The organism is Marinobacter sp. ELB17 (assembly GCF_000169375.1).
GTDB lineage: Bacteria > Pseudomonadota > Gammaproteobacteria > Pseudomonadales > Oleiphilaceae > Marinobacter.
The window spans coordinates 1-55,842 of record NZ_AAXY01000012.1 but is presented as its reverse complement, the minus strand read 5'-3'; the positions used below and the strand labels follow the sequence as shown (position 1 = coordinate 55,842).

Below are 55,842 nucleotides of genomic sequence, written 5' to 3'. Positions count from 1 at the left end.
TATGATTGTTATGACACAGCCCCCGTGCGGGGGCTGTGTTGTTCATGCGGATTTATGAACTGGTGTTCAAGATGACAGCCGCGTCGATATTCTGTTCGCCAATATCGCCCATGAACTCAGAACGTGTCAACCTTATTTGAACCAACTCGTTAGTAATTAAATTGCTTTCAGTATGGCTCTCTGCAACATCGGGAAGTTTACTCCTTGTTCAGTAAAGGATGGCTCGGCATCGTCCGGTATTGGGTTGATAGCTACTTCTCGTGGCGGCAATTTAACGAGTGGGCGTCCTCGACTGAACCGTTCTGGATGCGCGGCAAAAGCTTCATTCAGAGCATTTTGGCGCACTCGGGCAATGTCTACGTACCGACCTGTGAACACCTGTGCGGGCGTAAACCCCTCAAGACTGCGGTGGTGGTGCACATGGTTGTACCACTCCACGTAATCGTTACACCAGCGCATGGCGTGATCATAATGATCAAAGCGTCGTGGGTAGTCTGGCTGATACTTGAGTGTTTGTAACTATTCAGCTCAAAAAACTTTTGAAAGTTCTTGACAGGGTTTTTGCTTGAATCTCTTCACCTTATCGGCATACGCACCGATGCAACCACGCAGGCCATAGACGACGACATAGATCTTCTGACGGGCTGTCATTACCGATGCCGATCATCGGACAGCATCGGTTTTTTAATCGCCGTATAAGAGCGCTCAGAGCCAAAAATGTCGCCCTGAAAACCCGTGCGATAATGATTGTCTTACAAAGCCATCCCGGTGTGGGCAGACATTGAAAATAGACAATATCGACGTTGATTCGGCAATCGCCTCCGTCAAGAACCTTCTTGAGAAAGAGCGTGACGCAGTGAAAGAGCTGAAAGTCGATCGACGCTCTCTGCCAAAAGGACGGTGGTATCAAGAGGACGGTTATGAAACACGGCAGGTCATCGATATTGATATCGCGCGATTCGTGACTGAATACCGAGCACAGGTTATTAAAGACGACCAGGGAAATCGATGTGTTGCTGCCTTTCCGGACAGGGTCAGTCGGCCTGTACAGTATGGCATCGGCATCAAGGCCAATGCGGTCTATATGTCGCAGTTTCAGCGGTTGCCCTATGACCGAATCCGTGACCACTTTCAGGAGCAGATGGGTATTCCGGTCAGTGCCGGCTCTGTCTTCAATTTCAACAAAAAGGCTTACGAGAAGCTGGATCATTTCGAGCAGTGGGCGAAAGCTCAGCTCGCCAAATCTGAGCTCATGCAACAGCGCATTGACGCTGCTCTATCCCCACACCAAGCGTGGCATTGAGGCCATGGGCGAGATGGGCGTCTTGCCCTTCTTCAGCGGAGTGCTATGTCACGATCATTGAAAGCCGTACTACCGTTACGCGTGCACCCATTCCCTGTGCAATGCGCACCCTCTTCGGGAGCTGGAGAGGGCATGGGAGCAGGACGATCAACACTGGGTCAAGGCGATGAAAGTACTGCTGACCGATATGAACACAACGGTAGCGGATGCCGGTGGCCGCTTGCCAGCCACTGACGCTGAACGGTGGCGACAGCGCTATCGACAACGTCTCGAAGAGGCAGATAGCGAATGTCCACCACCCGATGTAAGCCTGCGAGAGGCAGGGAAACGCGGCAGGTTAAAACGATCAAAAGCCCGAAACTTGCTGGAAAGGTTGCGCAACTTTGAGCACGACGTTCTGCGTTTTATGGATGTCGAGTACGTCCCCTTCACCAACAATCAGGGGGAGAACGACCTGCGCATGACGAAAGTGCAGCAGAAAATATCCGGTTGTTCTCGATCCACGACGGGGGCGAAGATCTTTTGTCGCGTTCGCAGTTACCTGTCAACATGCCGTAAGCAAGGGATGTCAGCCACAGAGGCGCTGGCTTTACTCTTTCAGGGGAAAAACCCTGCGTTTATGGATACCGATGAGACTCAATTTTAATGATCGTTGCAGATGTGAGCTGAATAGTTACTATAAGGGAAGGATTTCTATGCGGTGCTGGACATTCTGATGAGCCTGCAGCGGGGGATTTTTTATGCCTTCGCCGAGGCCAATGGGGTAACCAAAATTGCCCTTTGCCATCACCGTGACGACGGCCGAAATACGGTTATCCAACCGCTGGCCTATTGCCGTGAGAAGGGTCTTGGGGGCTTCGCCGAACTGCGAGGCTATCCGGTTATTCCCTGCAATTTGTGCGGTGTTCAGGAAAATCTGTAACGGTGCAGGTTCTGGCTAGTGTCCGCCACCGGTGCTCAGCAATGCCATCAGCGGCAGGGTCCAAAACCCGAACACAATCAGCATCACGCCGCTGAATTTACGGAACAATCGGTGGCTTTGCAGCCCGCGCACCCAGCGCGCGGCATAGCCGGTGGCTAACATTGAGGGCAAGGTGCCAAGGCCAAAGAAGAACATGGTCAGTGCCGCTGACGGCACGGTTGGCTGCAGTGCTGCCCAGCCAAGAGTGCTGTATACAAGACCGCAGGGCAGCCAGCCCCAAAGAGCGCCCAACGCCAGAGCCTGCAAGGGGTTGTGCACCGGCAGCAGTTTACGGGTTAGCGGCGACAGTTTTTTCCACACCGGCGCCCCCAGCTTTTCCACGTAGCGGATGCCCTGCCACCACTGTCCCATGGACAGCCCCATAAAAATCAGCAGCAGCCCTGCCAGAGTTCGCAATGCAAGCCCCATGGACGCCCATTGGCTTGCTGCCGAGGTGCTCAGTAATGCCACCAAGGTGGCAATTAGCGTATAGCTGCCAATGCGCCCCCCGTTGAACGCCAGCAGCGTTAGTGTCTGGCGCCGGCGAAAACCCTGGCCCACTGGCATTGCCATGGATAGCGACGCACTTATTCCACCACACATGGCCAAGCAATGGGTGCTGCCGAGGATGCCGATCAGAAACGCGCTGGAATAGCTAAGGTACAGTTCGCCCGCCATCAGGTGCTGCTATTGCCACGATTGCTGGCCGCTTCATCGGCTTTCGATGTACCTGCGTCAGTGTCGGTGTCGGTGTCGGTTTCCGGCTCATCTTGCGCATCACTGGCGCTGCGCCGTGTTTTTTCCAGCCCGGTGATGGCGTCTGCCGGAATCCGGTCTTTGTCGTCGTCATATAGAATGCGGTGGGCGGGTCCTTCGAGGTCGTCATACTGTCCGTTTTTGACCGCCCAGTTGAACAGAACAATGCCACCAGTGACCAGCATCAACATCAATGGCACAAGCACCACAACAATTTCCACAATGCACTCCCGGGGTTTGGGGTTAAAAATCAGGCTATCAGCGTAACACCATGCTACCAACTAACGGCCGTGACACGCGGGCTGGCGTTGGCATTTTGCCCAGGCGCAGCGCGTTTAATACCACCACCAGAGAACTGGCGGACATACCGATGGCCGCCAACCAGGGTGGCACCAGGCCTGCCGCCGCCAAAGGCAGCGCGGCCAGATTGTAAATCAGTGCCCACCACAAATTCTGGCGAATAACCTTGCGGGTCTGGCGACTTGTGGCCAGCCCTTCTACCAGTTGCATGAGCTGGCCATTGAGCAGTACGGCGTCGGCTTTAAGCTGGGTCAGATCTGCGGCCGAGCCCATGGCCACAGACACGCTGGCACCGGCCATAGACGGCAAATCGTTCAGGCCGTCGCCCACCATCATGATCTTGCAGCCCTCGGCATTGAGTTTTTGTAACATCGCCAGTTTGTCTTCCGGCGAGGCCTGGCCAATGGCTTCATCAATACCCAGCTGCCGGGCAATCTGCTGCACGTGTCCGGAGCGGTCACCGCTGAGCAATAGAGTGCGAATGCCGAGCTCGTGCAGGGCCGCAATGGCGCTGGCTGCATCGGCACGGGGTTGGTCGTCAAGCTGGAACCGGGCCAGCCATTGCTGGCCTGATGCCAGCCAAATGGCGATACCTGTGCATTCAGGTGCCTCTGGCAAGGCCAGACCGCTGTGCTCGGCGACAAATTGCGGATGGCCGATGTATAAAGTTTGTTCGCCCCAGTGGCCAGACAAACCGCCGCCCAAGTAATTTTTGACGTTGCTGATTTGAGCTTTTGGCAAATCGTGAAACACCCTGGCAATGGGGTGTTCAGAAAACGCTTCCAGGCCGGCGGCCAAGCGAAGGCACTGGTCAGCATCGAGAGTGCCAGCGCTGTGTTGGCTCACCAGACTGAGCTCACCACGGGTCAAGGTGCCTGTTTTATCAAACACCACGGTGTCGACATCGTTCATGGACTCAAGGGTATGGCCGCGGGTGGGCAGCAGACCCAGTTTGCGCAGCTTTACCGTGGCCGCTGTAATGGCAGTGGGAGTCGCCAACGACAGCGCGCAGGGGCAGGTAACCACCAGCACTGACAGAGTAATATCAAACGCGTTATCGGCGCCGTACCACCACCAACCCAGCCACACTAAAGGCGCCAGAATCAGCACTCGGCCGACAAATTTGCCAGCCATCCGGTCGGCCATGCGGGCTACTTTTGGCTTTTCCGACTGCACCCGGTCGAGCACCCGCAGAATACTCGACAGGCGGGTTTGCGCGCCTGCACTCACCACTTTGATGTCCAACGGGTTTTCGCCATTAACGCTGCCGGCGTGCACGGTATCCCCGGGTATTCGGGTTTCTGGAAGATACTCACCGGTTAACGCGGCTTCGTTGAGGGTAGACTGGCCGCGGAGTATTTCGCCGTCGACGGGTAGCGTTTCGCCCGGGCGAATGCGCACCACGTCGCCGGCTTTCAGGCTGTGGGCGGCAACAATGCTGGGTTCACTGTCTTTACTGCTAATAATCGTGGCCACCCTGGGCTGAAAGCCCACCAGAGCGTTACCGGACAGGCCGGCACGATAACGCGCCTGTACTTCAATATAACGGCCCAGCAACAGGAAAAAGGTGAACATGCACACCGATTCAAAATAGACTTCGTCGCCGCCCATTACCGTTACCCAGGCACTGGCGCCGTAGGCCAGGCCGATGGCAATAGCGACCGGCACGTCCATGGTCAGGTGGCGGCTACGAAGGTCGCGGCTGGCGTTCTGGAAAAACGGTTTGGCACTGTAAAACACCACCGGGGTGGCCACCAGCAGGCTGAACCAGCGGAAGAAGCTGACAAAATCCGACGATAGGTCGCTGACCATCTCAAAATACATGGGAAACGCCAGCATCATGCTCTGGAAAGAGCCAATGCCTGCCACGGCCAGGCGGATCAGCATAGAGCGATGTTCTACTTTCAGTGCACTTTCTACTTCATCTGCGTGATAGGGCCGGGCGGTATAGCCTAACTGGTGCACCGCTACCAAAAGGTCGCTGAGCTGAACCTGGTCTGAGGCCCACACCAGTCGCGCGCGCTGGGTGGTGTGGTTGACGGTAAACGACAACACTCCGGCCTGCCTCTGCAGGTGGTTTTCAAGCAGCCAGATGCAGGCCGCGCAGGTAATGCCGCCAATCAGGATCTGGGCTTCCTGGCCGGCTTTTACCGGGCTGACAAACGATTGTTGTACTAAAGGATGGTCAAGTTCGCGCAGGCGCCCAAGTTCGGCGTTGGTAAGTTGTCGCGGAGTAATAGCAGGTGCTGTACGGAAATCGTAGAACCCGGTCAGACCTTCCCTATGGATGGTTTCACAAACGGCCTTGCAGCCCTGGCAGCAAAAGCGCCTTTGTTCGCCATCCAAAAGTAGGGTGATAAGCGGTTCACCGTTTGCCGGCTCGCCGCAGTGGAAGCAATTCAAGGGGGTCACCCTTTGGCCAGGCCCGCTTTCAGCTTGAGTCCCTTCTCTGCTGGCAGCCAGGCTTCGCCTTTCAGCCGCCATTCGTTGGTAGGGCCGCGCAAATCGTAGTACCAGCGCCCTTCGATGTTTTCATTCATCTGCGCTGTATAGTGGCCCAAGCTCTCGCGGCGGAACTGTAGCACCCGATCGTACTTGTCCAGGGTAGGGTGGAACAAGTTCAAAACTAAATACGGAAAATCCTCGGTGGAGGTCAGGTCCAGAGACAGTTGGCGGCCATTAAACTGGATGTCGGCTGCCAGTTTCAGTTCGGTGGCCTTGTCGTCACGGGCTAATTCAAGGTTGATACCCCGACCTTCCTTCGAATAGTCGTCTGATACCATGCTGTCTTCCATGTTAACGGCAACGACCAGCATGGTCATACTCCACGTAATGGCTGCCAGTGGAGCGATGGTCAAAAACCAGAACCAGGGCTGGCGGTACCAGGGTGCAACGGGTGTTTCAGCAGTCATATAGTTACGTCTCGGTTTTAAATTCAAACGCGGTGCGTTGTGGCTCAACCGCCGTTAGCGCGTTGGACCGACAAATCGGCTTTCAGTTTCAAGCGTCAGAACAATTTCGTCATCAGAAACGGCCGTGAAGACAATATCGTTGTTGCTCTGGCTAATGGATTCCGGCGGAACGTCCACCACGGTCGGCAGCGAGTATTTTTCGCCGCTTGTAACGGTGATCTGGATCGGCGTCAGAATCTGGATGTCGTCCATGCCACTTACGCTCAGGGTGTAGGTTTGCGTTGCTTCAGACATATTGGCCAGCTTCAGGGTGTAGGAATTTTCGATACGGCCCTGGCCGTTAAAACTGAACAGTGCGCCACGATCGCGCAGCACATCTAATTGCGCTGGAACCCGGGTGGCTACCGTGTATCCCATAGCGCAAATCATTAGTGCTAGCATAAAACCGTAACCGAAGGTGCGCGGGCGAAGTAGCTTGGAGGTTTTTCCTTCCAACTCGTTTTCGGTGGTGTAGCGAATCAAACCGCGCGGATAATTCATCTTGTCCATGATGTCGTCGCAGGCATCGATGCATAAGGCGCAGCCGATACACTCGTACTGCAGGCCGTCACGAATGTCGATACCGGTCGGGCACACCTGAACGCACTGGCCGCAGTCGATGCAGTCACCCAGGCCGACTTCATCGGGTTTAGCTTCTTTCTTGCGGCCGCCACGAGGTTCGCCACGATTAGGGTCGTAGGACACAATACGGGTGTTGGGGTCAAACATAACCGATTGGAAGCGGGCGTACGGGCACATATACAGGCATACCTGCTCGCGCATCCAGCCGGCATTCAAGTAAGTGGCGACAGTGAAAAACGCCACCCAGAAGTAGGCCCAGCCATTGGCCTGCAGGGTAAAAAGATCGACAACCAGTTCACGAATTGGATAAAAATAGCCAACGAAGGTCAAACCCGTTGCCAGCGCAATTAGCAGCCAAATGACATGTTTGGCGGTTTTCTTGGCGACTTTTGAGGGGGAATTGGGCGCTTTGTCGAGCTTCATACGCTTGTTGCGGCCACCCTCGATGCGTTCTTCCACCCACATGAAGATGAAGGTCCATACCGTTTGCGGGCAGGTGTAACCGCACCATACGCGACCTAAAAGGGTAGTGATAAAAAACAGACCGAAAGCACTGATAATCAACATGCCTGACAGTAGAAAGAAGTCTTTCGGGAAGAAGGTAGCACCGTACATGTGGAATTCGCGGGCTGGCAGATCAAAGTGAATCAACGGCTCGCCGTTCAGCGTCAGCCAGGCGAACAAAAAATACATACCCATCAACGCCAGCAGGCTGAATGTGCGGATACGCTGGAAAAAGCCCTTTATTTCTTTGACATAAATCTTGTTGCGACTTGCGTAAAGGTCAACAGATTTAGACCCTTTCTTGTCGGAAGGCTCGTTGGTCGGGTCAATTTGTTGTACCGGAATCTTGATGCTCATCGATTTCTCCGATGAAGGTAAACGGGGGGCAGGGCGCGAGGAGTCCTGGAAGTGAATGTTTGATTTGTCTCAGGTGGATCACCTGTTTGATCATTTTAAGTCTGTGCCCACCAGCGGCAGACACAGAGTTGAAAGGACCGGCCGGAGCGAACTCCGGCCGGTTTGTTCAGTTGGACATGCTGTAAACGTAGGCGGCGAGTATCTGAATCTGATCTTGAGATAAACGACCACTCTGCGAGGGCATTTGGTTCTGCCGACCGTGGATGACCGTTTGACGGATCCAGTCGAAGGTAGAGCCGTACAGCCACACGTTGTCAGTCAGGTTGGGCGCGCCCAGGGCTTGCATACCCTTACCGTCGACACCGTGACACGCCGTGCAGGCCTGCATGAACACCGCCTTGCCAGCTTCAACAGATGCTGGATCTTTGGCACGGTCACTGAAGCTCAACACGTAGTTGACCACCTGATCGACCTGGGTGTCGGTCATGTTGGGCATCACGCCTTTGGCCGGCATAGCGCCCATGCGGCCGTTGTTCAGGGTATACAGAATGGCTTCCGGTGAACCACCGTACAGCCAGTCAGTGTCGGTCAGGTTAGGGAAACCCACTTGGCCGCGCGCCGCAGAACCGTGGCACACTGCGCAATTGTTGGCGAACAGACGTTGGCCAAGCTTCATGGCATCGCCTACCTTGGCCAGCTCGGGTACCGCTGTTTTGCCATACTGTGCGTAGATCGGGCCGTAAAGTGCATCGGCTTCGGCAACTTCTGCTTCCCACTGGTTGACAGACGTCCAGCCCAGCAGGCCCTTGTAGTTACCGAGGCCGGGATAGAGCGCCAGATAGCCCAGCGCGAACACAATGGTGGACATGAACAGATAGAACCACCACTTCGGCAGCGGATTGTCATATTCTTCGATGCCATCGAAGGAATGACCCATAGTACGGTCGGTTTCCACATCGGAGGTCTGGCTTTTGCGAGTCGAAAGCAGCAACCAGGTACAACCGAAAATAGTACCGAGCACAATCACAGTGACCCAAATGCTCCAAAAGGTACTCATTGTTTTTTCTCCGTTTTTTCCCGTTCAAGAGTACGCTGTTCGATCTCGTCGTCATCAAACGGAAGGTGCGATGCTTCTTCGTTCGCCTTCTTGCGGTGGGCGCTGTACGCCCACCAGATAATGCCGATAAACATCGCCATTATGATAAGGGTATGAATGCCGCGTAACTCGTTAATGTCCATTAGATCACCGTTTGTTTGGAAGAACGGTGCCAAGCTGCTGAAGGTATGCAAGCAAAGCTTCGATTTCAAACTTGCCCTCTACTGAGGCGGCAGCGTATGCGATTTGCTCGTCAGTGTAGGGAACACCCAAGGTTTGCAGCCCCGTCAGCTTGGCTGCGGTACCGTTGTGATTGACAAGATCTTCGAACAGCCAAGGGAATGCTGGCATGTTAGATTCAGGAACCACACTGCGCGGGTTATACAGGTGCTGGCGCTGCCAGGCATCGGAATAACGACCGCCAACGCGGGCCAGGTCAGGACCGGTACGTTTGGAACCCCACAGGAACGGACGGTCGTAAACGAACTCGCCCGCAACGGAGTAGTGGCCATAGCGCTCTGTTTCCGCACGGAACGGGCGGATCTGTTGGGTGTGGCATACATGACAACCTTCGCGAATGTAGATGTCACGACCTTCCAGTTCCAGCGCTGACAGAGGTTCAAGGCCATCGATGGGTTCGTTAACGCTCTTCAGGAAAAACAACGGAACCACTTCGGCCAGAAAGCCACCACTGATGGTCAGCATGATCAAGACAATCATCAGGCCAAGGTTTTTTTCAACTATTTCATGTTTCATCTAATATCTCTCCGTTACGCTGCCTGGGTTGCGGCGTTATTCTCGGCAACGGCGTCTTTCTGACGGACAGTCATGTAGACGTTGTAGGCCATAAACAGCATGCCGCTCAGGAAGATTACACCGCCCAGGAAACGGACGAAGTAACCCGGGTAAGAGGCTTCCAGAGCTTCTACAAAGCTGTAGGTCAGGCTGCCGTCTTCGTTAACCGCGCGCCACATCAGGCCCTGCATAATGCCGTTGACCCACATAGACACGATGTACAGAACGGTGCCTACCGTGGCCAGCCAGAAGTGCACGTTGATCAGGTTGGTGCTGTGCATCTCTTTCATGCCCCAGAGTTTTGGAACCAGGTGATAAATAGCACCAATACTGATCATGGCAACCCAGCCCAGAGCACCGGAGTGCACGTGACCGATGGTCCAGTCTGTGTTGTGCGACAAGGCGTTAACCGTCTTGATCGACATCATCGGGCCTTCGAAGGTGGACATGCCGTAGAACGACAGGGATACCACCAGGAAGCGGAGGATAGGATCGGTACGCAGTTTGTGCCATGCGCCGGACAGCGTCATCATGCCGTTGATCATGCCGCCCCAGGACGGCGCAAGCAGAATCAGAGACATAACCATACTGGCGGTCTGGGCCCAGTCTGGCAGGGCAGAGTAGTGCAGGTGATGACCGCCGGCCCATACGTAAGTCGCAATCAGCGCCCAGAAGTGAACGATGGACAAGCGATAGGAGTAAACCGGACGACCAGCCTGTTTGGGGACGAAGTAGTACATCATGCCCAGGAAGCCTGCGGTCAGGAAGAAACCTACGGCGTTGTGACCATACCACCATTGCATCATGGCATCGGTAACACCGGCATAGGCCGAGTAAGACTTGAACGCGCTGACCGGCATAGCCAGGTTGTTACCAATGTGCAGAACAGCGATGGTCAGTATGAAGGCACCGTAAAACCAGTTAGCCACATAGATATGCGGTGTGCTGCGTTTGGTAATGGTGCCAAAAAATACCAGAGCATAGACCACCCAAACTATGGTGATGGCGATGTCGATCGGCCATTCCAGTTCGGCGTACTCTTTAGAGGACGTAAAGCCCATTGGCAGAGTGATAGCCGCTGAGACGATAATCGCAGTCCAGCCCCAAAAGGTGAAGGCCGCAAGCTTGTCAGAAATCAAGCGTGCCTGGCAGGTGCGCTGAACGACATAGTACGACGTTGCAAACAACGCACTTCCACCGAAGCCGAAAATAACGGCGTTGGTGTGCAGCGGCCGCAGACGGCCGAAGTGGGTAAACGGTAGGTCGAAATTGAGGGCCGGCCAAACCAGCTGTGCTGCAATCAGCACACCCAGAGCCATGCCAACAATTCCCCATACGACCGTCATGATGGCGAACTGCCTTACCACCTTGTAGTTGTATGTCAGGTTCGGATTCAATGTGCTCATAGCCTTACCATTGGGTTGAAAAGGGGTTTATGCGGACGTAATTATGAGGAAAGCATTAGGCCTTTGCAATGATTCAGGTCAACTCCTGGCATGCACTAAAAGTAGCGGAAATGGATACGCGGCAAGGAGTTAAGTAATTACGTGGTAATCAGGATTGACTAATTCCGCATTGTGTTTGTGCCCCCTTAAAGCGTTTCTTCGGAGAGAAACATGAACAAAACTACATGGTTGCCCAGCGCTGATTTCTACGATGCTCCCAAGATCGCTATGGTGATTGCTCACGGTGCCGGAGCACCGGCGGATTCTCACTATATGGAGCAACTGGTTATGGCGTTGGATGGCGTAGGTATATCTAGCGTTAGATTCGAATTTCCCTACATGCAACAGCGCCGCTTTGACGGACGTAAACGCCCGCCCGGTCGGCAACCGGGCTTGCTGGACAGCTTCGCTCAGGCGCTTAAGCGTGCAAAAGACGAGCTGCCGCCTGATTGCTTTGTGATGGCGGGTGGGAAATCCATGGGCGGGCGTATGGCCAGCTTACTGGCTCAACCTGCCAATATACGGGAAAGTTCTGACCCGAGTTTTAATAGCAACCTTTTAACGAGCAACTTGATGGATGCGGTGGTCTGTTACGGCTATCCATTTCATCCGCCGGGCAAGCTCGACCGCTGGCGCACTGAGCACTTGGCGCACATTACCTGCCCGCTGCTGATTGTTCAGGGTACTCGCGACCCGTTTGGCAAACCGGCAGAGCTTGTAACTCAAAGCGCCGCTCTGGCCAACTGCGAGTTGCGTTGGCTGGAGGGTGGCAATCATGACTTCCAGCCCTTCGCGCGCCAGCCAGAAACCCAAAACGATTTAATTCGCCAGGCGGCGCAATTGACTCGGCAATTCGCAAACAGAATCATCGCTGAACGCTGACTCTTACTGGGTAATTAGGATCCGCCCTGCTCGAGTATGGTTATTATTTCCTCGCGATCCATCATCGGTATCAGTTCTGCCATCAGCTCTTTGCGCTCTTTAGATCGGTACCATCGGTCCCAGTGACTGACCGAGCGCCAATTCGAAAGTATAAAGCGGTTGTTTGGATCGTTTCGATTGCTCAGGGCTTCACCGGATATAAAGCCTGGGGCAGCAACCGCGTTTTGCAAAACCTTGCGCGAGCGGGTTTCGTAAGCGACTTCCAGGGATTCGGCAATATGCCGTTCAATTAATACTCGGATCATGGCGTGCCTCGGTTGTTGTGGTTCGAATTCTGGTGTCCAATAAACAGTAAGTTAACAGATTTACAGGTAGAATCGACCCATTCTCAGGAGCTAAGCCGTGGAAAATCCAGAATTTGATGCAGAACTCGATGCCCGGGGCCTGTACTGCCCAGAACCGGTAATGATGCTGCACAGTCGTATTTTGGACGTGCCGGCGGGCGGCATTCTTCGGGTAACGGCAACCGACCCTTCCACTGTGCGGGACATTCCCCGATTTTGTCAGTTTCTCGGCCACGAACTTCTGGCTCAGGACCAACCCAATGGCGAGTTCCATTTTATGATTCGCCGCGGCGGCTAATGTTTGAGACTGTTAGCCGCGAGTATCAACGCCGTTTAGGTGCTGCAGAAACTCGCCACGGTTCATCTCCCCCAGAATACGTTGGTGGCCGATTTCCTGACCACTAACGTTGTAAAACAGGATGCCCGGCGGCCCGAAAAGACCTAGCTCGTCAAGTAGGGCCTGCTGCTGCAGTGTGTTAGCCGTCATATCAAGCTGTATCAGACTGTAAGGCGCCAGGGCTTGAACGACCTCGGCATCGCTGAACACATTGCGCTCCATAACCTTACAGGCAATGCACCAGTCGGCGTAGAAATCCAGCAGCGCGGGTTTGCCAGCGGCTTGTGCTTGTTGCAAAAGCTGGCGTATCTGCTGCGGTTCGTTGGTGCGCTGGAAGTTGGCGTGGCTGGCGGCACTGCCGGCGCCGCTGCCCGGGTTGCCAGCCGTGAACGGCGCCAGCGGCTGCAGCGGATCGTTGGCACCTGCCAGTGCACCTGCCAACAGAGCCATACCCCAAGCAAAGGCCACTAGTCCAAACCCTTTCCGGGTGCGCTGCCAGCCGGCTTTGGCGGCGTCGAAGGCGCCCAGTTGAACGCCCACCAAGGCAATCAGCAAGCCCCACAGAGTCAGAGTAAGCCCGGGCGCAAGCATCCGTTCCAGCAGCCAGATAGCAACGGCCAGCAGCATAATGCCGTAACCGTGCTTGACCGTTGTCATCCATGCACCCGATGTCGGCAGAATTTTGCGCCCACCCACCGCCACAGCAATCAGCGGCACGCCCATGCCCAGGCCCATGGCCAGCAGTGCCAGACCGCCGATGACCGCGTCCTGGGTTGCAGAAATGTACAGCAGGCTGCCTGCCAGCGGCGCCGACACGCAAGGCGATACCACCAGCGCCGACAGCGCGCCTATGCCAAACAGGCTGGCTATGCGCCCACCGGACAGGTTTTGGCTGGCATTGCTGAGTGGGTTGCGGATAAACGCCGGTAGTTGTAATTCAAAAACGTCAAACATGGCCAGCGCAAACACAGTGAACAGCGCGGCGAATACGCCCAGTACCACGGGCGACTGGAGTTGTGCTTGCAGGTTAAAGCTGGCCCCCAGCAAACCGGTTACCACGCCGGCTGCGGCGTAGGTCAGCGCCATGCCCAGCACGTAGCTAGAGGCAAGCGCCAGAGCATGGGCGCTGGAGCGGGTATTCTGGCCAGACACCAGTGAGGAAATAATGGGTATCATGGGCAGCACGCAGGGAGTAAAAGTCAGCCCCAGGCCCAGCAGGAAAAATACGCCAACGATCAACCAGGTTGGCTGTTGGCTCATAAAGCCGGCAAGCCCACTGGCGCTGCGAGTATCGGACACAGCGTCCGCCGGGTTGGGGCGGCTGTTGCTGGCGTCAGACGTGGCATTGGAATTGATCGCCTCGCCGGGCGCAGCACTGCTTAAGCCATTACTGTTGGCGTAAAACAGCAGGTCGCGGGTTTGCGGCGGGTAGCACAAACCGGCACTGGCGCAGCCTTGATAGCTGACTTGAAGCTCGGCTTCGGTGACCCCGGCGGGCAGCCGGATGGGTTGCCGAACCTGGATAGGGTCGTAAAACACTGCCATCTCACCAAAAAACTCGTCGTTGGTGATAACGCCAGAGCGTTCAAACTCAAGCTCTCCGAGGTTGATGCCCGCGCTGACCGGGGTTACGACAATTCGGCTTTTATAAAGATAGTGTTCCGGTGCAATGTCCCATTCTAGTATGAGCGCGTCACCGTCGGTGCGGTAACTAAAAGGCAACGCCTGATCGACAGGAAGAAATTCGCCTTGGCCAGCGGAATTGCCGCCAAACCAGCTTGAGAAGGTGGCATCCTGCTGCGCGAACGCGGTGTTGTGCGCCAGCAAAAAAACCATCGATGCGACAAGAGCGCTAAGCTGGCAAAAAGCCCGAGGGCGTTGCCGGGCTGTGGCAGTAACAGTCATGTTGAGCCTTAATTGCAAACGAATGAGTGGAAACCAACAGCGGTGTAGAGGGTAAATGTTGCGCCAAGTTCCCCTGGTGTTTGCCGACGCAGCATTTTACACCTTGACGCAGGCTCAAGATCACGCTGGCATTGGGGCTGTTAAAGTCGCACAATAGCTCCCCAATGATGCACTGCTCAAACGATATTATCATGCTATTTAATGGTTTGTTCGGTCAGCCTTGCCAGACTACTCTGGTGCGTGGCGACAACGAACCGGAGTATTTGCCTGCTGGCCCAGGCCCGGCACAGGTGATCTTTGCCCACGGTTATTTTTCCAGCGCCTTGCACGAAATCAGTCATTGGTGCATTGCCGGTGAATACCGCCGCACACTGCAAGATTACGGCTACTGGTATTGCCCTGACGGTCGCAGTCGTGTGCAGCAGTGCGCTTTCGAACAGGTTGAGGTAAAACCCCAGGCTTTGGAATGGCTGTTTGCTTTGGCCTGTGACTGGCGCTTTCATATCAGCGTTGACAACCTGGCGGGGCAGGGCGCGGCCGACCCGCAACTGTTTGCCCGCCGGGTTGCTTGCCAGGCGATAGCGTATCTTGCACAGGATGATTCTGATGCCGGTGCGGGCGGATTTAAGAATATACCCCTGAGCGGCTTCAACAGCAGCATACCCTGCCGTGCAGCGGATTTTTTACACGCGCTAATGCGTTTTTATGGAACCGAGGGCTCGCTTACAGAGGCCTTGCAAAAAGATGCACGGCGAGTTGCGCCATTATGGGCGGCTGTCGGTTCTGACTCCCGGAATACCAAGGACACCGAAACTGTATGACCATTGATAATAATCCTACTGACAGCAACCCGACGTCTACTGTTGATAACGACATATCCAGTGCTAGTGACAGTCCCGTTATTGACAGTCCTACTACTGATCGAAGCCACACCTCTGATTTGCGTTTTAGCGATCTGAATCTGGATCATCGCCTGCAGCAGGCCATTGCCGCCATAGGCTTTGAATACTGCACCCCGATACAGGCCGAAACCCTGCCCTGGACCCTGGCCTGCCAGGACCTGATCGGCCAGGCCCAGACCGGCACCGGTAAAACCGCAGCATTTCTGATTACCGCGATCCAGACCATGCTGGAAACCCCGATTGAAGACAGCAAACGCTTTGCCTCGGAGCCGCGGGTTCTGGCGCTGGCGCCCACCCGCGAGTTGGCGATGCAGATCGCCAAAGACGCTGAGCAGTTGTGTGCCCACACCGGCCATAAAGTCGTGACCGTGGTTGGCGGTATGCACTACGACAAGCAGCGTGATCAGTTACAGAACGAAGTCGTGGATATTCTGGTGGCAACGCCAGGCCGGCTGATCGATTTTCTGGGCTCCCAGGACGTGTTTCTCGACCAAATCGATATTCTGATTCTTGACGAAGCCGACCGCATGCTCGACATGGGCTTCATTCCGGATGTTAAACGCATCATCCGCAAGTGTACGCCAAAGGAAGATCGCCAAACGCTGTTGTTCAGCGCGACGTTTAACCAGGATGTACTGAATCTTGCATCTATGTGGACCCAAAGCGCCGAGTTTGTGGAAATTGAGCCGGAGCAGAAAACCGCCGAGCGGGTTGAACAGACCGTGTACCTGGTCGGCGATGATGAAAAACTGAGGGTGCTGGTGAATTATCTGAAACGCCCGGAAGTGGACAAGGCACTGGTGTTCGCCAATCGCCGTGACCAGTGCCGTGATTTGGAAGAAGACCTGCGCAATCAGGGGGTATCTGTTTCGCTGATGTCTGGCGAGATTGCCCAGGCCAAACGCCTGAAAACCCTTGAGCAGTTCAAGGCCGGCAGCATTCAGGTGCTGGTGGCTACAGACGTCGCAGGCCGTGGTATTCACGTTAACGGCGTAACCCATGTGTTCAACTATAACCTGCCAGATAACGCCGAAGATTACGTACACCGTATCGGTCGTACCGGTCGTGCCGGCAGCACCGGTGTGTCTATCAGCTTTGCCGGCGAAGACGATTCCTTCGCCCTGCCGGCGATTGAAAAGTACATCGGTCAGAAGCTTGCCAACGAGGTTCCGGACGAAGCTTTGATGGTGCCGATGGACAACGCCCCGATCGCCCGCAAACGCGGTCGTCGGCCACAGGGCACGCGCCCGACCGGTAACCGTAGCAGTGGCAACCGCAGTGGCAATAGCCGGCCGCGCAGAAGCTGATTCAGGCGCACTTTTTGGAGAGACCTGAACACAGCTCGGATAGAGACGCTGGACACAAAAGCTCAGAGATAACGTTTTAGACGCAGCGGTTTAGACACATACCAGTATAGATAAAAAGGCGGACGACCGGCATGTTGATTGTTGCAGACGAAAACATTCCGTTACTGGACTCGTTTTTTTCCGATTTTGGTGACATTCGCCGGGTCAACGGCCGAGAGCTCAGCCCTGACCAGGTGCGCGACGCCGATGTGTTGCTGGTGCGTTCGGTTACCCGGGTAAATCGCGACTTGCTGGAAGGCAGCCGGGTGCGTTTTGTGGGTACCACCACCATTGGTACCGACCATGTTGATCAGTTCTGGCTAGAATCCCAGGGCATCCATTTTTGCGCCGCCCCCGGCTGCAATGCCAACAGCGTGGTTGAGTACGTTCTGGCTGTAGCTTCGTTGCACGCATCTAGGCGCGGGCTTAGCAACTGGGCGCGCCAGAGTGTTGGTATTGTGGGGGCTGGCAACGTTGGCGGGTTACTGGCGCAAAGGCTGGAACGCTTGGGCTTTACCGTTGTTCTGTGCGATCCGCCAAGGCAGCAGGCCCAGTTCGACGGGCTGGACGAGCCAAGCGCGACCGAATTTTCCAGCCTTGAGCAGGCGCTTGAGTGTGATTTGGTAACGCTGCACACCCCGCTAACCCGCGATGGAGAGCACCCAACCTATCACCTGTTGGGTGCGCAAGAGCTTGCGACACTAGGGTCCGGTCAACTACTGATCAACAGCGGGCGAGGTGAAGTGATCAACAACGCAGCTTTGCTTGCCCGGCTGCAGCAGCCAGATGCCCCCACGGTCGTGCTGGACGTGTGGGAAAATGAACCTAAGATAGACCCGCAGCTGCTGCAGCAGGTTTGGTTGGGCACGCCGCACATTGCCGGTTACAGCCTGGAAGGCAAAGTGCATGGCACCGAAACCATATACCGGGCGCTGTCCCGCTTTCTTGGCCTGCCCGTGCGCAAACAGGCAGGCCAGTATTTGCCCCAGCCTCCCCTAAGTAAGCTGGCATTCACCAGCAGCGCCGGCGATGATGCGATACAGCTGGCTTTGCATAACTGCTACGATCCGCGCCGTGACGACGCTCGCTTACGGCTGAGCATGGCGGGCGACGAACAGCAGCGCGCCCAAGCCTTTGATCGGCTTCGCAAGGAATATCCGGTGCGCCGTGAATGTTCCAGTCTGAAAATCCAGCTTAAGGGCAGCAGTAAATCCATGGGAGAGCAGTTTCGCTCGCTGGGATTCAAAGTCAATATCTGACGTCCGCTTTACCGCTCAAAACCAAAACAGGCTCATTAAGTCCTGTTTTGGTTTTGCTAAGGTCGAATCCTGCAGACCAATCCCGACGGCCACTGTTTAAAAGCGGCGCCTTAGCGCGCGGCAGCCTGAGGTTCGGCGTGCACTTCTCCCTTGGCCAGCATCTCGCCGGTAGCCGCCCCGGACACTTCGAACACGTGATAGGCTTCGGCGCCCAGCGTGTCGATGGCGGTGTCTACATAGCTGTAGTGGATGGGTACCGGGTCTCCTGAAAACGTCACAACGAACTGCCGCACCACCGTTGCAATGTCAACATTCAATGGCTGTTCAACCCACAGGTATACGCACTTGTCGGGCACTACGTACTCGCAGCGCACCGCTCTGTAGCCCTCCCGCAATTTCAGGGTGTTGATAACCTTACCGCCTTCAAGTCGAAACTTATGGATCGTTTTCATGATCGCCACTCCTGGTGTGGTGCACGTTGCATGGTGTACGACTTGATCATCCATTAAGTACGACTCGAAAAAAATAAAGTTTCTTCGGCCTTATGCATCGGAATTTTCGATGCTTTCCACGGTGGCCATAGGTCCTTCAATAATGGCCTGCACCGCGGCATCGTGGCTGCCGTGGTCGCGGGTGATGGCGAACAGCGTGTCCTGAACCTCGTTAATGGTGGCAATGTGAGCAACCCGATATTGCCGGCATACTTCGTCGCAGATCGCCGTAGGTGCAGCGAAATAGCCCACACCCTGGTGGCCGAAGACTTTGATCAGGGCGCTGTCGTCAACTTCTGCCACGACATTGACCGCGATGTTGCGACTGGCAAACCAGTTTTTCAGCTCAGTGATGTAAGGTGCATCCAGAGCGGTGGCCAAAAACGGCTGATGATTCAGGCTTTGGGGAAAATCACTGGCCAGACGTAGGGCCAGCTCGGGTACCGCAAACAGCGACATGGAGGAGCGGCTTAATGCGTAGCAGCGCACCTGGGGCGCGTCTTTATCCGCAGGCGGGCGGTCGCTGAGTATGACGTCAAGAGAGCGCTGGTGCAGGCATTTCAAAAGTTGTGAGAGGTCACCGGTCTGGCAGCGCAGCTTTACAGTGCGCGGCAGTTCCAGCGCCGGTTTCAGCAAACGATAGGCGATCAACTTATGAATCGAGGCGCAGATACCCACTGTCAGTCGCAGCGGGCGATCCTGGGCAGGCTTGCTCACCAGATCAGACAGCGCCTGTGCAGTCTTGAACATTTCGTCGGCGTAGCTGAACACGGTATGTCCAAAATCGGTGAGTTGCAAAGCCCGGTTGGCGCGGTGGAACAGAGCACCGCCCAGCTGTGCCTCCAGGCTTGCCAGTTGGCCGCTGAGCGTTTGCGGTGTCAGCTCAAGATGATCGGCTGCGGCTACCACAGAGCCCAGGCGGGAAATCACCCAAAAATAATGCAGATGGCGCAGATTCAGATTGTTCAGAGTTGCCTCCGCTGTAAGGTCAGGTTTTGATACGCACCAAACGCCTGAGAATGTCTTCCACGTCTATCAGTATTGCCAGCACACGTAGCCAAAGCGGATCGACTTGTGCAACACGTTCAGCCGCGGGTCGTCGCTGCCTGCTGGTATCTCGTCGTGGCTTATCAACGGGTCTTTACTGCTTTTACTGTTCACGCCCCGCTTGTTGAGCATAGGGAGTATTTATACTTTTTTTAAAGTTTGGCCTGCTGTAACGCCTCGATGCGCCGTTCTAGCGGCGGGTGGGTCATGAACAAAGCACTCAGGCCACTCCGATGGGCCCGGTTGATGGCAAACGCCTGCAGGGTATCGGGCATCTGGTCTGGTACTTGGCTTTCCTGTTTCAGTCGTCTCAGGGCACTGATCATGGCTGCGCGGCCTGCCAGTTGGGCGCCGGCGATGTCGGCGCGAAATTCCCGGCGGCGGGAGAACCAGAACACAATGGTGCTGGCCAGGATGCCTAAAACAAGCTCTGCCACCATGCTGACAATAAAGAAGCCCATACCGTGGCCGCTTTGATTCTTGAACACCACGCGGTCGACAAAGGAGCCAATAACTCGCGCTGCGAAAATAACAAAGGTGTTTACCACGCCCTGAATCAACGCCAGGGTCACCATGTCGCCGTTGGCTACGTGGCCGATTTCATGGCCCACCACAGCGCGAACCTCGTCTTTGCTGAACCGGCTGAGCAGGCCCTCACTGACCGCCACCAACGCTTTGTTTTTATTCCAGCCGGTGGCAAAAGCGTTGGACTGGCTGGCGGGGAAAATGGCCACTTCAGGCATGCCAACACCGGCGTTTTTGGCCAGCTCCGCTACGGTTTCCAGTAACCATCGCTCCACCGGTGCGCGCGGTGTGTCAATCACCCGGGCTTTGGTGCTCCATTTCGCCATGGGTTTTGAAATCAGCAGCGATATAAGGGAGCCGGCAAAGCCAAATAAGGCCGCAAACACCAGCAGAGAGCTGTAATCAATACCGTTCTGGGCCAGATAGTTGTCTACGCCCAGTAATCTCAAAGTGAAACTGGCCACCAGGATTACCGCCAGGTTGGTGGCCAGAAACAGCAGTATTCTCATAGCTTCCTTCTCTTGTGAATGGACCCGTGCCTGCGAATGTGCCTATAAAAAGGCCTGTGAATCAGGCCGGCCAGAAGAGGAGACAGCCTTACTGCTTGTATTGTTCCAGGAATCGCCCCAGGCGGCCCACGGCATCGGCCAGAGTGTCTTTGCGCGGAAGGAAAACAACCCGCAGATGCTGTCTGTCTTTTACATTAAAAGCGGAACCCTGCACCAGCAGTATCTTTTCCTGAATCAGCAGGTCCAGTACCAGTTTCTCATCGTTGACGATGGGGTAGCGCTTGGGATCCAGTTTGGGGAACAAGTAGAGTGCACCCTGGGGCTTTACGCAACTGACGCCGGGAATGTCGTTGAGCAATTCCCACGCCGCCTGGCGCTGCTCGAACAGGCGGCCGCCGGGAATCACCAGATCGTTGATGGATTGATAGCCACCCAAAGCCGTCTGGATGGCCAACTGGGCTGGTACGTTGGCGCACAGGCGCATGTTCGAGAGCATTTCGATGCCCTCAACCAGGTCGGTGGCTTTGTGTTTGGCGCCGCTGATGATCATCCAGCCGGATCGATAGCCTGCAGCACGATAATTTTTCGACAGGCCGTTGTAGGTGAAAAATAGCACGTCATCGGCGAGGGACGCGGTAGAAACATGCGTCACGCCATCGTAAAGAATCTTGTCGTAAATCTCGTCAGATAAAATGATCAGGTTGTGGGCCCGCGCCAGCTCAATCACTTGGTGCAGCACCTCGGTGGAATAGACTGCGCCTGTAGGGTTGTTGGGGTTAATCAACACAATCGCCCGGGTGCGTTTGGTGATTTTGCGGCGGATGTCATCAATATCCGGAAACCAGCCCTGCTGTTCATCGCAGTGATAATGCACGGGCTTGCCGCTGGAAAGCGCTACCGCGGCGGTCCACAGCGGGTAATCAGGTGCCGGGATCAACACTTCGTCGCCGGTATTGAGCATGGCCTGCATAGACATTACGATCAGTTCGCTGACCCCGTTGCCCAGGTAAATGTCATCAATGTCGACTTTGTCGATGCCGCGCTGCTGGCAATAGTGCATCACCGCTTTGCGCGCGGAAAACAGGCCTTTGGATTCCACATAGCCCTGGGCCAGGTGCATGTTGTAGATGACATCTTGCTGAATTTCTTCAGGTACATCGAGCTCAAAGCTGGCCGGGTTGCCGATATTCAGCTTCAGTACGCGATGGCCTTCTTCTTCCAGGCGCCGCGCTTCACGCAGAACCACGCCGCGTATGTCGTAGCACACATTGTCCAGTTTGGTGGATTTGTGATAATTCTGCATGCCCAGTCTATCCTTTCTTTGACGTATGTTGCGGCGAATAAAAAAATCAGGAAGTCGCTTTCTATTCTAATGGAGCGGGAGCCCTGAACAACAGTTGAATTATGATGAATAGTGCCAGTGTCCCGTCTGGCTATTAGCCAGACGGGACACTGGGTTACGGCAGATTCCGCGGTTGCTTGTGAAATAGTAATCTGCCCGCAGGCTGGCAACGAGTGCTAAACTTGGTGTTCGACAAAGTTCCCTAGTAGTTCACCGTATTTTAGATAATATTCCACTGTATTTCAGATAGAAGGAACAGCGCGATGGCCGGCATATACGATTTTGAGGTAGCAGACATTCGCGGTAACGCCCAAAGCATGGCTGTTTACCAGGGCAAAGTCTTGCTGATTGTGAACACCGCCAGCAAATGCGGTTTCACGCCACAGTTTGAGGGTCTGCAGTCGCTTTATAGCGACCTGGCTGATCGGGGCCTGGAAGTGCTGGGTTTTCCCTGCAATCAGTTTATGAATCAGGATCCAGGCAGCAACGACAGCATCGGACAGTTTTGTTCGCTGAACTACGGAGTCAGCTTTCCGATGTTTGCGAAAGTTGAGGTAAACGGCGATAACACACATCCGCTTTACCGCTATCTAAAGCATGAAGCCTCGGGGCTGCTGGGGTCCAAGCAAGTAAAGTGGAACTTTACCAAGTTTCTGGTGAATCGCGACGGCGAGGTGCTCAAGCGCTACCCTCCCACCACCAAGCCTGCCGAGATTCGTGCCGACATCGAAAAGGCGCTGGGTTAGGTGCCCCTTTTAATCGTCGTAGTTGGTTTTTTTCTTCCAGCTGTCGTCTTCCAGAACGCTATCCCACTCTTTATCCTGCTTGCGGTGAGCGTCAAGGCTTGCGTTGTCAGTCTCTGTGCCGGTCAGCGCCTCCAGTTCCTTGATGCGGGTGCGGAAGCTTTTCACGGCTTTCATGGCCACGGGATTATCCGCAGATTTGCCCATTTCGGTGCTGGCCAGATGGTATGCGTGAATGGCTTTACGTATTTCGTTCTGGCGCACACAATCCCGAGCCTGAAAAACATGCAGATCAGTATGGGTTTTGTGCACCAGAAACAGCACGTATTTCAGGTTCTTCCGCGCTGTGGCGGCGTCCAACCGGCCGGCCTTGTGCATCGTCTCTAATAGGGCGAAAAGGCTCTGCAGTAGATCTTTGACCGCGGTGGCTTTTTGCGGTAAATCTATGTGCATCTGCACTGTTTTGTCTGCACCGTCGCGTATCTGCTGCTTCAGCTGGCCCAGCGCATCGCGCCGTTGATCAATTGGCAGGGCTGTGTGCAGGGTCGCCAGGCCATTGCAGCTGTGTTCCATTTGTTTGATAAGGATCAGCTTCAAATCACTGGTCAGATACTGGCCTGGCAGTTCCGATAAAAGCCGATTGGCGAGTTTGTAGCTCTTTTCCAGCATGGCAATGCGGCGAATGCGCTGAATGCGGGCTTTTTCACGCAGGTGGCTGATGGTGACCACAGTAATCGCAATGGCAACCACGGCTGCTAAGAGCAGGACAAGTGTTGAAGGTTCCATGACTTACGACGAGACTCCGTAGGCAAGCTAGTGCAGGTTTAGTAGTTATAAAAAGGGTATCAGAAATAGCGCCTTAAGAATGTTTTTAAATGTGAAGGAGAGCAGGCCTTGGATATTTCCCGCGTAGACCTGAACCTGCTGGTATACCTGGATGTGCTGCTGCGTGAGTGCAATGTAACCAAGGCGGCCAATCATCTGGGCATTACCCAGCCCGCCATGAGTAACGGCTTGCGACGGTTGCGCCAGTTGTTTGGTGACCCCTTGCTGGTGCGCACCAGCGAAGGCATGACCGCCACTGAAAGAGCCCGGGAGCTGCAGCCAGTGGTGCGTTCGATTGTGTCCAGCATCGAGCAGGTGATGCAGGATAAAACCCCGTTTTCCGCGATTAACAGCCAGCGCGTGTTTCGTATTATGGCCAGTGACTACGCTGAGTCCTGCCTGATGCCGCGAGTACTGCGGCGTTTACGTCAGGAAGCTCCGCAGGTGACTCTGGATGTATTAACCCCTAGCGACGTCAGTTTTCTGGATGTGGAGCAGGGCAGGCTGGATATGGCCATTAACCGCTTCGACAAGATCCCCCAGTCGTTTCACCAGAAAACCCTGTGGAGCGAATATTTTGCCTGCCTGATGAATGCTGAAAACCCGATTTTGAAACAATCGTTTACCCTGGAAAGCTATCTTCAGGCCAGCCACATCTGGGTCAGTAAGACCGGGTTTGGCGTGGGGGTAGGGGTGAATCCTAAAGATGTGCAGCGCCTCGGCTGGGTTGATGAGGCCCTGGCCAAGATTGGCCATAAACGGCAGATTTCAGTGTTTACCCGCCACTATCAGGTGGCCATGCTGCTGGCCGAGCAACACGATCTGATTGCCACGCTGCCATCACGGGCGGCTTGGCTCCAGCGCGACAACCCGAACCTGGTGTCCAAAGTGCCGCCCTTCGACATCCCGCCATTTGATTTGAAAATGGCCTGGAGCCCTCTGCTGCAACACAACGCCGACCACCAATGGTTGCGCCGACTGATCGCTGAGGTGGCTGAAGAAGTAGACGCAGAGTTTGCCGAGTTCGGCACACCCTTCGAGCGCGGCTGATTCAAAAGATGGCGCGCCTACGGCTGTTTTGCGATTTAAAGCGCTCGCGGCTGCCTTAAAGATTAGGGCACTTGTGGCTGAGTCAAAAGCTAGAGAGAAAGCACCCGCAATTCCATGGAGCGCTGGCTTGCGTTCCACATCTGCAAGAAGCGCTCTTCCAGGCTTTTTACCCGCCCGCCGTCGGAAAAGTTGGCAAAACCTTGGCTGCCGCCAAACTCATGTCGATAAAGCACACCTTGGCGGTCGGCCAGCAAAAAGGGTTCTTTTTCTGGTGGGGTTGCATCGCTTAACAGCCGAAGTTCGATGCGGCTGGGCAGCCGCCGCATTAACTCAACCAGCCCGTGCCGGCGTTGAGTCAGGGCTTTGTCATCTTGAATCAGTAGGCGGACATCGCTAAGCCTATGACGCCTGGCCATCCGTGACACCAACTCGCAAAAGCGTGGCTGGTCGTAAAGGTCGAAGTCCAGCGTGTTGTCGTACAGCCATAATCGCTGCCGGGCCTGTCCCGCCAGGCTGTGCATCAGCTCTACCAGTTGCTGCGGCCGCTCGAACAGCCAGCTGCGCGAATCGTCGCCAAGGTTCATTGGATATTTGCGAATTCCAGGCCGTTTCTCGGCCGGTTCCGCCGCCAGATCTTCGGCCAGCACAGAAGGCGCCAGGCAGCGCATATCAAAATGCGCTATGCCGGCATCGTCATATTGGTCTGAACAGAGGTGGAAACCGGCACGCTGATAAAATTCGACAGCGTGCTGCTGCGCCGACAGCTGCAGCTGGGAGTAGTGTACCGCGCCTTGGCAAATCAGATGCTGCAACAGTGCCTGGCCAATCTGTTTGCCGCGGTATTGCGGCAGCACCGCCATGCGCCCGATGAAGCCAGTGGCGCCCGGAATGCCATACAGGCGCGCTGTGGCGGCGGCTTTATTGCCATCCACCACCACCAGAAAGTGTTCGCTGCTTTGGTCGGTGACGTCCCACTCCAGCTCTGGTGGCACGTTCTGCTCCTCAACAAATACACGCTGGCGAATGCCACGGATTTGCGGCGGTGCACTGTGCCAGTTGTATTTCCGAATGCGCAGATTCATCGGAGCCCCGTGCGACCGTTTATTCGAAGTAGATCGAACCCTGATTGTAAAGATTGGTGAGCAGCCCAAGTATAGCGTCGTCTTCGGCAAACGCTGCCAAAGCCTTTACGTTTACCCTGGCGCCAGCGCACAGCAGCGGCGCAAACGGGCGAGCATCGCCGCGCAGCAGGTATTGCTCGCCGTCTACAAACAGTGCGGTTTCGTTGTCGAGTTCATGAAAGGCAAAGCGAGAACCTTCGTTCCAGCGAACCTGTTCCCCGGCCTGTATCGCTGCTTGAAGGTCTTCGCTGGCGGCAGGCTCATCGGCGGGCACCACAGTTTCAACGCTCTTTGGAGCGGTGGAAAATTGGCCGAACCACAGTGAGAGATTGCGCCGGTCGCCTATTTTTTCCTGTATCAAGGCTTCCAGGCGGTCAATCACCACCGGTGCGATGGTGCCGGGATTGTCCTGCACCGCCAGATCCGGGTCGTTCATGTGCTCGGCCGCATTGGGCTGGTTGCACAGGAAGTCGGTAAAGCCGGTGAGCAAATCGTCGACCGTGGGCGCGCGAAAGCCCACTGACAGAGTAATACAGTCGTCTTCGGCCACTCCGTGATGGCCAATGGCAGGCGGCAGGTACAGCATGTCGCCCGGCTCTAAAACCACGGTTTCTTGGCCCTGCCAGTCACTTAGAATACGCAGCGGTGTGCCTTCCAGGCGCGGCGACTTAGAGCCGCATTCACCGCCGAACGTCCAGCGCCGGTTGCCCTGGGCCTGTAGCAGGAACACGTCATACTGATCGTAATGGGGACCTACGCTGCCGCCTTTAGGCGCGTAGCTGGCCATAATGTCGTCCAGCCGCCAGTTGGGTACAAAGCGGAAGTGCTCCAGTAAATCGGCGACTTCCGGCACCCAGTGGTCAAGGCCCTGCACCAGCAGGGTCCAGTTTTGCTCTGGCAGCTTGCTGAAACGCTCTTCGTTGAACGGGCCGTTATGTACTTGCCAGGGTTTGCCGGCATCGTCTTCAATCACGATGCGCGACTCTACGGTTTCTTCACAGGCCAACCCTGCCAGCTCGTCGGCGGTTACGGGGCTTTCAAAGCCGGGAAGCGCTTGGCGGATAACCAGAGGCTTTTTCTGCCAGTAGTCTCGTAAAAACTCTGCAGAGGTTATTCCGCCAAGCATGTCCATGGTGTTACTCCGGTGTTCAGATGTTGCGGGCTTGGTCTATGGCGCTGCCAATGTAGCTGCCGGGTGTCATCGCCATCAGTTCGGCTTTGGCTTGCTCGGGAATGTCCAGGCTGCTGACAAAGCTTTGGATAACCTCGGCGCTCATGGTTTTGCCGCGGGTCAAGGCTTTCAGCTTTTCGTAAGGCTTTTCAATATTGTAACGGCGCATCACGGTCTGAATCGGTTCCGCTAAAACTTCCCAGGCCTGGTTCAGGTCGGCGTCCAGGCGCGCCGCGTTCAGCTCCAACTTGCTCAGGCCTTTCAGGGTAGATTCATAGGCAATAAGGCTGTGGGCAAACCCCACTCCCAGGTTGCGCAGCACCGTCGAGTCGGTCAGATCGCGCTGCCAGCGCGAGATTGGCAGCTTGGCTGACAAATGGCTTAGCAAGGCGTTGGCAATGCCCAGGTTGCCTTCGGAGTTTTCGAAGTCAATGGGGTTAACTTTGTGCGGCATGGTGGACGAACCCACTTCGCCTTCGACTGTTTTCTGCTTGAAATAGCCCAGAGAAATATAACCCCAGATGTCGCGGTCCAAATCGATCAAAATGGTGTTGAAGCGGGCAACCGCGTCGTACAGTTCGGCGATGTAATCGTGGGGCTCAATCTGGGTGGTGTACGGGTTGAAATTCAGCCCCAGGCCTTCAATAAACGTCTTGGCGGTTTCGGCCCAATCGATGTCCGGATAGGCGGATAGATGAGCGTTATAATTGCCCACAGCGCCGTTGATTTTGCCCAGCAATTCCACGTTTTTGATCTGCGCCAGCTGGCGCCGCAGGCGGTGTACCACGTTGGCCAGCTCCTTACCCACGGTAGAGGGCGACGCGGTTTGGCCGTGTGTACGCGACAGCATGGGCTGGGCAGCGTGGTCGTGTGCCAGCTTGGCGATCTGGTCTATGACTTTTGTCATCACCGGCAGCATGCCGCTGTCCAGGCCTTCGCGCAGCATCAACGCGTGGGACAGGTTGTTGATGTCTTCCGAGGTGCAGGCAAAGTGAACAAATTCGGTGACCGCGTGAAGTTCGGCGTTGTCGGCGATTTTCTCTTTGATGAAGTATTCCACCGCTTTCACATCGTGATTGGTGGTGCGTTCAATATCTTTTATGCGCTGGGCATCGGCCACACCGAATTCGCTAACCAAGGCGTTCAGGGCGGCGTCTGCTTCAGTAGAAAATAGGGGAACTTCCTGAACTTGCGGATGAGCAGCCAGTTTTTGTAGCCAGCGGATTTCGACGGTTACGCGGTTTCTGATCAGGCCATATTCACTGAAAATGTCGCGAAAAACGCTAACTTTGCTGCCGTAGCGGCCGTCCACCGGGGAAATGGCGGTCAGGGCGGTGAGTTCCATCGAAAACCTCTCAAAAATGTTTGAAGCAAGGGGCGGTATAAAGTCAGCACGATATAATACACCAGCGGCCGGTCGGAATCAGCTCAACAGGTTTGCGAATCAGCCAAACAGGGCACTATCCGGTTTTCAGCAATTCGCGGGCGTGGGCAATCACGTTTTTGCGGGTAAAGATAAGTTGCCAGCGGCGCCCGCCGGTCTGCCGCCAGAGCACCGCAGAGCGGATGCCGGCCAACAGCAACGCCCGTATTTTAGCGGCGTTTTCTTCCCGCTGCAGAATAGCCGGCGTGCCGCCGACTTGAATGCGCTGGCGGTAAGTGCTGATGGTGTCGGTATACACTGACGCCAGATTGCCAATCAGATTGCTGTGTACATAACCGAAATGACTGGCAGTGTGACGTGCCTGCTCAATCCGGCTGCCCAGCACCGACATCATGTCTTTGCTGCTGTTGAGTCTGGACTCCAGCTGGATCAGGTTCAGCACGTAGCGCAGTATTTCGATGTCGGTGGGCTTGCTTTGCTCGCTGAGCACGCGAATCAACGTATTTAGCCCCAGGCTCAAGTCGCGCAGTTCTCCGCCATAAACGTCCAGCGTGGTTGCCGGGTCAGTGGCGAACAGTGAACGTAGGCTGGTTTCCAGGTCGGTTGCGTCGCAAATACCGTCATGGGCAATCTGGGTAACCAGATTCGCGGCCTGAAAAACGCCGGCCAGGGCCAGGGTTTGGTCGTGAAGTGTGCGGCTCATGACCGCACCCCGTCAGTTGGCTCAGTGGTCAGGCGTGCTGGCAGTGGTTCGCCATCGCGCCAGGTGTGTTCAATTACGCCGCCGCCCAAGCAAATCTCGCCGTCGTAAAATACCGCCGATTGACCAGGCGTCACTGCGCGCTGGGCGTCGTCGAACACCACTTTGACGCCACCGTCGATGACGGTTACCTCGCACAGTTGATCAGGCTGGCGATAGCGTGTCTTGGCCATGCAGCGAAACTTTGCGCTTGGAGCCTCAGCGGCAACCCAATCGACGGGGCCAGACACCAGGCCGCGGGAAAACAGCAGCGGGTGGTTTTTACCCTGAGCTGCAATCAATACGTTACGTGCCAGGTCTTTTTCCGCTACGTACCAGGGCTCATCGCTGTAACCGTTCAATCCTCCAATACCAAGGCCTTGGCGCTGGCCAATGGTGTGGTACATCAGGCCCTGATGGCGGCCAATAATGTCGCCTTCTGGTGTTTCAATAGTGCCGGGCTGGGCTGGCAGGTACTGCTTCAGGAAGTCAGTGAACTTGCGCTCGCCAATAAAGCAGATGCCGGTAGAATCTTTTTTATCGTGGGTAACAAGCCCTTGCGCCTCGGCAATGCGGCGCACTTCCGGCTTCTCAAGTTCGCCCACCGGGAACAGAGTGCGGGCAATGCGATCGCCGGATACCGCGTGCAGGAAATAGCTTTGATCTTTGTTGTCGTCGAGGCCTTTGAGTAGCTGAGCTTTGCCGGAACCGTCATCAAGCGGGCATTGGCGAGTGTAGTGTCCGGTGGCAATGTAGTCGGCGCCCAGTGTTATCGCGTAATCCAGAAAAGCGCGGAATTTCACTTCCTTGTTGCACAGAATGTCTGGATTTGGGGTGCGACCGGCTTTGTATTCACTGAGAAAATGCTCGAATACCCGGTCCCAGTACTCCGCCGCAAAGCTGGCGGTATGCAGCTTTATACCGATGTGGTCGGCCACCGCCTGGGCATCGGCCAGGTCGGTCATGGCGGTGCAATATTCGGTGCCGTCGTCTTCGTCCCAGTTCTTCATGAACAGGCCTTCTACCTGATAACCCTGTTCTTTTAGCAGCCAGGCGGCAACGGAGGAATCGACACCGCCGGACATACCGACGATAACGCGGCTCGTGTTTGGGCTAGTGCTAGGGACGGTGCCCGGGATGGTATTTGCGGCTGTATGGAACTCGGTCATAACGGCTCTGTGTCAGTAAAAGCGGAACATTTTATCAGCTTGCGGTCGTCACGTCTGTGGGTCGTGAATCAGATCCAGCGGCAGACGCCTGCCACTTTGATAATCTTTCATGCACTGAAGTACCAGCGGGCTGCGCAGCTTGTCACCAAGGCCGGCTATCTGTTCCGGTGTGAGCCAGTGAGCGGCAATAATGTCGCTATCAAGCTGCTCTGACATCTTGCGCACTGCGCGGGCGCTGTAACAGAAGCGGTAGTAGGTAACGCCGTTGGCCGGTGCTTTGTAAATGTAAATGCCCAGTAGATGCTCTGGCTCTACGTCCCAGCCGGTTTCTTCTAAGGTTTCCCGGCGCACCGCATCCAGCACGGTTTCGTTTTCTTCAATGTGCCCGGCAGGCTGGTTGAACACAATTTTGCCGTTGCTGGACTCTTCAACCATTAACAGGCGGCCTTGGTCATCTTCAACAATAGCGGCGACGGTTGCGTGGGGCGTCCAAGTCATGACAATGTTTGACTCCGGTGAGGGCGGTGGCCGCGGTTTGCCTTTGGTGATTGACGGCTGCCAGTGGGTTTGCGACGCGGCGCTGCGGTCGCGGTCATAGTCACGGTTGTTGAGCTGTACTGGCCGGGTTCAAGTAAGCCAAGGCTCCAGTCACCAATGCGATAGCGGATCAGCCGCAGCGTAGGAAAACCCAGCGCCGCGGTCATGCGCCTTACCTGGCGATTACGGCCTTCACAGATGGTCAGTTCCAGCCAGCTGGTGGGAATGTTCTGGCGGAAACGCACAGGGGGGGTGCGTAACCAAATTACAGGTTCGTCCATGGCCCGAGCAAGGGCTGGGCGCGTCAGGCCGTCTTTCAGCTGTACACCTTGTTCTAGCTGGCGCAGAGTTTGGGGGTTAATTGTGCCTTCAACCTGCACCCAGTAGGTTTTTTCCATCTTACCCCGGGGTGATGCGATGCAATGTTGTAGCTGGCCGTCTGAGGTCAGTAATAGCAGGCCTTCGGAGTCATAATCCAGGCGGCCTGCAGGGTATATGCCCGGCTGGTTGATCCAGTCAGCCAGGGTGGCTCGCCGGGGCTTGTCGGTAGGTCGCCGTTCATCCGTAAACTGGCTGAGTACCTGGAACGGCTTGTTGAACAGGATTAATTCGGCCATAGGTGGTCTGTGTTGCTAGTAGGGCTAGCCGCAGAGACTACCCCAGATACAGGATTTCGCAACCGCCAGTATCCGTGGATGCACAGAAATTCGGCAGGTTTATCGTTCAGCCAGACGGGACACTGTGATTCGTTTGCAGCAGCGGCATGATGTTGACGGCGTGAACACCGTCATCCACCGGTTTTTTCTCGAAACTGACCGCCTGTCCGGCTTTCAGAGTTTTATAGCCATCCATTTGAATGGCCGAAAAATGAGCGAACAGGTCGTCATTGTAGCCGTCTTCAATGATAAAACCGTAACCTTTGGCGTTGTTGAACCATTTCACTTTGCCGCTGGGCATGTTGAACTCCCGTGTACCTGTGCTGTCAGTGTTTATTATTGTTGAATTTTGGAGCTGGGCAACATTTTTTTACATTGCTATGAACTTTGGTTCAATACGGAGTTGCAGTCAACTGCTCGCAGTAGAGGTTTTGAGTGGTTGAAGGCAGTCCGGAACCGGTATCATGTGCGTACTTATACAAAAGAAGGCCTGCTTGAAAAAGCGGTGACCCACACCCACATTATTAGTAAGGCGCCGACAACTTCGGTAAAGAATGATGCGAATGATTGAAAATTCTCGACTAGTATGGAATCAGGGAGACGAAAGTGAGCCGGGTCGCCATGACCAGCTCAGTTTGGCGCCGGAAAAGCCAGCCCTGAAGCGGCCTGCGCAGTTCCGGGTGATTCTTTTAAACGACGACTACACTCCTATGGATTTTGTGGTGGAGGTGTTAACGACTTTCTTCGGAATGAATGAAGAAAAGGCAACACAGGTGATGCTTCTCGTCCATACGCAAGGCAAAGCCGTATGTGGTGTGTATTCCCGGGATATCGCAGAAACCAAAGCAGCCCAGGTGAATCACTATTCGTCAGAATGTGATCACCCGCTGTTGTGCGAAATTGAACGTGCAGATTGACAGCTGTTGGAGTAGCCCATGCTGAGCAAAGATCTTGAACTTACATTGAATTCGGCCTTCAAGAATGCCCGTGACAAGCGTCACGAATTCATGACAGTAGAGCATTTACTGTTGGCCCTTTTGGACAACGATTCGGCGGTGGGAGTTCTGAAAGCGTGTGGCGCAGAGTTGGGCCCGCTGGGACAGGAACTGCTTGAATTTGTTGATTCCACAACGCCACTCATCCCGGATTCTGACGGCGATCGCGAAACCCAGCCAACCCTGGGCTTTCAGCGCGTGCTGCAGCGTGCGGTTTTCCACGTACAGTCTTCCGGCAAAAAAGAGGTAACCGGCGCCAACGTGCTGGTGGCGATCTTTAGCGAGCAGGAAAGCCAAGCGGTTTACCTGCTGAAAAAGCAGAATGTTGCGCGTATTGATGTGGTCAATTTTGTTTCTCACGGCATTTCCCGAGTGCAGGGTGTCGAGGATCAAGAAGGCCGCGAAGCTGCTCAGGAAGAGAGCGGCGAAGAAGCGACGCAGTCTACACCGCTGGACAATTACACCACCAACCTGAATGAGCAAGCGCGCCAAGGCCGGATCGATCCGCTGATCGGGCGCGAGCACGAAGTCGAGCGTGTGGTGCAGATTCTGGTGCGTCGCCGCAAAAACAATCCATTGTTGGTCGGCGAAGCCGGCGTTGGTAAAACCGCCATCGCTGAAGGCCTGGCCAAGCGCATTGTAGATGCTCAGGTGCCTCAAGTGATCGCCGATGCGGTGGTCTACTCGCTGGATCTGGGAGCGCTGCTGGCAGGTACCAAGTACCGCGGTGATTTTGAAAAGCGTCTGAAAGGCCTGCTGTCGGATCTGAAAAAGCAGGAACACGCTATTTTGTTTATCGATGAAATCCATACCATTATTGGCGCCGGTTCGGCATCAGGTGGCGTGATGGACGCGTCGAACCTACTTAAACCGATGCTTGGCTCGGGTGAGCTGCGTTGCATTGGCTCGACCACCTATCAGGAATTTCGCGGTATATTTGAGAAGGATGCTGCCCTGGCTCGCAGATTCCAGAAAATTGATGTCAACGAACCCAGCGTCGAAGACACTTATCTGATCCTGAAAGGTCTGAAACCAAATTTTGAGAAACATCACGATTTGACCTACACCGATCAGGCCCTGCGGGTGGCTGCTGAACTGTCTGAACGCTACATCAATGACAGGCACCTGCCTGACAAGGCCATAGACGTGATCGACGAGGCGGGTGCCCATCAGCGCCTGATGAGTGAAGACAAACGCAAGAAAGTGATCGATGTCGCAGAAATTGAGGAAGTCGTGGCCAATATTGCACGTATTCCACCCAAGAGCGTGTCCACCAGTGACAAGGACCTGCTGCGGACTATGGAGCGGGATCTTAAAATGGTGGTGTTCGGGCAAGACCCGGCCATCGAATCCCTGTCTACGGCCATTAAGCTGGCTCGCGCCGGGCTCAAATCACCGGAAAAACCGGAAGGTGCGTTCCTGTTTGCCGGCCCCACCGGTGTGGGTAAAACCGAAGTCACCAAGCAGTTGGCCAAGGTGTTGGGTATCGAGCTGGTGCGCTTTGATATGTCTGAGTATATGGAGCGACATACTGTGTCGCGCCTGATTGGTGCACCGCCGGGCTATGTCGGTTTTGACCAAGGTGGTCTGCTAACCGAATCGGTGAACAAGCACCCGCACTGTGTACTGCTGCTGGATGAAATTGAGAAGGCTCACCCGGAGGTGTTTAACCTGCTTCTGCAGGTAATGGACCACGGCACGCTGACGGACAACAACGGTCGCAAAGCCGACTTCCGCCATGTAATCCTGGTGATGACTACGAACGCCGGTGCCGAAAGCATGGCCCGTCGTTCCATGGGCTTCAGTGAGCAAAACCACCGCAGCGATGGCATGGAAATCATCAGCAAGACTTTCACGCCGGAATTCCGCAACCGTTTGGATGGCATTATTCAGTTCGCGGATCTGGAGCGCCAGACCATCACTCACGTGGTGGATAAGTTCCTCACCGAACTGCAGGCACAGCTGGACGACAAGCACGTGGTATTGCACGTAGACGAGCCTTCTAAGCTGTGGTTAGCAGACAAAGGCTACGACGTGACCATGGGTGCAAGGCCGATGTCGAGGTTGATTCAGGACAAGATCAAGCGGCCGCTGGCTGAGCAGATCCTGTTTGGTCGATTGGCCGAGAAGGGCGGTGAAGTGTTTGTGCACCTTGAAAACGACGAGCTGGTGTTCGAGTACGAGCCGGAACCCGCAGAAGCGGTTTGACCGTCGCCTGAGTGCCTGAACTGAAAAAAGAAAGGAAAAAAGAAAAGCCCGCAGTTGCGGGCTTTTCTATGAATACGGGCTCGACAAATTAACGGGCGCGGTAAACGATACGGCCTTTGCTCAGGTCGTATGGCGTCAGTTCCACTTTGACTTTATCGCCGGTCAGAATGCGGATGTAGTTCTTGCGCATTTTTCCGGAGATGTGTGCGGTCACAACGTGGCCGTTGCTCAGCTCTACACGGAACATGGTGTTTGGTAGCGTATCGATAATAACGCCTTCCATTTCAATGACATCTGTCTTCGCCATTCAGTAAAAACCTCGTTTTGGAATACTTTCCGTAATTTTAAATTGCGTAATACTGCCTGATTTCGAGCCGTTTAGCAAAAGTCAGTTGCTATCGAGCGCTTGCCAGCGGTTATCCGTGAACTGCTCGATGGGTTTGAAGCGGCTTTTGTAGTTCATTTTGCGACATTCCAGAATCCAGTAACCCAGATACACATGGCTGAGCTGCTGGCGCCGGGCTTCTTCAATTTGCCAGAGTACCGCGAAGGTGCCCAGGCTGCGATGATCCAGGTCCGGTTCAAACACGGTATAGATAGCCGACAGGCCGTCGTCCAAACGGTCAACCGCCGCCAACCCGATAAGCTCGCCATGCAGGGTCATTTCCAGAAACCAGGAATCGGTCTGGCCTTCCACCAGAAACGCCATGAACTGCTCCCGTGATGGCGGGTACATGTCGCCGTCTTTGTGGCGCAGCTCAATGTAGCGGGCATAAAGCCGATACCATTGCTCCGAATAGGCAGCTGGCACCAGCGCGCAGGCTACATCAGCGTTTTTTTTCCAGACCCGGCGTTGGTTGCGGTCGGGGATAAACTCTGCCACGGGTACCCTGACAGGAATACAGGCCTGGCAGTTTTCACAGTGGGGGCGGTAATAGTGTGAGCCGCTGCGGCGAAAGCCAATAGCCGTCAGCTGGCTGTAAAGGGTGCGGCTAACCTCTGCTTTAGGGTCGACAAACATGGTGGTGGACTGGCGGCCCGGCAGATAGCTGCAGTCGTGAGCGGGTGTAGCAAAGAACACCAGTGTTCTCAAATTGCTCATTCACCCTCCGGGCTCGGCCAGCGCCATTGAAACTGCCAGTCTGCCACTGCCGGTGGTTGTTTTGTATAGCGGCCGAGCATGGCCAGAAACTCCGTTCGCGGTATTGTTTGTGCGCCCATGCTCAATAGGTGATCGCTGGCTACCTGACAGTCAATAATCTGATATCCCCACTGTTGCAATTGGTTGGCCAGATGCACCATTAATACCTTGGACGCGTTGGTTTCCAGCGAGAACATCGACTCGCCAAAAAAACAGCTGCCCAGCGCTATACCGTACATGCCTCCCGCCAATTCGCCGTGGGGGTTCCAGATTTCAATAGAATGGGCAATGCCTTCTCGGTGAAGCTTGTTGTAGGCCTGAAGCATGTTTTCGGTAATCCAGGTGCCTTCAGCGCGGGTAGAGCCACACAGGCGCATAATCCGGCTGAAGGCACGGTCCGCCGTTACCGTGAAATAGCCTTTGTTGAGGCTGCGGCGCAGGCTGCGGGAAATGTGAATATTTTCTGGATATATGACGCAGCGCGGATCGGGTGACCACCAAAGTATGGGTTGGTCGTCGCTGTACCAGGGGAAAATACCGTTTTCATAAGCCAATACCAGGCGCTTGCTGCTCAGATCACCGCCGGCGGCCAGCAGGCCGTCGGGTTCCACCATCGCGCTCTCGGGCGAGGGGAACCACAGCGCATGTTCAGGCAACCAGGGCAAAGACGTCATAGTGTGTTCGCTGTTCAGCTCGGCTTTGTTGGTTTAGCTCAGTTGGTCCAGATAGCGCTCGGCGTCCAGCGCCGCCATACAACCAAAACCGGACGACGTTACCGCTTGGCGATACACATGATCGGCAACATCACCGGCTGCAAATACGCCGGGCACGGTTGTCTGGGTCGCCATTCCGTCCAATCCGGAGCGGATGTGCAGGTAGCCATTTGTCATTTCAAGCTGGCCTTCGAACAGGCTGGTATTGGGTTTGTGGCCAATGGCGATAAACACGCCGGAAAGGTCCATGTCCTGCTTGGAGTCGTCTTTCATGCTGCGAATGCGCATACCGGTTACGCCGGTGCCGTCGCCCAGTACCTCGTCCAAGGTGTGATCCCAAATAATTCGCACATTGCCGTTGGCGGCTTTTTCAAACAATTTATCCTGCAGAATTTTCTCTGCACGCAGGCTGTCGCGGCGGTGCACCAGCGTCACTTCGGCGGCGATGTTGGACAGGTACAGAGCTTCTTCCACGGCGGTGTTGCCGCCGCCGATAACCGCTACCTTCTGGTTGCGATAGAAAAAGCCGTCACATGTTGCACAGGCCGACACACCCTGGCCCTTGAATTTCTCTTCCGACTCAAGCCCCAGATACATGGCCGAGGCGCCGGTAGAAATGATCAGCGCATCGCAGGTGTGCTCGCCGCTGTCACCCTTCAGGCGAAACGGACGCTGATTCAAATCGACTTCATTAACCGTGTCGTAAATGATTTTAGTTTCAAAGCGTTCCGCATGTTTCAACATACGTTGCATTAATTCTGGCCCTTGCACGCCGTCGTTGTCACCGGGCCAATTGTCGACGTCTGTGGTTGTGGTCAGCTGGCCACCCACTTCAATACCGGTGATCAATGTTGGCTTCAGGTTGGCGCGGGCCGCGTAAACGGCAGCGGTATAGCCGGCAGGGCCGGAACCTAGAATAATCAGGCGGGAGTGTGTGCTGGTGCTCATGCTGTTCTCACTTAATACGAGTGTGGTCACTGTGCTCGCAGCTCATTATGGCGGCGGCACGAAGTTTAAAAAGTTTTAAATGTTTAGAAAGTTTGGAAAGCTTAGAAAGTTCAGTAGAAAGATACAAAGGCTATCATGAATAGCCGGTGCGCTTGCCAGTTGTTTTGGCCAATTCTACTGATACGCCTGCCCTATGGGTTCAGCCGCCAGGCACCCAACAGGCTCAGTCGCCAAGCACCGATACGCCGGCCAGCAAGCGTTGCACCCGCTCCCGGCTTTTGCCGCTTTCGCCCTGTTCCAGGCGATGCTCTGCCACCGCCGCAAACACCGCCTGTACGTCGTCTGGCAGCACGTGATCACGGCCCTGCATCAGCGCCCAGGCTTTCGCTGCGCGCAGCAGGCCCAGACCGGCGCGCGGCGACAGGCCGTAAAGCAGGCCCGGAATGTTACGGCTGGCTTCCAGCAAGCGTTGTACGTAGTCCAGTAGCGCGGGGCTGGTGCTCATCCGCAGTACCGTTTGTTGAATGCGCGTCAATTGGTCTTCAGCTAACAGGGTGGGCAGGCGCTGGGTCAGGCTGCGACGGTCTTCGCCTTCCAGTAATTGACGTTCTGCCTGGGAATCAGGGTAGCCCAGGTGCAGGCGCATCAGAAACCGGTCGAGCTGGCTTTCTGGCAGCGCAAACGTGCCACCTTGCTCGATGGGGTTTTGGGTGGCAATCACAAAAAACGGTTGGGGAAGGGGCCGGGTTTCGCCCTCAATCGACACCTGCCGTTCTTCCATTGCCTCCAGCAGAGCGCTCTGGGTACGCGGCGATGCGCGGTTTATTTCGTCGGCTAGAATCAACTGGGCAAAAATCGGCCCCGGATGAAAAACAAGGCTGCCGGCAGCCTTGTCGTAAATCGAATAGCCCAGTACGTCCGCCGGCAGCAAATCGTTGGTAAATTGAATGCGTTGATAGCGCAGGCCCATTACGTGTGCCAGAGCGTGGGCAAGCGTGGTTTTACCCATGCCAGGAATGTCTTCAATCAGCAAATGGCCGCCTGCGAACAGGCTGCAAAGCGCCAGGCGCACCTGCCGTTCTTTGCCCAGCAGAATGCCATTGAGTTCGTGGACGATCTGATTTATCGCTTTGTTCATATTCTGATCAATCTCCTGCCTATCTGAAATGTCTGCGCAAAAGGCAATACGCCGGCCGCTCAGGAAAGAACAGGTGCGGCGCTATTTGGTCATTACGCCCGCAGGCAATTGCATTGTCATGCAGTGCAGGCTTCCACCTTGCCGAAGCAGCGGGCGACAGGGTATGGCGATGATTTCGCGGTCTGGGAACAGATTCTGCAATGTGGCGATCGCTGCGGCATCTTGGGGTACATCGTATACTGGCAGTAATACCGCGCCGTTGATGATCAGAAAGTTGGCGTAAGTGGCCGGCAGGCGCTGGCCTTTTTCATCACGGATAGCGTCTGGCCAGGGCAGGGGTGTCAGACGGTAAGACTCACCATTGGCCTGGCGGAAGTCGCGCAGGCCTTCGGCCATGGCGCCAAGAGCGCCATAATGCTCGTCGCTTTCATCAGGGCAGGCGACATAACAGATGTGGTCGGGTGAGCAAAACCGCGCAAGAGTATCTATATGGCTGTCGGTATCGTCGCCGGCCAGGTAACCGTGATTAAGCCAGAGCACCCGGCGAATGCCCAGTAACTGGCCAAAAAGTTTCTCCATGGCGCTGCGGCTGTAATCGGGGTTGCGGCTGGGGCTTAGCAGGCATTCGCTGGTGGTCAGCAGAGTGCCTTCGCCATCGGTGTCGATGGCGCCGCCTTCCAGGATGAATTCGACGCTTTTCAGGGTGCTGCCGTCAAACGCACCGGCCGTGAGCAGCCTGTTGTTCAAGGCGTTGTCTTTGTCCCACGGAAACTTATTGCCCCAGGCGTTAAAACTGAAATCGACCAGCCTGGAGCCTTGGTGAGTGAACACCGCTAAAGGACCATGGTCGCGCGCCCAGCTGCCGTCTGACGGCGCAACCAGAACCAGCGCGCAGAATGCCACACCAGCGGTTTTTACATAATGGTTTAGTTGTTCCTGCAGTCGCTGCGCCTGCTCTGGGTCTTCGCAGCTGATCAATACGGATTCGAAGCGCAAAACCGCGTGCGCAATCGCCATAAATACCGGCTCTGTCTGTGCCAGATGGCTGGCCCAGGCGGTGTTCTGATGGGGCCAGGTCAGCATCACCGCACTCTGCGGCGCCCACTCTGCGGGTAATAACGGCTTCGATTTCACTGGGCCAGTACCTTTTCCCTATTGAAAAAACCATTCTAACGGACAGGCGCCGGCACGTCAGGATCTACTGGCAAAACTTTGCGGCCTTTTCTGTGTCTGTGTCAGGGCGTGTGCTTTATAACCGCGCGAATAACCCGCTCGCTCTCGAAATACACCACAAAAGCCGGGTAGTGCCACTGGCTGATGGGCGGCTGGCCTACCGGGCCGCGGGTAGACTCGGGTGAGCCCCAGCGCTCGCGCACGCGGTCGGCTTTCATACCGGTCTGTGGCAGTGATATGGCATCGCGGTCGCCCTGTTGGCCGAGCGGAATAAACAGTTCCTGAGTACTGGCAGGCATCACCGACAAGGTCGTCGCCAGAGCGACAGATAACAGGCCGGCTCGCAGCAATAGGCGCCAAAAGCGATGGGTCTTCATGGTCAGGGTGACTCCGCAGGAGAAATGGATAAAACGTAATTTAGTCTGCGCTTTGGTCATTTGCCTCGGCAGTTCCGGTATTCGGTTGCTGGCGCTGGCGAACTTGCCAGCGCATGATGTGGCGCGCCAGCTGTTGGCGATCACTGTCTTCCAAACGCACAAAGCGGGTGTGAATCCGTGAGCCGCCGCGGTCTTCGGTGTTAACGCCTACTACTTCGCCAACGGCCCGGGGCTGAAACAGTTCCGGCGGCAGAGTCAGGCGTATGGCAATATGGTCACCCACCTGCAAGCTGTCATCGTCGCTAAAAAAGGCAACGCCACCCTCGCTGAGCGTGGCTTGGTACCAATGCTCTGGTTGCAACGGATTTTGCTCAAAGGCCATAATGCGCGCCAGAATATCCAGCTTGGAGTTGAAAACTTTTAACAGGCTTTGCAACGCCCGGTCGCGCTCGCTTAAGCCGGCAAGTTGGGTTTTGATGTCTTGGTCAAGGCGTTTGAATTCCGCCTGTAAGCTGGTGAGCGGGGTATTTCCGAAGGCGCTGAAAGCGTCTTTGGTACTGGTGGATAGTTTGTGCATCTCCAACCCAATCCAGTCGTTTATTCTAAAGTAATCCCGCCGTTCGCGTTGTTTCTTCGCATTGGCGCTGTCATCGTTGCGCTGGGCCATTAGGACTCCGATACGGATGTTCGTTTGTAGGGTGAAGTTTAGCAGTTCCCGGCGCGGCATTAACACGACCGGGTTCAATCAATCACGAATTAGTCGCAGCCAGCAGCAGGCAAGGCTTTATGTTTAAACCTTTATCATTTTATATCGGCTTGCGCTATATCGCTGCCAAACGCCGTAATCACTTTATTTCGTTTATTTCACTCACCTCTATGATCGGCTTGATGCTGGGCGTTGCGGTGCTGATTATCGTTCTGTCAGTCATGAACGGTTTCGATCGCGAGCTGAAGCAGCGAATTCTGGGTATGGTGCCCCACGCTATTATCGAGGGTTCCGGCCCGATTGAAAACTGGGAAGCGCTAGACGCCGCAGTCGAGAAACACCCGCGAGTGTTGGCGGCGGCCCCGTTTATTCAGGGCCAAGGCATGGTCACCGGCGGCGGAGAGGTGCGCGGCGTGTTGTTGAACGGCATTTTGCCAGACCAGGAGCGAACCGTATCGATTATTGAAGACCACATGGAGCAGGGCAGCCTGGACGATCTGAAGTCTGGCGAGTTCGGCATCATTATTGGGCGCTTTTTGGCGTCCAGCCTGCGCCTGCAATTGGGTGACAAAATAACCGTGGTGCTGCCCGAAGCGTCGGTAACGCCGGCTGGCGTATTGCCGCGATTGAAACGGTTTACCGTCAAAGGCGTGTTTAGCGTGGGTGCCGAGTTAGACGGCAGCTACACTTTGATACACATGGACGACGCCGCCAAGCTGATGCGCACAGACGGTAAAGCCCAAGGCATCCGTTTGCTGGTTGATGACCTCTTCGCCGCACCGCGGGTAGCCGAGCAAGCGGCGCAGCTGCTTTCAGGGCGTTATTACATATCCGACTGGACCCGCACCCACGGCAATCTATTCCAGGCCATACGAATGGAAAAAACCATGATTGGCCTGTTGCTGATGTTCATTGTGGCGGTGGCGGCGTTCAATATTGTGTCCACTCTTGTCATGGTGGTCACCGACAAAACCGCAGACATTGCCATTTTACGCACCATGGGCGCGACACCTGCGCGCATCATGCGCATCTTCATTGTGCAGGGCGCGGTCATCGGCGTTTTCGGAACCCTGGTGGGCACTGCGCTTGGTATTCTGGGTGCACTCAATATCAGCGCGTTCATCAGCTGGCTGGAGGGCGCACTGGGCCATCAGTTCCTAAGTGCCGACGTGTATTTTATCAGTTACTTGCCGTCCCAGCTGCTATGGGAAGACGTCATGATCATCAGCGGTAGTGGTCTGGCCATGAGCCTGCTGGCCACTATTTACCCGGCCTGGCGTGCGTCTCGTATCGACCCGGCAGACGCGCTTAGATATGAATAGAGCCAACCTATGAGCAAAAGCATAAAAGACGTAACGACCAACCCCGCGAACTGGGTTATTGATTGCAATCAAGTGACCCGTACCTATAGCCAGGGCCCGGAAAATCTGACGATTTTTTCCGACATCTCGTTGCAAGTCACCGCCGGTGAAACCATCGCCATTGTCGGTAGCAGCGGCTCCGGGAAAACTACGCTGCTGAATTTGCTAGGCGGGCTAGACCGACCGTCAACGGGCCATATCGAAATTTGCGGTAAGGAAATTTACAAGCTGTCGGAAGCCGCGCGGGCGCGCTTTCGCAACAAGCATCTTGGGTTTGTGTACCAGTTTCACCATTTGCTGCCGGAGTTCTCCGCGCTTGAGAACGTGATGATGCCCTGCGTGCTGGGTGGTATTAGCGTGGCGGCAGCGCGCAAGAAGGCCGCTGTTCTGCTCAACAGTGTGGGGTTGGGCGCACGCCTGGAGCACAAGCCGGGCGAACTGTCTGGCGGTGAGCGTCAGCGCGTGGCCATAGCCCGGGCCCTGGTGAACGAGCCCGACTGTGTTTTGATGGACGAACCCACCGGTAATCTTGATGAACACACCGGTGCCGGTGTGCGCGCATTGATCGAATCGCTGCGCGATCAGTTTGGCATGGCGTTTGTGATGGTTACCCACGATATGTCGATGGCACGAAGTCTGGGGCGGGTGATGCGGCTGGAGCAGGGGCGTTTGGTACACGAGGGTTAGTGGCGGCGCTGCCCCCGGCGCAGACGCCAGTTGGCGCGGACTCTTCTGCGCCATAACAACTGAATGATCAAATAAGCGAAGCAGGCAGACACCGTAGCCACAACCAGCGAGCCCAGGTAAAGCGGTATGCCAATATCCAGCAGGCGTTCGCTGATCCACGCCAGTGACGGCGAGAATTCAAAATCCAATAGTGGCCTGCTCAGCATCCAGGCCCCCAGTTTGTAGTTGAAGTAGAAAATCGGGGGCATGGTAACCGGGTTGCTGATCCACACCAGCGCCACCGCCAGCGGCAGGTTGGCGTTGAACCAGATCGCGAACAGCGCCGATGCAAGCATCTGGAAAGGCATCGGAATAAAGCAGAACCACACGCCTATCAGAAACGCACGGGCCACACTGTGGCGGTTGATATGCCACAGATTGGGTTCCTGTATGATATCGCCCAGAAAATTCAGCGATTTCATTTGTCTCACCCTTTCCGGAGACGGCAAATAGCGTTTCATGAACCTCTTCGGCATAAGAAGTTGTTCTGCCTATAGACGTGTAAACGACCGGTGTTAGGGACAACACCGGTGCCATAACTCAGGAGGACAAGGAATGTCCGGCGATTTTTTCAGTGGCGGCTCAAACCGCCCGCTGTCTCGCAGCCCGCGAGGCCTAGTTGTCGGGCCTTTGCTAATCGCGTTCTGTTGCGGCGTTATCTTACTGTATCGGTTGTCGGTGTTGCCAGCGTGGCAATTGCTGCTTGCGGCTATGGCAGGTTGCGGCGTGCTGGCGCTGTTGCTTCCTCACCGCTGGGGCCGCACGGCTTTTATTCTGCTTGCGGCGCTGTTAGCGGGTACCGCCTGGGCTTCATGGCACTCCAGTCAGCGCCTGCATGAGCGCCTGCCGGCGGCATGGGAAAGGGTGCCGCTGGAGGTGTCCGGTTATGTCTGTAGTCTTCCCGCCCGGGGCAGTTTTAACAGTTTAAAGTTCGATTTCTGCCTAGTGGGAAACGCTTACCAGCATAACGTGCAAGCGCCATCACCGGCGCACCCTCTACCCTCCCGCTTGCGCCTGGCCTGGTACGGCGACCATCCGGACCAGTTACCCGGTCACACCCTGACTATAACGGTTGTGCTTAAACGCCCACACGGTGGCTTGAACCTGACCGGTTTCCGCTATGAAGACTGGCTGTTCCGTCACGGTTACCGCGCCACCGGAAGTGTGCGCACGGTAGTGCCGGATGCCAGTATTGAATGTGGCCTGCACTGCCGTTACCGCTACCAGCACCGCCGTCTGCTGAACTGGGTGACGGCGAAGTTTGGCGAAGCCAGGCATTTCCCGTTGTTGGCGTCTTTGCTGATTGGCTATCGCGGCGCCATGACCCCCACCCACTGGGACACTCTGAAAGCCACCGGCACCATTCACCTGGTGGCGATTTCGGGCCTACATCTGGGCCTGGTGGCTCTGGGCATTGGATGTGTGGCGCGCCGGTGTGCGGTGCGAGTACCCGAATCCATTCTGTCTGAACGTGCCAGGCGGCGCCTGGTGTTTGGCGTGGTGATGATTGGCTGCTTGGCCTACGCGTTGATGTCCGGCTTTACCGTGCCAACCCGGCGCGCGCTGTTAATGATCGCTGTACTGGGCTGGGCGCTGCTGCAAGGCTGGCACATTCCGCCCTGGCGCAGCCTGCTGCTAGCGCTGACAGTGGTGTTGATTGCCGATCCATTTTCGCCGCTGGACGCCGGCTTCTGGCTGTCATTTTGTGCGGTGGCGGTGTTGATACTGGTGTTCTCAGGGCGCCTTGGCGTGGTTCAGGGCGTGCTGGCGCTGGTGCTGGCGCAGACTGCCATGTTCGCCGGATTATGGCCGGGACTGCTTTTACTGGGCCAGAATCAGCCGCTGGCGGGGTTTGTGGCCAATCTGTTTGCCATTCCGTGGGTGTCGATGGTCGTTATGCCGCTGCTGCTGTGCGGCGCTTTGCTCGTGGCGCTTGTACCCGCCAGCAGCGTGTGGGTGACGCTGCTGCTGGACACCGTATTGGGAATTTTATGGCAAGGATTGCAGTGGCTGGGGGGCTGGGACAGCCCGACAATTCAACTGGGTGTTGCCGCTGCCATCGGGTTGGCGGCGGTCGTATTGTTGGCTTTGTGGTATCCGCAGCGGGGCTTCCGCCTGGCGCTGGCGGTGTTGCTGGGGCTTTGGTTAGTGTCGCACGGGCGGTTTCAGGCGCCGGTTGGTAATCGCCTCGTACCTCTGCCGCAGGTGATTGTATGGGATGTCGGCCAGGGCCTTTCGGTTCTGGTACGTCATCAGCAGCAGGCACTGCTGTATGACACCGGCCCAGCCATTCCCGGTGTGTTTTCGGCGGTAGAGTCGGTGATACTTCCCAACCTTCGGGCGCTGGGGGTGCAGCGCTTGGATACGCTGGTGGTGAGCCATGCCGATGGCGACCACAGCGGTGGCCTGGAGCAGCTTGTCACCGAATTGCCGCTAGCGCGCTTGATCGGCGGTGAAGCGGCCGAAACAGCCGATCGCCTGGGGCAGGCCGGGCTGATCAGAAAAGTGACAGACTGCAGGCGGCAGACCCTGATGCTGGGGCGACTGGAGCTGAATTTCTGGCACTCAGATCGCGCCAAAGAGGGTAACGGGGCTTCCTGCGTGCTGCGCATTCGTGACCCAGACTCGGCGACCGAGTGGCTACTAACCGGTGATATTACCGTCAGGGAAGAAGCCGAATACCTGAGCTATCTGAATGATCAACCGGTGCAAAAGGCGCGTGACGCCGTTACCCGGGTGTTGTTGGCGCCCCACCATGGCAGTAAAAGCTCGTCTTCCGACGCTCTGGTTCAGGCTCTTTCGCCCGATACCGTCATTTACACCGCCGGCTACCGTCATCGCTACGGCCACCCGCACCCGCAGGTAACCCGCCGTTATAAATTGGAGGGTAGCCATCAAATCAATACCGCCTGCGCCGGAGCGGTGGTTATGGAGGTAAAATCTGCTGGGCTGGTTATCCACCAGATGCAGCAAAACGCGCCATTCTGGATCAGTGGCCCTGGTCTGGCACGGGCGCGGTGTCTCGAACGGTTGCGTAACGTCACACAATAGTCGCTATGCTAAAAATGCCGACAGCTATGCTAAAGTAGCGCGGCTTGTAATTGACCAGGAGACCGAGCGTGTTCGAGCTTTTAAAAGCCGGTGGCATTTTGATGATGCCCATACTGTTTTGTTCTGTGTTGGCATTGGCCATCATCCTTGAACGTTTCTGGAGTCTGCGTGACAGCCGGATCGCGCCGCCAGAGGTGCTGAACGAGCTGTGGCGTTGGATCAAGAAAAAAGAGCTGAACGGCAAGCGTCTGAAAACCCTGCAAGCGTCGTCACCTATGGGGCGTGTGCTTGCCAGCGGTTTGCTGAACGCCAAGCACGGCCGTGAGGTAATGAAAGAAAGCATCGAGCACGAAGCCAGTCAGGTGGTTCACCAGCTCGAGCGGTTTCTGAACCCACTGGGCACCGTTGCAACCATAACGCCGTTGCTGGGCCTTTTGGGCACGGTCATCGGCATGATCAAAGTGTTTGCGGAAATTCAGTTGGCCGGTGTGGGCAATGCTGGCAATCTGGCTGGCGGTATTTCTGAGGCCCTGATAACAACAGCCTCTGGCCTCAGTGTGGCCATTCCCGCGTTGATTGCCCATCGCTATTTTATCCGCCGGGTAGACGCCCTGGTGATAAACATGGAGCAAGAGGCCATCAAACTGGTGGAAGTGGTACACGGCGACCGCGAAATTGACGTAAAAGGAGCCTGAGCCCAGTGAAGTTCAAGCGCCAGCGCAGCCAGCACGTGGCTATGGACCTGACACCGCTGATCGATGTGGTGTTTTTGTTGTTGATTTTTTTTATGGTATCGACAACGTTCACCCGGGAAAGTCATCTTCAGGTGGAATTGCCGCAAGCCAGCGGTAATCCGGCGCCGCCGGCAGAAGTGGAACAGATTGATGTGGTGATTAGCGCCGATGGCCAGTACCTGCTGAACGGCAAACCGCTGGTGAACAATCGCCGCAAAACGCTGGAGCGAGGCATTCGGGAGTTGGCCGACGCAGACACATCATTGCCGTTCATCATCACCGCCGATGCCCGAACTCCCCACGAGTTTGTGGTGCGGGCGATGGATGCGGCCGGTCGCCTGGGTTTCGCCAAACTCAGCATTACCACCGAACGTGAGGCCCAATCCCCGTGAGTGCAGCAAGTTCACCAGGCCCGACAATCCCAAAAATCTCCCCAGGCCCAGAGCATGAAAGCCCGGGTAAGATGCCAGAGGGCAGTTGGCACACCTACAAGCGCCTTTTACGCTATGTGAAACCTTTTTGGATAGCGTTTACCCTGGCGATAATCGGCAACGTTATCTACGCCGCGGCGTCGACCGGCATGGCGGCGGCCATGGAATACGTCATCAAGGCCATTGAAAATCCGACCGATCAGAATCGGCTGATTTTAACTCTGCTGATTGTCGGGGTGTTTGCGTTTCGTGGCCTGGGCACCTTCATGAGCCAATATTTCATCAGTTACGTGGGTCGTAACGTCATCAATGCCCTGCGCACCGATGTCTTTGACTGCATGCTAACCTTGCCGTCGCGCTACTTTGATGACAACGCGGCCGGCCGATTGGTGTCGAAGCTGACCTTTAACGTGGAACAAGTGGCTGAAGCCGCTACCGACGCTATCACCATTACTCTCCGTGAGGGCCTGACCATTGTCGGGCTGATGGGCTATATGCTCTACACCAACTGGAAACTCACGCTGGTATTTCTGGCGGTAGGGCCGCTGATCGGAGCGGTGGTCAGCTACGCCAGCAAGCGCTTCCGTAAAATCAGCAAACGCATTCAGGGCTCCATGGGCGACATTACCCACGTTGCGTCGGAATCGATCAGCGGTTATCGGGTGGTGCGCACCTTTGGCGGTGAAGACTTCGAACGCAAGCGTTTTCAGAAGGTCAGCGAAAGCAATCTGAAGCAAAGCTTGAAGATGTCATCTACCCAGGCCATCAGCGTGCCTGTGATTCAGGTTCTGGTGGCAATTGCGATTGCGGCGCTGGTGTGGACCATGTTGTCGCCGACGATTCGCGGCGAAATGAGTACCGGTCAATTAGTCGCCTTTATTACCGCAGCAACAACCATGGCCAAGCCTATTCGCCAAGTGACTTCCGTGCATTCAAAAATCCAGAAGGGCCTTGCGGCAGCCTACGATGTGTTTGAAACCCTGGACGAACGCCCGGAGCCGGATTCCGGCATCTTTGCCCCGCAGCGGGTTAAAGGCGACATCGAATTTCGTGACGTGGGCTTTAGCTATCGCGACCAGCTCGACAAGGTGTTAAACAATATTTCACTGACGGTTCCAGCGGGGCAGAGCGTTGCCCTGGTCGGTCGCAGTGGCAGTGGCAAATCCACGCTGGTGAGCCTGTTGCCGCGATTTTACGATTACACCGACGGCGAAATCCGTATTGATGGCCATTTGTTGGAAGACTTTACGCTGCAGGCCCTGCGCGCTCAGATTGCACTGGTTACGCAGAGCGTAGTCCTGTTCAACGATACGATTGCAGCGAACATTGCCTACGGCGCGCTGCGCGATTGCAGCCCCGAGGCCATCCGTGAAGCCGCCGGCAAAGCGCACGCTCTGGAATTTATCGACCGCATGCCCGAGGGCCTGAATACCATGATTGGCGACAACGGCGTTATGCTTTCCGGGGGCCAGCGCCAGCGTCTGGCCATTGCCCGGGCGCTGCTAAAAGACGCCCCTATTCTGATTTTGGACGAAGCCACATCGGCGCTGGATACCGAATCTGAGCGCTACATCCAGAATGCTATGGAAACGGTGATGAAAGGCCGCACCACCTTGGTGATTGCTCACCGCCTGTCGACCATTGAAAACGCCGATCGCATACTGGTGATGGACAATGGCCGCATAGTGGAATCCGGCCGCCATCAGGAGTTGCTGGACCAGGGCGGCGCCTATGCCCAACTGCATCAGATGCAGTTCAGCGAGCACGCATGACCAGCGGTAATCGGGTATGAGTTCGCTGGTAGATCGGTTGTGGTATAGCCAAAATCGCCCGCTGGGATTTCTGGCGCCACTGGCCTGGCTGTACCGGCGCATTGCTTCATCGCGCAGGCGCAAAGCGTTGAAAGATCGGGCCCCGGCGTTAACGGCTCCGGTGGTGGTAGTGGGTAATATTACAGCCGGTGGCACCGGTAAATCGCCGCTTACGGCCTGGCTGGTAACGCAAATGCGCAACGCCGGCTGGCATCCGGTCATTCTTAGCCGCGGTTACGGTGGTAAGTCCGGGCAATACCCGCTTTTTGTGAATGCCGATAGCAACGCCAGCATTGCCGGTGATGAACCCGTTATGCTGGCACGGGCCACTGGCTGCCCGGTGGTGGTAGATCCGCAACGGCTGCGCGCAGCGCACTACGCCATTGATCAGAAATTGGGCGATGTTCTGGTGTGCGATGACGGTCTTCAGCACTACGCTCTGCCCCGTGACATAGAACTGGCCGTATTCGACGCCAGCCGCGGCTTGGGCAATGGCGCTAGCATTCCTGTGGGGCCGCTACGGGAGCCGGCAGAACGGCTGAACTCGGTCGATTATATTATTCTTAATGGCTCTACCGGAGCGCACGTTCGCCGCCACAGCCAATTTGCCGGCGTGCAACACAGGGCAATCTACACCATGAATCTTAGCCCGATGCATCTTCTGCACCTGGCCAGCGGTGCGCAGGTACCGCTGACAAAGCTGGCGGGACAAAAGCTGCTGGCGGTGGCGGGTATCGGGAACCCGGCGCGATTTTTTGCCACCCTCAGCGCCTTGGGCGCAGAGGTAAGGCCGCGGGCTTTTGCCGACCATCACCGTTTTAAACCGGGCGACCTGAAAACCGACGCTGGTGAATGGTTGGTAATGACCGCCAAAGATGCGGTGAAGTGCCAGGATTTTGCACCCGACAACGGTTACGCTCTGATGATTGAAGCCCAGCTGCCCGCCGAATTTGGCCGCCGGCTGCTGAGCCAGTTGGCCCGTTGGCGCCAGCTGCACCCGAATAAAAGCGGCCCGCTGGCGGCTGCTTCCGTTGCAACAGAACGAGACCATCATCATGGATAAAAAACTGCTGGCACTGCTGGCGTGCCCGGTGTGTAAAGGCGAGCTTAAGCTTAACGACGAAAAAACCGAACTGTTGTGCTATCAGGACGCCATGGCGTTTCCCTTGCGCGAAGGTATTCCGGTGATGCTGGCCACCGAAGCCCGCACCCTGAGCACCGATGAGCGCCTGCACAAAAGCTGAGCGAGGAGCCATTCATGTCCTTTACCACGCCCTTTACCGTCGTGATTCCCGCGCGCTTCGGCTCAAGCCGCTTGCCGGGCAAACCCTTGGCAGACATTGGCGGCCAGCCGATGATTCAGCATGTGTGGCAGCGGGCGCAGGAAAGCCGTGCCGGGCGAGTGGTGATTGCCACCGACGACGCGCGGGTGCAGCAAGCCTGTGAGCGCTTTGGCGCCGAAGTCGTCATGACCTTGGCCGGTCATGTCAGCGGTACCGACCGTCTGGCTGAAGTGGCACGGGCCTTGAATTTGGACGAAGACCACCGGGTAATCAATGTACAAGGGGATGAACCACTGATCCCCAGCGTGTTGATTAATCAGGTGGCAGACAATCTGGACTTGCACCCCGAAGCGGCCATTGCCACTCTGTGCGAGCGTATTCACGACACTGAGTCGGTGTTTAATCCCAACGTGGTGAAAGTGGTTTTCGACCAGCAGGGGATGGCACATTATTTCAGCCGCGCGCCCATACCCTGGTATCGCGATGGCTGGGCCGCGGCTACGGCGGTCGGGGCAGACCGCACTGTAAATCGGGATCTGCCGGACAATTTTGGTTATTTTCGCCACATCGGCATTTATGGTTATCGCGCCGGCGTACTGGCCGATTTTGTGTGCTGGCCACCGGCGCCCGCCGAACAGGTTGAAGCGTTGGAACAGCTGCGTGCGCTTTATAACGGCGCTCGCATTCATGTCGATTTGGCGGCCGTCAGTCCGCCAGCCGGGGTAGACACCGAAGCGGATCTGCAACGGGTAAGGGCTTTTTTGAACAAGCAGGAGACAAATTAATGGCAGCCTCTGTTAGCGTTTTATTTGTGTGTCTGGGTAACATTTGCCGCTCACCCACCGCCGAAGGCGTGTTTCGCAAACAGGTAGCGGCCGCCGGTCTTGAACAGCAGGTACGTATTGATTCTTGCGGTACCGGTGACTGGCATATTGGCAAAGGCCCGGATCAGCGCGCGGTGACCGCGGCCGGTCGAATCGGTATTGATATCAGCGGCCTGAGAGCGCGTCAGTTCGAGGTCGAAGACCTGGGCAGTTTTGACTATGTATTAGTGATGGACCGCCAGAATCTGGCAGACGTGAAAGAAATTTGGCATCAGAACGGCGGCACCGTGCCACGGCTGTTCCTGGACTTTGCTGATTTTGACGATCAGGAAGTGCCAGATCCGTACTTCGGTGAAGACGATGGTTTTCAACACGTGCTCGAACTGATCCACCAAGCCGGTGAAGGTCTGCTGAATGACATTCGCGGGAAACTGGGGTGAAAACTCTGCCAGAAATACGGGAAAGGGTAGATTTAACGCCCCATAACTCTCTGGCCATTGCAGCCAATGCCCGCTATTTCGCCCGAATTACCCATCGTGAACAGGTTGGCGCTACGCTGGCTTGGGCAGATGAAAAAAATCTGCCGGTGCTGATTGTCGGCGGTGGCAGTAACCTGGTATTCCGCGCCGACATTGATGGCCTGGTTGTGCACATGGCTCTGGCAGGGCGGCACTGGCGTGATATTAGCATTGAGGCGGCCACGCTAGTGCTGGGTGCTGGTGAAAACTGGCATGACGCGGTCTTGTACGCCGCCCGCAGCGGCTATCGCGGCATCGAAAATCTGGCGCTGATTCCGGGTACCTGCGGCGCCGCACCGGTACAAAATATTGGCGCTTACGGCGTGGAGTTGTCAGATACGCTGGTGTGTGTCACCGCTCTGGATCGCAGTAGCGGAAAGCCAGTTACCCTAAGTGCAGAAGCGTGCAATTTCGCCTACCGTGATAGCCTGTTTAAACAGCAGCCCGAACGGTATCTGATTCTGGACGTGCATCTGCGCCTGTCCCGCAGCCAGCCTTTCCAGTTGGGTTACGGCGAGCTGGCGGCTTACTTTGGCGACACGCCCGTGTCAAAACTAAACGCTGAAGGCGTGGCTGAGGCGGTAATGGCCGTTCGCCGCCGCAAACTGCCAGACCCGCAGCGCCTGCCAAACGCCGGCAGCTTTTTTAAAAACCCGGTGGTCAGCCAAAAGGTGTTTGAGCAGCTGAAAAGCCGTTTTTCAGACCTGGTGGCTTATCCGCTGCCATACGGTCAGGGCGTGAAGCTCGCTGCGGGCTGGCTGATTGAACAGTGCAGTTGGAAAGGCTACCGCAATCAATGGGTAGGTGTGCACAATTGCCAGGCTCTGGTGTTAATCAACCACGGCGGCGGCAGCGGTGCACAGCTGCTAGCGCTGGCTCAGGAAATTCGCGAGTCTGTTCAGGCACGCTTTGGTGTTGAGCTAGAGCAGGAGCCGCTAACACGACCAGCCATTGACTGACCCGATCGTTCATTAAAAAACCCTGGTGCGCGAACGCGGCCAGGGTTTTTTACGAAGCGTTTTGGGTTCTACAACGGTGAAATGCTCTTCAAGAAATTAATCGCATCCGCCAGAGCAACATCCTGTTTGTCGGCATCACGGCGGCCCTTGTATTCCAGAGTTCCGGCTTCCAACCCGCGGTCAGACACTACAAAGCGATGGGGAATACCGGTCAGCTCCATATCCGCAAACTTTACCCCCGGCCGCTCGTTGCGGTCGTCTAGCAGCACGTCGTAACCGGCCTCTTGCAGCTGTTGGTAGAGCTTTTCACCGGCTTCGGCCACCGTTGGTGACTTATGGCCGTTCAGAAGCACCACGGCAACCCGGAAGGGCGCGATGGCGTCGGGCCATATAATGCCGCGGTCATCGTGATTTTGCTCGATTGACGCCGCCACAATCCGCGACACGCCAATGCCGTAGCAGCCCATGTAGATCGTGGCGGTTTTGCCATTTTCGTCCAGCACCGTGGCGTTCAGCGCCTTGCTGTATTTGTTGCCCAGTTTGAAGATATGGCCCACTTCAATACCGCGGCGAATTTCCAGGGTGCCCTGGCCACAGGGGCTGGCGTCGCCTTCCACCACGTTACGTAAGTCTTCCACCCGGCCCAGTGGCAGGTCGCGTTGCCAGTTTACGCCGGTCAGGTGCACGTCATTCTTGTTGGCGCCGCAGACAAAGTCCGTCAAGTGCGCTGCGCTGCGGTCGACAATCACCGGCACCGACAGATTTACCGGCCCGATCGAGCCAGGTTCGCAACCGGTGGCGCGCTGAATTTCCTCATCCGTGGCCATCGTCAACGGGTCGGCCACGCCGGCCAGATTTTCCGCCTTGATCTCATTCAGGGTGTGGTCGCCGCGCAGAATCAGCGCCACCAATCCTGGGTCACTGCCTTCTTCGGCACCGGCTTCAGCTTTCACCAGCAGCGTTTTCACGGTTTGGGTGGCGTCTCCTTTCAGGAACTTGGTAATGTCGGCAATCGTCCGTTGGCCCGGCGTCGCCACTTCGGTCATCGCCTGGGAGGGCGCGGGGCGCTCGCCGGCGGGTGCGACGGCTTCGGCTTTTTCTATATTCGCCGCGTAGTCGCTGCCGGTGCTGAACACGATGGCGTCTTCACCAGAAGAAGCCAACACGTGAAATTCCTGGGAGCCACTGCCGCCAATGGCGCCAGAGTCAGCCTGCACGGGGCGGTAATCCAGGCCCAGGCGATCAAATATGGCGCAGTAGGTGCGGTGCATCAGCTGGTAAGTTTCGTCCAGGGATTCAGCATTGATGTGAAATGAATAGGCGTCTTTCATGATGAACTCCCGTGCACGCATCACGCCAAAACGGGGGCGACGTTCGTCACGGAATTTTGTCTGAATCTGAAAGAAGTTGGCCGGCAGCTGCTTATAGCTTTTCAGCTCGTTGCGGATCAGGTCGGTAATCACTTCTTCGTGGGTAGGGCCAAAGCAAAACTCGCGGCCGTGGCGATCGTTCATGCGCAGCAGTTCGCCGCCGTATTCGTCCCAACGGCCGGATTCCCGCCACAGTTCTGCCGGCTGCACCGCGGGCATCAGCAGTTCTTGCGCGCCGCTGCGGTCCATTTCTTCGCGCACAATGCGCTCAACTTTGTGCAGGGTACGCAGGCCCATAGGCAGCCAGGTATAAAGGCCGGCGGCCAGTTTGCGGATCAAACCGGCACGCAGCATCAGCTGGTGGCTGATAATCTCGGCGTCGGCGGGTGTTTCTTTCTGGGTGGCAATCAGATAACGGCTGGCTCGCATTTTGGGTTCCGTCAGGAGTGATTCATGGAGAGGCCGCAGCCTCAAAAATAATGGGCTCTATTGTACGGAGCCGCAACAGGCAGGTACAGACACCCGCCCGGTAAAGTTGGGTTTGCCCGGGCTTAAAGGCGCACAGTCCGCAACGTCAGGACAAATAGCCTAAGGGTAGGGCCGTGTTATCCAGAACCCGGCGCAGCACAAAGCTCGAATGCACGCCGCTCACCCCGGCAATGCGGGTTATCTGGTTCAGCAAAAAGTGATGGTAATGGTCCATATCCGGCACCACCACTTTGAGCATGTAGTCCGCATCGTGGCCGGTAATCAGGTAGCACTCCAGCACCTCCGGATAGGCGCTGACGGCCTCCTCAAACGCCGCAAAACGTTCCGGTGTGTGCCGGTCCATGCCGATCAGAATGATGGCGGTGAGCGCCAGCCCCAGTTTTTTGTGATTAAGAATGGTTGCCGTGCGCACAATCACGCCGCTTTGCTCCAGCGCACGCACCCGGCGCAGGCAGGGCGACGGCGATAGCCCGACTTTGTCAGCCAGCTGTTGGTTAGTGAGTGAGCCGTCTTTTTGCAGATAGTCCAAAATTTTTCGGTCGGTTTTGTCCAGTGCGATCAGGGTTTCGGATTTATTAAGCATATTCTGCCAATAACCTCGGTTTTAGCAATATTTAATGGCTTTATAGTCCGATTTATAGCCTTCATTAGCAATCACCTGCGGCGACTTTTTGTGTAATCTTATGTTCTGTAACCGGCAATCTGCACACGCAAAAGGAAACCGTTGTATGGCTTTTGATCATCGTAAATACGCCGCCTTCAAGCCCATTGCTAAAACCAACCGGCGCTGGCCCGATCGTGTGATTGAGCGGGCGCCCACCTGGTGCGCGGTTGATTTACGCGATGGCAACCAGGCTCTGGTAAAACCTATGTCGGTCAGCCAGAAACAGCGGATGTTTGATTTGCTGGTAAAGCTGGGCTTCAAGGAAATCGAGATCGGTTTCCCCGCAGCCAGCCAGCCGGACTTTGATTTCTGCCGCAGGCTTATCGAGGAAGGGCGTATTCCTGACGATGTAAATATTCAGGTGCTGACCCAGGCCCGGCCGGCGCTGATCAAGCGCACTTACGAAGCGCTGGAAGGCGCCAAAAAAGCCATTGTCCACGTTTATAATTCCACTTCTACCGTGCAGCGCCAGCAGGTGTTCGGGTTAGACCGTGATGGCATCCGTGATATTGCAGTAGAAGGCGCGCGTTTGGTGAAGGAGCTGGCCGCCGGTTACCCGAACACCGAATGGACCTTTCAGTATTCGCCGGAGAGCTTTACCGGCACCGAGCTGGATTTTGCCGCTGAAGTCATCGATGCAGTGACCGACGTGTGGCGCCCGGACCAGGGCCAAGCGGTCATTATTAACCTGCCTGCCACGGTAGAGATGGCCACGCCCAACGTATTTGCCGATCAGATCGAGTGGATTTGTGACACCATTCAGCGCCGCGAACATCTGAGCATCAGCGTGCACACTCACAATGACCGGGGCTGTGGCGTAGCCGCGGCCGAACTGGCGGTCATGGCGGGCGCTGATCGGGTGGAAGGAACGCTGATGGGGAACGGCGA

The 55,842-nt window shown here is 55.9% G+C and carries 57 protein-coding genes and 3 pseudogenes; 23 read left to right on the top strand and 37 right to left on the bottom strand.

Annotation, left to right across the window (positions count from 1 at the left end; translation table 11 throughout):
* Positions 1-156: 156 nt before the first annotated feature.
* Positions 157-504 (bottom strand): annotated as a pseudogene (locus tag MELB17_RS26505) (hypothetical protein); the annotation flags it as partial.
* Positions 505-781: 277 nt separating this feature from the next.
* Here MELB17_RS26505 and MELB17_RS23890 point away from each other — a divergent pair.
* Both MELB17_RS23890 and MELB17_RS14230 read left to right on the top strand, forming a co-directional pair.
* Positions 782-1,949: pseudogene (locus tag MELB17_RS23890) on the top strand (IS66 family transposase).
* Positions 1,950-2,024: 75 nt separating this feature from the next.
* A pseudogene (locus MELB17_RS14230) lies at positions 2,025-2,222 on the top strand (tRNA 2-thiocytidine(32) synthetase TtcA); the annotation flags it as partial.
* Positions 2,223-2,240: 18 nt separating this feature from the next.
* On the opposite strand, the gene MELB17_RS14225 reads toward MELB17_RS14230, so the two are convergent.
* The 9 genes from MELB17_RS14225 to ccoN form a co-directional block, all read right to left on the bottom strand.
* On the bottom strand, positions 2,241-2,942 hold the full coding sequence (locus tag MELB17_RS14225; RefSeq protein WP_007350977.1) for a sulfite exporter TauE/SafE family protein: 702 nt from the start codon (positions 2,940-2,942) through the stop codon (positions 2,241-2,243).
* Positions 2,942-3,241: a cbb3-type cytochrome oxidase assembly protein CcoS gene (gene ccoS / locus MELB17_RS14220; protein WP_007350976.1), complete on the bottom strand. Its 300-nt coding sequence runs from the start codon at positions 3,239-3,241 to the stop codon at positions 2,942-2,944. The genes MELB17_RS14225 and ccoS overlap by 1 nt, the downstream gene beginning before the upstream one ends.
* 37 nt (positions 3,242-3,278) lie before the next feature.
* Positions 3,279-5,732, bottom strand: coding sequence for a heavy metal translocating P-type ATPase (locus MELB17_RS14215; RefSeq protein ID WP_007350975.1), 2,454 nt, complete (start codon positions 5,730-5,732; stop codon positions 3,279-3,281).
* Entirely contained in the window at positions 5,729-6,232 is a 504-nt protein-coding gene (locus tag MELB17_RS14210; protein ID WP_007350974.1) for a FixH family protein, read from the bottom strand. Before MELB17_RS14210 ends, MELB17_RS14215 begins: the two co-directional genes overlap by 4 nt.
* A 54-nt stretch (positions 6,233-6,286) precedes the next feature.
* A complete protein-coding gene (ccoG, locus tag MELB17_RS14205) occupies positions 6,287-7,714 on the bottom strand; it encodes a cytochrome c oxidase accessory protein CcoG (RefSeq protein WP_007350973.1) in 1,428 nt (475 codons plus the stop codon).
* 166 nt (positions 7,715-7,880) lie between these two features.
* On the bottom strand, positions 7,881-8,771 hold the full coding sequence (ccoP, locus tag MELB17_RS14200; protein ID WP_007350972.1) for a cytochrome-c oxidase, cbb3-type subunit III: 891 nt from the start codon (positions 8,769-8,771) through the stop codon (positions 7,881-7,883).
* Positions 8,768-8,953 (bottom strand): CcoQ/FixQ family Cbb3-type cytochrome c oxidase assembly chaperone, encoded by a 186-nt coding sequence (locus MELB17_RS14195; protein WP_007350971.1) that lies wholly within the window; start codon positions 8,951-8,953, stop codon positions 8,768-8,770. Before MELB17_RS14195 ends, ccoP begins: the two co-directional genes overlap by 4 nt.
* 4 nt (positions 8,954-8,957) lie before the next feature.
* A complete protein-coding gene (gene ccoO, locus MELB17_RS14190; RefSeq protein WP_007350970.1) occupies positions 8,958-9,566 on the bottom strand; it encodes a cytochrome-c oxidase, cbb3-type subunit II in 609 nt (202 codons plus the stop codon).
* Between the two features lie 14 nt (positions 9,567-9,580).
* Positions 9,581-11,011, bottom strand: coding sequence for a cytochrome-c oxidase, cbb3-type subunit I (gene ccoN, locus MELB17_RS14185; protein ID WP_036184863.1), 1,431 nt, complete (start codon positions 11,009-11,011; stop codon positions 9,581-9,583).
* A 210-nt stretch (positions 11,012-11,221) separates the two neighbouring features.
* On the opposite strand from ccoN, the gene MELB17_RS14180 reads away from it, so the two are divergent.
* On the top strand, positions 11,222-11,932 hold the full coding sequence (locus tag MELB17_RS14180) for an alpha/beta family hydrolase (RefSeq protein ID WP_007350968.1): 711 nt from the start codon (positions 11,222-11,224) through the stop codon (positions 11,930-11,932).
* A gap of 14 nt (positions 11,933-11,946) precedes the next feature.
* On the opposite strand, the gene MELB17_RS14175 is transcribed toward MELB17_RS14180, so the two are convergent.
* The gene (locus MELB17_RS14175; RefSeq protein WP_007350967.1) at positions 11,947-12,237 is read right to left on the bottom strand and encodes an antibiotic biosynthesis monooxygenase family protein; all 291 of its coding nucleotides are present in this window, start codon (positions 12,235-12,237) and stop codon (positions 11,947-11,949) included.
* 97 nt (positions 12,238-12,334) lie between these two features.
* On the opposite strand from MELB17_RS14175, the gene tusA reads away from it, so the two are divergent.
* Positions 12,335-12,574 (top strand): sulfurtransferase TusA, encoded by a 240-nt coding sequence (tusA, locus tag MELB17_RS14170; protein WP_007350966.1) that lies wholly within the window; start codon positions 12,335-12,337, stop codon positions 12,572-12,574.
* 12 nt (positions 12,575-12,586) lie between these two features.
* Here tusA and dsbD read toward each other — a convergent pair whose 3' ends face one another.
* On the bottom strand, positions 12,587-14,518 hold the full coding sequence (gene dsbD, locus MELB17_RS14165; protein ID WP_036184860.1) for a protein-disulfide reductase DsbD: 1,932 nt from the start codon (positions 14,516-14,518) through the stop codon (positions 12,587-12,589).
* Positions 14,519-14,709: 191 nt separating this feature from the next.
* Between dsbD and MELB17_RS14160 the strand changes: the two genes are divergently transcribed.
* From MELB17_RS14160 to pdxB, 3 genes are all read left to right on the top strand, one after another.
* The gene (locus MELB17_RS14160) at positions 14,710-15,339 is read left to right on the top strand and encodes an elongation factor P hydroxylase (RefSeq protein WP_157133312.1); all 630 of its coding nucleotides are present in this window, start codon (positions 14,710-14,712) and stop codon (positions 15,337-15,339) included.
* Positions 15,336-16,727, top strand: a complete 1,392-nt coding sequence (locus MELB17_RS14155) for a DEAD/DEAH box helicase (protein WP_007350962.1) — start codon at positions 15,336-15,338, stop codon at positions 16,725-16,727. The genes MELB17_RS14160 and MELB17_RS14155 overlap by 4 nt, the downstream gene beginning before the upstream one ends.
* Positions 16,728-16,858: 131 nt before the next feature.
* Positions 16,859-18,025 (top strand): 4-phosphoerythronate dehydrogenase PdxB, encoded by a 1,167-nt coding sequence (gene pdxB, locus MELB17_RS14150; protein WP_007350961.1) that lies wholly within the window; start codon positions 16,859-16,861, stop codon positions 18,023-18,025.
* 110 nt (positions 18,026-18,135) lie between these two features.
* On the opposite strand, the gene MELB17_RS14145 is transcribed toward pdxB, so the two are convergent.
* The 5 genes from MELB17_RS14145 to MELB17_RS14130 all read right to left on the bottom strand — a co-directional run bounded on the left by MELB17_RS14145 (position 18,136) and on the right by MELB17_RS14130 (position 21,900).
* On the bottom strand, positions 18,136-18,477 hold the full coding sequence (locus tag MELB17_RS14145; protein WP_007350960.1) for a hypothetical protein: 342 nt from the start codon (positions 18,475-18,477) through the stop codon (positions 18,136-18,138).
* A gap of 90 nt (positions 18,478-18,567) precedes the next feature.
* Positions 18,568-19,461, bottom strand: coding sequence for a LysR family transcriptional regulator (locus MELB17_RS14140; RefSeq protein WP_227498917.1), 894 nt, complete (start codon positions 19,459-19,461; stop codon positions 18,568-18,570).
* A 90-nt stretch (positions 19,462-19,551) separates the two neighbouring features.
* Entirely contained in the window at positions 19,552-19,695 is a 144-nt protein-coding gene (locus MELB17_RS25095) for a hypothetical protein (protein WP_007350958.1), read from the bottom strand.
* Between the two features lie 20 nt (positions 19,696-19,715).
* Entirely contained in the window at positions 19,716-20,597 is an 882-nt protein-coding gene (gene htpX, locus MELB17_RS14135) for a protease HtpX (RefSeq protein WP_007350957.1), read from the bottom strand.
* An 88-nt stretch (positions 20,598-20,685) separates the two neighbouring features.
* Positions 20,686-21,900, bottom strand: a complete 1,215-nt coding sequence (locus tag MELB17_RS14130; RefSeq protein ID WP_007350956.1) for a pyridoxal phosphate-dependent aminotransferase — start codon at positions 21,898-21,900, stop codon at positions 20,686-20,688.
* 302 nt (positions 21,901-22,202) lie between these two features.
* On the opposite strand from MELB17_RS14130, the gene MELB17_RS14125 reads away from it, so the two are divergent.
* Entirely contained in the window at positions 22,203-22,685 is a 483-nt protein-coding gene (locus MELB17_RS14125; RefSeq protein WP_007350955.1) for a glutathione peroxidase, read from the top strand.
* Positions 22,686-22,694: 9 nt separating this feature from the next.
* On the opposite strand, the gene MELB17_RS14120 is transcribed toward MELB17_RS14125, so the two are convergent.
* On the bottom strand, positions 22,695-23,468 hold the full coding sequence (locus tag MELB17_RS14120; protein ID WP_007350954.1) for a hypothetical protein: 774 nt from the start codon (positions 23,466-23,468) through the stop codon (positions 22,695-22,697).
* Positions 23,469-23,576: 108 nt separating this feature from the next.
* On the opposite strand from MELB17_RS14120, the gene MELB17_RS14115 reads away from it, so the two are divergent.
* Entirely contained in the window at positions 23,577-24,557 is a 981-nt protein-coding gene (locus MELB17_RS14115) for a LysR family transcriptional regulator (RefSeq protein WP_007350953.1), read from the top strand.
* 89 nt (positions 24,558-24,646) lie between these two features.
* Here the strand turns inward: MELB17_RS14115 and MELB17_RS14110 are convergent, their stop codons facing one another.
* The 8 genes from MELB17_RS14110 to MELB17_RS14075 all read right to left on the bottom strand — a co-directional run bounded on the left by MELB17_RS14110 (position 24,647) and on the right by MELB17_RS14075 (position 31,635).
* Positions 24,647-25,639 carry a GNAT family N-acetyltransferase gene (locus MELB17_RS14110; RefSeq protein ID WP_007350952.1) on the bottom strand — a complete coding sequence of 331 codons (993 nt, stop codon included), beginning with the start codon at positions 25,637-25,639 and terminating at the stop codon, positions 24,647-24,649.
* Positions 25,640-25,658: 19 nt separating this feature from the next.
* A complete protein-coding gene (locus tag MELB17_RS14105) occupies positions 25,659-26,810 on the bottom strand; it encodes a cupin domain-containing protein (RefSeq protein ID WP_007350951.1) in 1,152 nt (383 codons plus the stop codon).
* 16 nt (positions 26,811-26,826) lie between these two features.
* Entirely contained in the window at positions 26,827-28,194 is a 1,368-nt protein-coding gene (gene purB, locus MELB17_RS14100) for an adenylosuccinate lyase (RefSeq protein ID WP_007350950.1), read from the bottom strand.
* A gap of 115 nt (positions 28,195-28,309) precedes the next feature.
* Entirely contained in the window at positions 28,310-28,936 is a 627-nt protein-coding gene (gene hflD / locus MELB17_RS14095; protein ID WP_007350949.1) for a high frequency lysogenization protein HflD, read from the bottom strand.
* A complete protein-coding gene (gene mnmA, locus MELB17_RS14090; RefSeq protein WP_157133311.1) occupies positions 28,933-30,141 on the bottom strand; it encodes a tRNA 2-thiouridine(34) synthase MnmA in 1,209 nt (402 codons plus the stop codon). Before mnmA ends, hflD begins: the two co-directional genes overlap by 4 nt.
* A gap of 48 nt (positions 30,142-30,189) precedes the next feature.
* Positions 30,190-30,639 carry an NUDIX hydrolase gene (locus MELB17_RS14085; protein ID WP_007350947.1) on the bottom strand — a complete coding sequence of 150 codons (450 nt, stop codon included), beginning with the start codon at positions 30,637-30,639 and terminating at the stop codon, positions 30,190-30,192.
* A complete protein-coding gene (locus MELB17_RS14080) occupies positions 30,636-31,295 on the bottom strand; it encodes a pseudouridine synthase (protein ID WP_007350946.1) in 660 nt (219 codons plus the stop codon). The genes MELB17_RS14085 and MELB17_RS14080 overlap by 4 nt, the downstream gene beginning before the upstream one ends.
* 106 nt (positions 31,296-31,401) lie before the next feature.
* Positions 31,402-31,635 carry a cold shock domain-containing protein gene (locus MELB17_RS14075; protein WP_007350945.1) on the bottom strand — a complete coding sequence of 78 codons (234 nt, stop codon included), beginning with the start codon at positions 31,633-31,635 and terminating at the stop codon, positions 31,402-31,404.
* Positions 31,636-31,891: 256 nt separating this feature from the next.
* Between MELB17_RS14075 and clpS the strand changes: the two genes are divergently transcribed.
* Both clpS and clpA read left to right on the top strand, forming a co-directional pair.
* Positions 31,892-32,251: an ATP-dependent Clp protease adapter ClpS gene (gene clpS, locus MELB17_RS14070; protein ID WP_036184890.1), complete on the top strand. Its 360-nt coding sequence runs from the start codon at positions 31,892-31,894 to the stop codon at positions 32,249-32,251.
* An 18-nt stretch (positions 32,252-32,269) separates the two neighbouring features.
* Positions 32,270-34,537 (top strand): ATP-dependent Clp protease ATP-binding subunit ClpA, encoded by a 2,268-nt coding sequence (gene clpA, locus MELB17_RS14065; protein WP_007350943.1) that lies wholly within the window; start codon positions 32,270-32,272, stop codon positions 34,535-34,537.
* A gap of 88 nt (positions 34,538-34,625) precedes the next feature.
* On the opposite strand, the gene infA is transcribed toward clpA, so the two are convergent.
* From infA to MELB17_RS14025, 8 genes are all read right to left on the bottom strand, one after another.
* A complete protein-coding gene (gene infA, locus MELB17_RS14060; RefSeq protein WP_007350942.1) occupies positions 34,626-34,844 on the bottom strand; it encodes a translation initiation factor IF-1 in 219 nt (72 codons plus the stop codon).
* Positions 34,845-34,925: 81 nt separating this feature from the next.
* Positions 34,926-35,639 carry an arginyltransferase gene (locus tag MELB17_RS14055; RefSeq protein WP_007350941.1) on the bottom strand — a complete coding sequence of 238 codons (714 nt, stop codon included), beginning with the start codon at positions 35,637-35,639 and terminating at the stop codon, positions 34,926-34,928.
* Positions 35,636-36,352: a leucyl/phenylalanyl-tRNA--protein transferase gene (gene aat / locus MELB17_RS14050; RefSeq protein WP_007350940.1), complete on the bottom strand. Its 717-nt coding sequence runs from the start codon at positions 36,350-36,352 to the stop codon at positions 35,636-35,638. Before aat ends, MELB17_RS14055 begins: the two co-directional genes overlap by 4 nt.
* 33 nt (positions 36,353-36,385) lie before the next feature.
* Complete coding sequence (trxB, locus tag MELB17_RS14045; protein ID WP_007350939.1) at positions 36,386-37,339, bottom strand: thioredoxin-disulfide reductase; 954 nt, start codon at positions 37,337-37,339, stop codon at positions 36,386-36,388.
* 223 nt (positions 37,340-37,562) lie between these two features.
* Positions 37,563-38,477 (bottom strand): AAA family ATPase, encoded by a 915-nt coding sequence (locus tag MELB17_RS14040; protein WP_007350938.1) that lies wholly within the window; start codon positions 38,475-38,477, stop codon positions 37,563-37,565.
* A gap of 81 nt (positions 38,478-38,558) precedes the next feature.
* On the bottom strand, positions 38,559-39,611 hold the full coding sequence (locus tag MELB17_RS14035) for an agmatine/peptidylarginine deiminase (RefSeq protein ID WP_083796398.1): 1,053 nt from the start codon (positions 39,609-39,611) through the stop codon (positions 38,559-38,561).
* A gap of 101 nt (positions 39,612-39,712) precedes the next feature.
* Positions 39,713-40,087: a hypothetical protein gene (locus MELB17_RS14030; RefSeq protein WP_007350936.1), complete on the bottom strand. Its 375-nt coding sequence runs from the start codon at positions 40,085-40,087 to the stop codon at positions 39,713-39,715.
* Entirely contained in the window at positions 40,068-40,694 is a 627-nt protein-coding gene (locus MELB17_RS14025) for a PilZ domain-containing protein (protein ID WP_007350935.1), read from the bottom strand. The genes MELB17_RS14030 and MELB17_RS14025 overlap by 20 nt, the downstream gene beginning before the upstream one ends.
* 119 nt (positions 40,695-40,813) lie before the next feature.
* Between MELB17_RS14025 and MELB17_RS14020 the strand changes: the two genes are divergently transcribed.
* Positions 40,814-42,055, top strand: coding sequence for a lipoprotein-releasing ABC transporter permease subunit (locus MELB17_RS14020; RefSeq protein WP_007350934.1), 1,242 nt, complete (start codon positions 40,814-40,816; stop codon positions 42,053-42,055).
* Positions 42,056-42,064: 9 nt separating this feature from the next.
* On the top strand, positions 42,065-42,781 hold the full coding sequence (locus MELB17_RS14015) for an ABC transporter ATP-binding protein (protein ID WP_007350933.1): 717 nt from the start codon (positions 42,065-42,067) through the stop codon (positions 42,779-42,781).
* Here MELB17_RS14015 and MELB17_RS14010 read toward each other — a convergent pair.
* Entirely contained in the window at positions 42,778-43,296 is a 519-nt protein-coding gene (locus MELB17_RS14010; protein WP_036184853.1) for a DUF2062 domain-containing protein, read from the bottom strand. The genes MELB17_RS14015 and MELB17_RS14010 overlap by 4 nt on opposite strands.
* Before the next feature lie 79 nt (positions 43,297-43,375).
* On the opposite strand from MELB17_RS14010, the gene MELB17_RS14005 reads away from it, so the two are divergent.
* From MELB17_RS14005 to murB, 9 genes are all read left to right on the top strand, one after another.
* Positions 43,376-45,871: a DNA internalization-related competence protein ComEC/Rec2 gene (locus tag MELB17_RS14005; protein WP_007350931.1), complete on the top strand. Its 2,496-nt coding sequence runs from the start codon at positions 43,376-43,378 to the stop codon at positions 45,869-45,871.
* Positions 45,872-45,939: 68 nt separating this feature from the next.
* Positions 45,940-46,566, top strand: a complete 627-nt coding sequence (locus MELB17_RS14000) for a MotA/TolQ/ExbB proton channel family protein (protein WP_007350930.1) — start codon at positions 45,940-45,942, stop codon at positions 46,564-46,566.
* Positions 46,567-46,571: 5 nt separating this feature from the next.
* Positions 46,572-46,997: an ExbD/TolR family protein gene (locus tag MELB17_RS13995; protein WP_007350929.1), complete on the top strand. Its 426-nt coding sequence runs from the start codon at positions 46,572-46,574 to the stop codon at positions 46,995-46,997.
* Positions 46,998-47,068: 71 nt separating this feature from the next.
* A complete protein-coding gene (msbA, locus tag MELB17_RS13990; protein WP_007350928.1) occupies positions 47,069-48,808 on the top strand; it encodes a lipid A export permease/ATP-binding protein MsbA in 1,740 nt (579 codons plus the stop codon).
* Between the two features lie 16 nt (positions 48,809-48,824).
* A complete protein-coding gene (lpxK, locus tag MELB17_RS13985) occupies positions 48,825-49,910 on the top strand; it encodes a tetraacyldisaccharide 4'-kinase (protein WP_007350927.1) in 1,086 nt (361 codons plus the stop codon).
* Positions 49,903-50,091 (top strand): Trm112 family protein, encoded by a 189-nt coding sequence (locus tag MELB17_RS13980; protein ID WP_007350926.1) that lies wholly within the window; start codon positions 49,903-49,905, stop codon positions 50,089-50,091. The genes lpxK and MELB17_RS13980 overlap by 8 nt, the downstream gene beginning before the upstream one ends.
* 14 nt (positions 50,092-50,105) lie before the next feature.
* Positions 50,106-50,915, top strand: coding sequence for a 3-deoxy-manno-octulosonate cytidylyltransferase (gene kdsB / locus MELB17_RS13975; RefSeq protein WP_007350925.1), 810 nt, complete (start codon positions 50,106-50,108; stop codon positions 50,913-50,915).
* On the top strand, positions 50,915-51,394 hold the full coding sequence (locus MELB17_RS13970) for a low molecular weight protein-tyrosine-phosphatase (RefSeq protein ID WP_007350924.1): 480 nt from the start codon (positions 50,915-50,917) through the stop codon (positions 51,392-51,394). The genes kdsB and MELB17_RS13970 overlap by 1 nt, the downstream gene beginning before the upstream one ends.
* Positions 51,391-52,431 carry a UDP-N-acetylmuramate dehydrogenase gene (gene murB, locus MELB17_RS13965; RefSeq protein WP_007350923.1) on the top strand — a complete coding sequence of 347 codons (1,041 nt, stop codon included), beginning with the start codon at positions 51,391-51,393 and terminating at the stop codon, positions 52,429-52,431. Before MELB17_RS13970 ends, murB begins: the two co-directional genes overlap by 4 nt.
* Positions 52,432-52,499: 68 nt before the next feature.
* On the opposite strand, the gene MELB17_RS13960 is transcribed toward murB, so the two are convergent.
* On the bottom strand, positions 52,500-54,230 hold the full coding sequence (locus tag MELB17_RS13960) for a proline--tRNA ligase (protein WP_007350922.1): 1,731 nt from the start codon (positions 54,228-54,230) through the stop codon (positions 52,500-52,502).
* 145 nt (positions 54,231-54,375) lie between these two features.
* Positions 54,376-54,873, bottom strand: a complete 498-nt coding sequence (locus MELB17_RS13955) for an Lrp/AsnC family transcriptional regulator (RefSeq protein ID WP_007350921.1) — start codon at positions 54,871-54,873, stop codon at positions 54,376-54,378.
* Between the two features lie 145 nt (positions 54,874-55,018).
* Between MELB17_RS13955 and MELB17_RS13950 the strand changes: the two genes are divergently transcribed.
* Positions 55,019-55,842, top strand: an 824-nt coding sequence (locus tag MELB17_RS13950; RefSeq protein WP_007350920.1) for a 2-isopropylmalate synthase, incomplete at its 3' end; no start/stop codon positions are given.

Bases quoted from the DNA above. Each gene is read 5' to 3' on its own strand.
- MELB17_RS14225 (WP_007350977.1), bottom strand. From the start codon at position 2,942: ATGGCGGGCGAACTGTACCTTAGCTATTCCAGCGCGTTTCTGATCGGC.
- MELB17_RS14210 (WP_007350974.1), bottom strand. From the start codon at position 6,232: ATGACTGCTGAAACACCCGTTGCACCCTGGTACCGCCAGCCCTGGTTC.
- ccoG (WP_007350973.1), bottom strand. From the start codon at position 7,714: ATGAGCATCAAGATTCCGGTACAACAAATTGACCCGACCAACGAGCCT.
- ccoP (WP_007350972.1), bottom strand. From the start codon at position 8,771: ATGAGTACCTTTTGGAGCATTTGGGTCACTGTGATTGTGCTCGGTACT.
- MELB17_RS14195 (WP_007350971.1), bottom strand. From the start codon at position 8,953: ATGGACATTAACGAGTTACGCGGCATTCATACCCTTATCATAATGGCG.
- ccoO (WP_007350970.1), bottom strand. From the start codon at position 9,566: ATGAAACATGAAATAGTTGAAAAAAACCTTGGCCTGATGATTGTCTTG.
- ccoN (WP_036184863.1), bottom strand. From the start codon at position 11,011: ATGAGCACATTGAATCCGAACCTGACATACAACTACAAGGTGGTAAGG.
- MELB17_RS14180 (WP_007350968.1), top strand. From the start codon at position 11,222: ATGAACAAAACTACATGGTTGCCCAGCGCTGATTTCTACGATGCTCCC.
- MELB17_RS14175 (WP_007350967.1), bottom strand. From the start codon at position 12,237: ATGATCCGAGTATTAATTGAACGGCATATTGCCGAATCCCTGGAAGTC.
- dsbD (WP_036184860.1), bottom strand. From the start codon at position 14,518: ATGACTGTTACTGCCACAGCCCGGCAACGCCCTCGGGCTTTTTGCCAG.
- MELB17_RS14160 (WP_157133312.1), top strand. From the start codon at position 14,710: ATGCTATTTAATGGTTTGTTCGGTCAGCCTTGCCAGACTACTCTGGTG.
- MELB17_RS14155 (WP_007350962.1), top strand. From the start codon at position 15,336: ATGACCATTGATAATAATCCTACTGACAGCAACCCGACGTCTACTGTT.
- pdxB (WP_007350961.1), top strand. From the start codon at position 16,859: ATGTTGATTGTTGCAGACGAAAACATTCCGTTACTGGACTCGTTTTTT.
- MELB17_RS14145 (WP_007350960.1), bottom strand. From the start codon at position 18,477: ATGAAAACGATCCATAAGTTTCGACTTGAAGGCGGTAAGGTTATCAAC.
- MELB17_RS25095 (WP_007350958.1), bottom strand. From the start codon at position 19,695: ATGCTCAACAAGCGGGGCGTGAACAGTAAAAGCAGTAAAGACCCGTTG.
- htpX (WP_007350957.1), bottom strand. From the start codon at position 20,597: ATGAGAATACTGCTGTTTCTGGCCACCAACCTGGCGGTAATCCTGGTG.
- MELB17_RS14130 (WP_007350956.1), bottom strand. From the start codon at position 21,900: ATGCAGAATTATCACAAATCCACCAAACTGGACAATGTGTGCTACGAC.
- MELB17_RS14125 (WP_007350955.1), top strand. From the start codon at position 22,203: ATGGCCGGCATATACGATTTTGAGGTAGCAGACATTCGCGGTAACGCC.
- MELB17_RS14120 (WP_007350954.1), bottom strand. From the start codon at position 23,468: ATGGAACCTTCAACACTTGTCCTGCTCTTAGCAGCCGTGGTTGCCATT.
- MELB17_RS14110 (WP_007350952.1), bottom strand. From the start codon at position 25,639: ATGAATCTGCGCATTCGGAAATACAACTGGCACAGTGCACCGCCGCAA.
- MELB17_RS14105 (WP_007350951.1), bottom strand. From the start codon at position 26,810: ATGGACATGCTTGGCGGAATAACCTCTGCAGAGTTTTTACGAGACTAC.
- purB (WP_007350950.1), bottom strand. From the start codon at position 28,194: ATGGAACTCACCGCCCTGACCGCCATTTCCCCGGTGGACGGCCGCTAC.
- hflD (WP_007350949.1), bottom strand. From the start codon at position 28,936: ATGAGCCGCACACTTCACGACCAAACCCTGGCCCTGGCCGGCGTTTTT.
- mnmA (WP_157133311.1), bottom strand. From the start codon at position 30,141: ATGACCGAGTTCCATACAGCCGCAAATACCATCCCGGGCACCGTCCCT.
- MELB17_RS14085 (WP_007350947.1), bottom strand. From the start codon at position 30,639: ATGACTTGGACGCCCCACGCAACCGTCGCCGCTATTGTTGAAGATGAC.
- MELB17_RS14080 (WP_007350946.1), bottom strand. From the start codon at position 31,295: ATGGCCGAATTAATCCTGTTCAACAAGCCGTTCCAGGTACTCAGCCAG.
- MELB17_RS14075 (WP_007350945.1), bottom strand. From the start codon at position 31,635: ATGCCCAGCGGCAAAGTGAAATGGTTCAACAACGCCAAAGGTTACGGT.
- clpS (WP_036184890.1), top strand. From the start codon at position 31,892: ATGCGAATGATTGAAAATTCTCGACTAGTATGGAATCAGGGAGACGAA.
- clpA (WP_007350943.1), top strand. From the start codon at position 32,270: ATGCTGAGCAAAGATCTTGAACTTACATTGAATTCGGCCTTCAAGAAT.
- infA (WP_007350942.1), bottom strand. From the start codon at position 34,844: ATGGCGAAGACAGATGTCATTGAAATGGAAGGCGTTATTATCGATACG.
- MELB17_RS14055 (WP_007350941.1), bottom strand. From the start codon at position 35,639: ATGAGCAATTTGAGAACACTGGTGTTCTTTGCTACACCCGCTCACGAC.
- aat (WP_007350940.1), bottom strand. From the start codon at position 36,352: ATGACGTCTTTGCCCTGGTTGCCTGAACATGCGCTGTGGTTCCCCTCG.
- trxB (WP_007350939.1), bottom strand. From the start codon at position 37,339: ATGAGCACCAGCACACACTCCCGCCTGATTATTCTAGGTTCCGGCCCT.
- MELB17_RS14040 (WP_007350938.1), bottom strand. From the start codon at position 38,477: ATGAACAAAGCGATAAATCAGATCGTCCACGAACTCAATGGCATTCTG.
- MELB17_RS14030 (WP_007350936.1), bottom strand. From the start codon at position 40,087: ATGACCAAAGCGCAGACTAAATTACGTTTTATCCATTTCTCCTGCGGA.
- MELB17_RS14025 (WP_007350935.1), bottom strand. From the start codon at position 40,694: ATGGCCCAGCGCAACGATGACAGCGCCAATGCGAAGAAACAACGCGAA.
- MELB17_RS14020 (WP_007350934.1), top strand. From the start codon at position 40,814: ATGTTTAAACCTTTATCATTTTATATCGGCTTGCGCTATATCGCTGCC.
- MELB17_RS14015 (WP_007350933.1), top strand. From the start codon at position 42,065: ATGAGCAAAAGCATAAAAGACGTAACGACCAACCCCGCGAACTGGGTT.
- MELB17_RS14010 (WP_036184853.1), bottom strand. From the start codon at position 43,296: ATGCCGAAGAGGTTCATGAAACGCTATTTGCCGTCTCCGGAAAGGGTG.
- MELB17_RS14005 (WP_007350931.1), top strand. From the start codon at position 43,376: ATGTCCGGCGATTTTTTCAGTGGCGGCTCAAACCGCCCGCTGTCTCGC.
- msbA (WP_007350928.1), top strand. From the start codon at position 47,069: ATGCCAGAGGGCAGTTGGCACACCTACAAGCGCCTTTTACGCTATGTG.
- lpxK (WP_007350927.1), top strand. From the start codon at position 48,825: ATGAGTTCGCTGGTAGATCGGTTGTGGTATAGCCAAAATCGCCCGCTG.
- MELB17_RS13980 (WP_007350926.1), top strand. From the start codon at position 49,903: ATGGATAAAAAACTGCTGGCACTGCTGGCGTGCCCGGTGTGTAAAGGC.
- kdsB (WP_007350925.1), top strand. From the start codon at position 50,106: ATGTCCTTTACCACGCCCTTTACCGTCGTGATTCCCGCGCGCTTCGGC.
- MELB17_RS13970 (WP_007350924.1), top strand. From the start codon at position 50,915: ATGGCAGCCTCTGTTAGCGTTTTATTTGTGTGTCTGGGTAACATTTGC.
- MELB17_RS13960 (WP_007350922.1), bottom strand. From the start codon at position 54,230: ATGCGAGCCAGCCGTTATCTGATTGCCACCCAGAAAGAAACACCCGCC.
- MELB17_RS13955 (WP_007350921.1), bottom strand. From the start codon at position 54,873: ATGCTTAATAAATCCGAAACCCTGATCGCACTGGACAAAACCGACCGA.